The organism is Stutzerimonas stutzeri, assembly GCF_024448895.1.
GTDB lineage: Bacteria > Pseudomonadota > Gammaproteobacteria > Pseudomonadales > Pseudomonadaceae > Stutzerimonas > Stutzerimonas stutzeri_Q.
Window position 1 is genome coordinate 229,429 of the sequence record NZ_JAMOIC010000005.1, and the last position, 55,616, is coordinate 285,044.

Below are 55,616 nucleotides of genomic sequence, written 5' to 3' on the forward strand. Positions count from 1 at the left end.
GAACTCATTGCCCTGCGCGGCCAGCAGCACCAACAGCGCAGTTGCGAGGCAAGCCAACGCGACGACCATCCGAGCAAGCTGCCCACGCCGCGAGGGAGAACTGGCAAGCGGATCGACTGCCTTGCGATGCGGCGCCTGGCAGAGAGCCAGAAGCGCGAACGCTAGGTAGCAAAGGATAAACGCCAGCATCGCGGCGAGCAGTTCAGTCACGAGGCAATGCCTCGCGTGCCGGCCGACGGGTCGGGGAGGGTGTGACCTGCGCCAGGCGGATTCGCCGCGACGCCAGCAGGCAGAAGCCTGCAAGCACCAGCAGCATCAAGTCCATGCCGGCTACCGCCGCAGATCCGGAAAACAGGCTGAGCGGCAGGGCGTCACCGGTTGTGATTGCGTTTAGCGCCACTGCAGATACAGCCAGTACCGCTGCAGACTGCAGCTGCCTGCGCCAGGCGTTCCCCGGGCACGCTGCGGCATGAACTAGCGTCACCAGCCAGCCCAGGTAGAACGCCCAACCCTCCAGCGCTTCCCGCGGCTGCCCGAGCCACTGGCTGCCAGCGGGCAGTAGTCGATTTGCGATGAAGAAAACCAGCGTCGCGATCACCAGACCCGTGGCTGTCGATACGCAAATCGCGTAAACCAACCGCGCGCCTATCCGGCCCTGTCGCTCGTGCCTGGGCCGTCTTGAGCCGGACCAGAACAACAGCCCGGTACCGATCAGCACACAGCCGCTCAACCCGCCAGTGAAGTAAAGCCAGCGCAGCGTCCAATGGTCGAACTGGATGAAATGCAGTCCCGTGAAAAATCGCTGCACGTCGGCAATGGGCGCTGCTGAATGCTGATGCAGAAGCTCGCCGGTGGTGCCGTCGAATGTCAGCCGGTCAGCATTCATCGTCACCTCGCGGGCATGGGAGCGGCGGACCTCGACATATTGGTTACGGTCCCCCGGATGCCAGACGCGCACGAAGTAGGCCTGGCCGGGTTTGCCGCTGCTTTGCCAAGCTTCCTGCGCGCTGGACAGCATTGCGTCCAGCGACGCGGTGTCAGCTTTCAGCCCCGATGCTGGTTGAGAGTAGTTGCCGAGGGCCTCCATCTGGAGTTGGGCCCGGCCTTGGGGGTAGAGCCCCTGGGTGATGCCCGGAAAGTAAATCGCGTAGAAGATGATCAAACCCGACAGGGTGATGACGAAATGAAACGGCAAGACCAGCACACCGGTCAGGTTGTGTAGATCGAGAAGGCTGCGTTGCAGTCGCTTGTGTGGCCTGAAGGTGAAGAACTCTGCAATCAGCTTGCGGTGCGCCACCACGCCGGACACGAGCAGCACCAGCATGCCCATTCCCGCAGCGCCGACCGGCCAGTACCCAACGCTGCGCCAGCCCAGGTGCAGGCTGAAGTGAAATGGAAAGATGAAGCGGGTGCCGCCCCAGCTGCCCTGGTCGGCTAACAGCTCACCGGTATGCGGATCGATATGGCGACGCACGGCATTCTGATGTGGGAGCTGATAATCGAGGTGAAGGGTCGGCGCGCGTGGTGTCGGCAGGCTGATGCTCCAGACCGGAGCGTCCTGCGCCAGTCGCTGCGCATGAGGCAGGACAAGCTGGTCCAACGAGATCTGGGCGGCAGGCGCCGGAAGGCGTGTGTCCGGCTGCATCCAGCGGTCGATTTCGCGATCGAAAACCGAAAGCGAGCCGGTCCAGAAGATCGCCAGAAGCAAGCCGCCGAGCAGCACGCCGGCCCAGGTATGCAGCCAGGCCATCGACTGCCGGAAACCACTGCCAGGCGCCACTCAGCTGGCCCCCTGTGTCGGCGCCAGCCAATGGCTCAGCGCGCTGCCGATCAGGATGCCCATCAGCAGAAGCGCCCAGACCCGCCAGACCTTGGGCTCGCTAAAGCTCCAGATAAGCAACGCGAGGTAGAGGATGAAGCCCAGCATCGCGGTCAGGATTACCGCTTCGCTGCGCGCCATGCCGCCATACAGGACCAGCAGCTGAGCGCCTGCCGAGGCCAGCGCTACCGTGCAGGCATAGCCGCCTGCGATGGCGGCGATAACCCGTAACGCCAGGCTACCGCGGCTTGACCGCCCTCCTTGGTGCCCCCGTACATCGCGCTTCGACGCTGCTGCAGCCATGAATCAGAAGCTGACCTGGTAACCCAGCATCAGGGTACGCCCGCGGCCGTTGAACACCCGGCCGTCCCGGGTGAGCTTGGAACCGGTGTTGGCCGCCTGCGAGTAGTAGGTTAGGTAGTCCTTGTTCATCAGGTTCTCGATACCTACGCTCACCTCGCCGACAGGCAGGCGATAGCCGACGAAAGCATCCACCAGCGTGTAACCATCGAATTCCAGGCCAGGTGTATCGAAATCGCGACTGGCGTAGTGATTGGCCTGCAGCAGACTGTGCAGGTCATCGGTCCAGTTCGCCTGCCAGCTGACGCCGTAGCGGTCCGGGGAGATGTTTGCACCGTCCAGGTCGGTATCCACCTTGCCGTCGCCATTGGTGTCCGAGCGACCATTGACCTGGGCATACATCAGCTTCAGCCGATGCATGTCGTTGACTTTCCAGCCGCCAGTGAACTCCACCCCGTCGATCTCGGTGCGTTCACGGCGGATCTGGTAGACACCGCCAACGCTGTCCAGTCTCGGACCCAGATCTGCATCGGACTCGTAATAACTGATCTCCGCATCGAACGGGCCATGGTTCAAGCGGAAGCCAATTTCCCGGTTCTCGGTGACCACGGGTTGCAGGTCGAGGAAGTTGTCGACGCTGGTGCCGGGCGTGCCTATGCCTCGTAGCACGCGGCCTACGTCGGGCATGCCAAACCCTTCGGAATAGTTGGCGAATAGCTGTGCCCAGCTGGTCATCTGCCAGACCAGCCCGGCGTTGTAGAGCGTTTCCTCGAAGGTCGGGTTGCCACCCTCGACATCCACACCACCGAGCGCTGGGTTGGTCGAGGCGATAGTGCTGAAGCCGTCCACGTCCAGATCGGCGAACTCGTGGCGAGCGCCCACGAAAAGCGTCAGGTCGTCGAGCGCCCGGATCTCAGCCTGGAGAAACGGCGCGTAATTGCGAAACACGGTTTCCGGCACCCATTCGCGGTCGGTGAGGATCAGTTGCTGGCTGGTGGTGTCCTGCAACACGTCGAGACCGCCGGTCAGCATCAGATGGTTGTCGAACATGCCATCTCGGCTGAGGGTCAGCTTGCCACCGATCTTGTCCGACTCGTTCTGCGACTGATCGAACAGCGTGCCGACAGGTGCGATACCGGCATCCTGAAAGGTCCCGTTGGTGCCGCCACCGAAGCGCCCGCGGAAGCGTTGGGTATAGAGCTGCAGGCCGAGTTCATTGCCGTAGAGATCGGCGTGCTTGTAGGACAGGCTGGTTGCGAGCACTTCGTTTTGAGGCGCCTTGCCTTGCGGGTCGCCCTTACGTGACGTTGCCGGGATCCCAGCGTCGGCATCGCCGGGAACATTGACGTATTCGTGCTCGCCCTCGACCTCGTAACGATTGACCATCAGACCGATGTTTTGATTGTCATCGAGCCAGTAACCCAGCTTGACCAGCAGATCAGTGCTGGTGGAGTCCATGACATCGCCCTGGGTGTCGTCGACACCGATCAGATCGCCGTTGGCGTCATAGAACATGCCCTGGGTCTGCCAGCTGGTGCCGACCAGGTAATCGAAATTGCCCTGGGTACCCTCGACCCGATAGTCCAGCTTGTAGCCAAGCCCTTCGGACTCGTAATCAGTCGGTGCGGTGAAGCTGACCCCCGCATGCTGACGCAGTGTCCCGCTTTCCGGGCGGCGGGTGACGTAGTTGATAATCCCGCCGGTGGCGCCGAGGCCATGTTCGGCACTGGCGCCATGGATGACCTCGATTCGCTCGACCATCGACAAATCAATGGTGTAGCCGTCTCGCTGGCTGTCCCGCAACGGCGTGGATTGCGGCACACCATCGATCAGGATCAGCGCGGAACGCCCACGAAAGGTTTCGCCCGCGCTGCTCATCTTCTGCCGGCTTGGCGAATAGGAAGGGATAAGGTTGCTCAGCACTGCACCGTGGTCGGAGGTGATCGACAGTTGCTGCTCGATCTGCTCGCGACTGATCACAGTGATCTTCTGTGGGGTTTTACCCGCCTCACTTCTGGCGCGCGTCGCGCTTATCGTGACCGCCTCAAGCTCGGTAGCCTCATCGGCCAGCGCAGGCATCGACGTGAGTGAAAGGGTTGCGAGGGATATGGACAGACACAGACAGGTTTTGCGAAACACGTGAAGGCTCCCGATGTTGGTGTTTTTCGTGGGGAGCGAGACGGTAAACTAAATGTAAATGACTTGCATTAAGATTTTAGTGGCAGGCTAGCAGCAGCCTTAACGTTTGTTGTTTCCAGCTGATGCGATTCCGTCCCTTCAGCGACTGGGGCGTTGCTGCTTGCGCCACTCCCATGGAGGCTGCTGATCAGCTTTGGGCAATGACCACAAGCCCCGCCCAAGCTCGCGCGCTACTGCCTCCAGATTGAGGAGCGTTCGGTCGTCCAGATAGCCGCGGTTGGCCCAGGCGTTCCCGGTCCTGACCAGTTCCGAATTGATCTCGCTGTCACCGACTTTGACCCGCGCCAGCGTTCGTCCCGCGTCGTCGCGGCCTTTGACCGTCAGCGTCACGGTCTTATCAAAGATGTAGTTGGCAAGCGCCTGGCGGGCCTGGGTGCCGTAAGGTTGTCTGAGCTCCGGGGTGTCGATCTCGGCAAGCTTCACCCTGACGTGCGCCCCTGTAGTGTCAAGGCAGCTGAAGGTGTCGCCGTCGGCAATGCCGGTCACGCGACAGTCGAACGATGCCGCCGATGCAGGCAGGGCTGTGATGAGCAAGGAGGTGGCTAAAGCGCGCAGCATGACGGCATCCGTGCGGGTCGGGGGGCGGCGAGAGTAACAGGCCGCCTGGAGGCCGAATCGGAGCCATGTCTCATGAGCAGACCGGGTCTAGGTACACGAATAGTGAACCGTGAACTGAGTCGGGGGCTCTTTGCCGCTGGGATTGCCGGCTCGCTGACGAGAAGAAATTTTGGACAACAAAAAACCCGCACTAGGCGGGCTTCTTGTGGGCTTTCGGGTGGTTTTGACACCACCTGAAATGAATAGATGGTGCCCAGGGACGGAATCGAACCGCCGACACGGGGATTTTCAATCCCCTGCTCTACCGACTGAGCTACCTGGGCAACGGGGCGCTATTAGACGGATTTGGCTTTTGCCTGTCAAGCGCGGCCGGGAAAATATTTAGCCAGAACGGGCGTTTAGCGTTTTCGCGACCCATTCTGGCGTTCCGCAGACTGCTTCGCTCGCGCTGCTGCAGGCGAAGCAGGTGTCGGTCCCCTTATTCGCTGGGCGGCACGTAACCTTCAGCCTGGGCGTATTCCTCGCCGGATAGAAACTTGTCCATCTCGGTTTGCAGGAACTTGCGGTCTTCGGCGTTCATCATGTTCAAGCGTCGTTCGTTAATCAGCATGGTCTGATGCTTCTGCCAGTCGTCCCAGGCTTGCTTCGATACGTTGTTGTAGATGTCCTCGCCCTTGGCACCCGGATAGGGTGGGCGTTCCAGGCCTGGTAACTCTTCTTTGTATTTGCGGCAGTTCACGGTGCGGGTCATGAGATCTCTCCTGCGTTCAATTCGGCGGCGGCGCGCTTGAGCAGCGTCTTCACCGGGGCGGCGAGCCCCAGTCGCGGCGGGGTGGCGAGGTTATACCAGAGCCAGTCAGCCTCGGCCACGGCGCCGGGTGGGGATTGCACTCGCACCAGCCAGGGTTCGATTGCGAGCTGGAAATGGCTGAACGTGTGGGTCAGGCCGGGCAGCGCGCGGCGATCCTGCATCTGCAGGGAATGGCGCTGGGCGAGCGTGTCGAGTGCCGTCAGATCCTCCAGCTCGGGCAGGCTCCAGAGGCCGCCCCATAGTCCGCTAGAAGGGCGACGATAAAGCAGGATGGCGCCGTCCGGATTGGCCAGCAGCGGCATCAGGGTGCGCTTCTGTGGCAGCGCCTTGCGGGGCTTCGGCACCGGAAACTCCGTTTCGCGGCCCAGCAGGTGGGCGCGGCAACCTGATCGTAGCGGGCAGAGTAGACAGCTTGGCTTGCTGCGAGTGCAGAGTGTGGCGCCCAGATCCATCATCGCCTGAGTGTAGTGATTGACACGCTGCTGCGGGGTGAAGTGTTCTGCCACTTCCCATAGCTGGCGGGCCACTTTTGGCTCGCCGGGATAGCCCTGCTGCGCGACATAGCGTGCCAGTACACGTTTGACGTTGCCGTCGAGGATCGGCGCGCGCAGGCCCATGCTCAGGCTGGCAATGGCACCAGCGGTAGAACGACCGATACCGGGAAGCTCGGCGAGCTGCTCGACGCAACGTGGAAATTCGCCGCCGTGCTCGGAGACGACTTGTTTGGCGGTTTTGTGCAGGTTACGGGCGCGGCTGTAGTAACCGAGGCCGGTCCACAGGTGCAGCACCTCGTCTTCATCGGCGTCGGCCAGGGCCTGGACCGTGGGAAGCGCGTCCATGAACCGGTCGAAGTAGCCCAGCACGGTGCTGACCTGCGTCTGTTGCAGCATGATCTCCGATACCCAGACTCGGTATGGCGTAATGCGCTGCTGCCACGGCAGATCCTTGCGGCCGTGGCGGTGATACCAGTCCAGCACGGCGGTGCCGAACTGCTCGGGGCTCAAGGGCTCTGCGATCATCGATTGAACAAGCCTTTGAGGGCATCCTTGAGTTCCGGACTGACTTTGTCGCCGAGCTTCTCTTCGATGGTCTTGTTGAGCTTGTCGCCGGCCAATCTGGCGGCGATTTTGCCAAGGCGATCATTGTCGAAGCGGCACGCCTTGGCGCCTAGTTCCAGCGGCCCTCGGCAGCGCAGCGGCCATTCGATGCCGACGTAGCGCTCATTGACCTCGCAGGCCGGGTCGGGCATTTCACCCTTGTCGCCCTCGACCAGGATGCCGATGCCATAGTCCATGCCCAGCACGCGCAGGTCCACGTCGCCATCGCCTTTTACCGTAAGCCCGGGAATGCTGGCCCGCAGGTCCGGATTGCTGGCCACGCCGTTACGCAGCGTGAGATTGCCTTTCAGCTCGCGGAACGGCGTGTCCTTGCTGCGTGGGTCGCTGGCCAGCGGTTTGCGGTTGAGGGTCGAAATCGCGCGACAAAGCTGCTGTTCGAGGTTTGCATCGACCAGGATGCCATTGTCGATGATGAAGCCGATCTTGCCGTTGAGGTTGTCGATCCAGGCCTTCTCGCTATTGCCCTGGGTCTGGATGTCGCTGTCCAGATTGATCAGGCCCTTGATCACTTCTTTCTCGCCCTGGCTTCGCAGAAGACGCTCGATCGGGACGCGTACCAGGCGGGTCTGTGCGGTCACGAGGGGTACCTGTGGACGGATATCGAGGCTGGCCGAGGCTTCGAGACGACCGTTATAGAGACCACTGCGCAGCTCCTCCAGCGTCAGCAGGCCACCCGCCGAACGCGCTCGAAGGGCGAAGTTCTCGAGCGGTAGCTTCATGGCGGTGAAGTTGCCGATATCCAGTTTGATCCGGGTATCCAGGCCACGCAGCGTATTGATCGGCAGGACGGACGCATCGCTCCAGGCGTGCTGGGTCGGTTTGTCCGGCAGAGGTGTGGTGCCGCTACCGATCACGGCCGCTTCGGTGGCGCTCACTTCACTCTGGCGGGCGGCGCCGGCAGCCGTTTCCTTTTCTGGCGGCGGCAGATAACGGTCGAGATCCAGCCGGTCGCCCTTGAGGTCGACACGCAATGCCTGCTTGGCGAAATCGCTGACCGCGACGTTGCCGGTGAAGGTGCTGCCATCTAACTTCAGGTTGAGTTCTTCGAAAGTCAGGCTGGTCGAGGTACCGGCGAGTCGGGTAACCAGCTCGGCCTTGTTGAGAGCGGTGCCGTCAGCCATGGGCGGCAGTTGCTGGCCAATGCTCTCGAGGAACTCACGCAGGTTGAGTTCGGCAATGGACAGGGTGCCGGCGATTTTCGGCTGGTCCTGCAGGTTGCGCACCTTCAGCTCGCCCAGGCCACGCAGGTGATTGGCGGTGAATTTCAGGCTGGTCCACTCGGCGACGTCGGCTGCCAGGTCTGCGAGAAGCTGGCCCTGGGCGCTGAAGGAGAGCGTCTTGCCCTGCAGCCGCTCCCCGGACGCTTCGCCGCTCAACCGCAGGTCTTCTAGCTGGTAGCGTTTGAGTTTGGTATCGAAGCGCAGTGCGCCCTGAAGCTCGGTGCGCGCTCGCATTACCGGCTTGTTGCTGCCAAAGAAAGCGTTGAGCTTGAGCGGGATGGACGTGGCTTCGCGAATGGCGCCTGTGGTCAGCTCGATGCCCTCGGCACTGAATTGTTGACCGCTCTTAGCATCGTGATAGGCAATGCGTGCATCGCTGATGGTCAGGCTGTCGATATCGAGTTGCACAGGGCGCCTGGACTTGTCGGGCTTCTGCTCGTCAGCTGGAGCCTGATCCGCTGGCGGCTTGTCGCCGGGCTGCGCTTCACTGGTCGCCGGTTGGCCGACACCTTCCCAGTTGCCTTGGCCATTCTCGTCACGCGCCAACATCAGATTCAGGCCGTTGAGGGTGATGTCGCTCATTTGCACTTCACGGCTCAGCAGCGGCATGACCCGTACTGACAGGCCGAGCATGCGCAGGTCGGCGAAAGGCTGCTGCGGGGTGCGCACGCTGGCCAGGGTGGTGTCGTGCAGCTCCAGGCCGAGCCATGGGAACAGGCTCCAGCCGATATCGCCGGCAATATTCAGCTCGAGACCGGCCTTGTCGCGGGCAAGCGCGCGGATTTCGTCCTTGTAGTCATTGGGATCGAACAGATGGGTCAGGGCAAAGCCCAATGCGACGATGAGCAGCAGCAACCCGAGGATTACCAGGCCCAGGATTTTGCCGAGCGCTTTCATGAACAGGTCCTTTGTGTTTGGCGTGTCAAAAGCAGCGAGTATAGCGCCCCGAACAGGTGGCTTTCGCCGCAGCGGATGTTGGAGTAGCTACCTGGGCTCGGGTTCCGAGCCCGGCGCCAATGCAGCCCGGGCCGGCACCATGAGCTACAGAGGGTCTAGTGGCAGGTGTGCCCGCGCGGCCAGCGCCTGTGCCTCGAGATGGTCGCGTGGTGCGGCGAGATGCAGCTCCACTCCCGCTTCGCCAGCCAGACGCAGGCTTTCTTCGAGGATGCGTTTGCCGACGCCGCGGCGGCGGGTGATCTTGCGTACGCACAGGTGCGATAGCCGCCAGTGGGGCGTGGTGCGTTGCAGCAGGCCGGCGCCCAGCAGCCGATCATTGAAGCGACCGGCGATCAGGCTTTGATCGGCCAGTCCCGCCTCGATCAGCGCTGCTGCGTCGGTGTGAGGCGCCAGCAGCCATGCCGGAGCGTCGGCAAATATCTTCGCCAGATCGATTCGATCCTGCTGACTAGGCTCGGTTACGGTTTCGACGAATACGGGCATGCTGACCTGGCGTGCTGGCGTGTTGATCGGGCAAGCATAACCGCGCTGGCTTGTCCGCGCACGGTGAAGCCCACGCGGGCCGGTATGACCGATAGCCTCTGCTTTGCAGGCGCGGAGGCACCGCTATTCGGGCTACGGATGCCACACTGCTTTAGCAGCAACGTAGTAAACGTCGGTTTCAGTTACTCCCATAAGGTCAGGCAGCGCGCTGCGTATCACGGTCAGTGGGTTTGGGCCTATAATGCGGCTCTTTTTCGCCCCACGATCAGCGGAGCTGTTGATGTCCGAACGTACGGCTTGCGTAGAGCGCAACACCCTGGAAACCCAGGTAAAGGCCACCATCAACCTGGACGGCACCGGCAAGAGCCGCTTCGCCATCGGCGTGCCTTTTCTCGAGCACATGCTCGACCAGATCGCCCGTCACGGGCTGATTGATCTTGACATCGAATGCCAGGGCGATCTGCACATCGACGATCACCACACCGTGGAAGATGTAGGCATCACCCTTGGCCAGGCATTTGCCAAGGCTGTTGGCGACAAGAAGGGCATGACCCGTTACGGGCATTCCTACGTGCCGCTTGATGAGGCGCTGTCGCGGGTCGTCATCGACTTTTCCGGGCGTCCGGGGCTGCAGATGCATGTTCCCTACACCCGCGCCACGGTTGGCGGCTTCGATGTCGATCTGTTTCAGGAATTCTTCCAGGGCTTCGTCAACCACGCTCTGGTCACCCTGCACATCGATAACCTTCGCGGGCACAACACCCATCACCAGATCGAAACCGTGTTCAAGGCCTTCGGCCGCGCCCTGCGCATGGCGGTGACGCTGGACGAGCGTATGGCCGGACAGATGCCTTCGACCAAGGGTTGCCTGTAATGCAGACCGTTGCAGTCATTGATTACGGCATGGGCAACCTGCACTCGGTTGCCAAGGCGCTTGAGCATGTTGGCGCCGGTCGGGTGCTGATCACCAGCGATGCGCAGGTGATACGCGAGGCGGATCGCGTGGTGTTTCCCGGTGTGGGTGCAATTCGTGATTGCATGGCCGAGATCCGCCGGCTGGGCTTTGATGAGCTGGTCCGTGAGGTCAGCGTCGATCGGCCGTTTCTCGGCATCTGCGTAGGGATGCAGGCGCTGATGGAGCGCAGCGAGGAGAACGGTGGCGTCGATTGCATCGGTATGTTTCCCGGTCAGGTACGTTTCTTCGGTAAGGATCTGAAAGAAGCCGACGAACGCCTGAAGGTGCCACATATGGGCTGGAACGAAATGGAGCAGGCGATTGCTCATCCGCTCTGGCACAACATTCCTGCCGACGGGCGCTTCTATTTCGTCCACAGTTATTACATCGAGGCCGGCAACCCGCGGCAGGTAGTGGGTCGCGGCCATTACGGCAAGGATTTCGCTGCAGCACTGGCCGACGGCTCTCGCTTCGCCGTGCAGTTCCACCCGGAAAAAAGCCATACCCATGGCTTGCAGCTGCTGCAGAATTTTGCCGCCTGGGACGGGCGCTGGTAATGAGCCGGGCGAAACTCAAGCCGCCGGTCCTGGTGCTGGACACCGCCCAGGAGCAGGCTGCGCAGCAGATCATCAAACGCTTTCTGGAAGATCGCTTCGAACTGGAGCTCGGCTCATTCGAGGCTCAGGAAGTGCTCGATCTGTTCGCCCGTGACATTGCTCCGCTGTATTACAACAAGGCGATTTTCGACGTGCAGACGCACCTGAAAGAAAGGTTCGAGAGCATCGAAAGCGACTTGTGGGCACTCGAGAAGAGCTGACCTTAACCAATCCCCTGATTTAGACAGGTTCAAGCCATGCTGATTATTCCCGCCATTGATCTCAAGGACGGCGCCTGTGTGCGTCTGCGTCAGGGTCTTATGGATGACGCCACGGTGTTCTCGGACGACCCGGTCGCCATGGCCGCCAAGTGGGTCGAGGCCGGCTGCCGTCGTCTGCATCTGGTCGACCTCAACGGGGCCTTCGAAGGCCAGCCGGTCAACGGCGAGGTGGTCACGGCTATCGCCAAGCGTTATCCGAACCTGCCGATCCAGATCGGCGGCGGCATCCGCTCGCTGGAGACCATCGAGCACTACGTTCGCGCTGGCGTCAGCTACGTGATCATCGGCACCAAGGCGGTCAAGCAGCCGGAGTTCGTCGGTGAAGCCTGCCGCGCGTTTCCGGGCAAGGTGATCGTCGGGCTGGATGCCAAAGACGGGTTCGTCGCCACCGACGGCTGGGCCGAGGTCAGCAGCGTGCAGGCGGTCGATCTGGCGCGGCGTTTCGAGGCCGATGGCGTGTCCGCTATCGTCTACACCGACATTGCGAAGGACGGCATGATGCAGGGTTGCAACGTCGAAGCGACCGTGGCCCTGGCCAACGCCAGCCGCATCCCCGTAATCGCCTCCGGCGGTATCCATAACATCGGCGATATCCAGAAGCTGCTCGACACCAACACCCGCGGAATCGTCGGCGCCATAACCGGCCGCGCGATCTACGAAGGCAGCCTGGATGTCGCCGAGGCGCAGGCGCTCTGCGACCTGAAATATAAGGACGAGTGATTCGCTGATCTGCGGTGGATCGGTGAAGCGTGATCCACCCTACACGCTACCTGCAGCTTGAAGCCTGCGGCTTGGAAAAGCTGCTTTCGGAGAAAGCCATGGCCCTGGCCAAACGCATCATCCCCTGCCTCGACGTCGACAACGGCCGCGTGGTCAAGGGCGTTCAGTTCGAGAATATCCGCGACGCCGGCGATCCGGTGGAAATCGCCCGTCGCTACGATGAGCAGGGCGCTGACGAGATCACTTTTCTCGACATCACCGCAAGCGTGGATAACCGCGATACGACGTTGCACACCGTCGAGCGCATGGCCAGCCAGGTGTTCATTCCGCTGACCGTGGGTGGTGGTGTGCGCAGCGTGCAGGACATCCGCAACCTGCTCAACGCCGGCGCCGACAAGGTGTCGATCAATACCGCTGCCGTCTTCACACCTGAATTCGTCGGTGAGGCTGCCGACCGGTTCGGCTCCCAGTGCATCGTTGTTGCCATCGACGCCAAGCGGGTGTCCAATCCGGGCGAAACCCCGCGCTGGGAGATATTCACCCATGGCGGCCGTAAGCCCACCGGGCTGGACGCGGTGCTCTGGGCGCAAAAAATGGAGGCCCTGGGGGCGGGCGAGATCTTGCTGACGAGCATGGACCAGGACGGTGTGAAAAGTGGCTACGACCTCGGCGTGACGCGCGCCATCAGCGAAGCGGTAAACATCCCGGTGATCGCTTCGGGTGGGGTAGGCAATCTGCAGCACCTGGCCGACGGCATTCTGGAAGGCAAGGCTGACGCGGTGCTGGCAGCGAGCATTTTCCATTTCGGCGAGTACACCGTGCCGGAAGCCAAGGCCTATATGGCCAGCTGCGGCATCGTGATGCGCTGAGCGCGGTGCGATCAGATGCGTGCCGACGGCACTATCGACACGATCAACGGGCGCTACCTCTAATGCGAGTGGGCGCTTCAAAAGCGTCCACTGCTTGGCGTTCAAGTCCTTAGGCGCACCGGTTGAGTGCGCTTGGCATTCCCTCCAAGTATCCTTTCGATCACCCTATCGCTGCAGCCATTGCTGCAGTCCTGAAAAGATGGCTATCTGATATCTATTGTGTGCGCTTCGTCTCATTTTCCTTTCGTAATTCGTATTCATGGTTCACAAGTTGCTAAACCTAGCTGGCGGCGCACGCTCGGTGCTCTCTACTAGTCGCTGGCGGCTGTCGCTTGGGTTTTCGCAGGCAGGGGGTGTCATGAAACGATTAATCGCAGTTGGGCTGCTGATGGTGCTGGCTGCATCTGCCAGGGCGGCACTGCCCGACGACTACAAAATGGTATTGCTGACGGAAAACTTCCCGCCATTCAACATGGCGGCGGACGGCAAGAACTACGCAGCAGATCGCAACATAAGTGGAATCAACGCCGAAATCGTTCGCGAGATGTTCAAGCGCGCTGAAATCAGCTACAGCCTGACATTGCGGTTTCCGTGGGAGCGCATCTACAACCAGGTGCTGGAACAGCCTAGTCAGGGGCTTTTCTCTACCACCTTCACACCCGAGCGCGAGCCATTGTTCAAGTGGGTCGGTCCGCTTGCCAGCACCGGCTGGGTGTTATTGGCCAAGCCTGACAGTGACATGCGTCTGACGTCGCTGGAGCAAGCGAAGCAGTATCGAGTCGGCGCTTACAAGAATGACGCGGTGAGTCAGCACCTTGAGAGCAAGGGCTTTGAGCCAGTCAACTCGCTGCGCGATCAAGAGAACGTCAGCAAGCTGCTCAGGGGACAGATCGATCTCTGGGCTACGACTTGACCCTGTCGGCCCTTACTTGGCCAAGCAGGAAGGTGTGAGTGGTCTGAAGACAGTGTTGCGTTTCAACGACGCTCAACTGTTCCTGGCGCTGAATAAGCAGACACCGGATGAGGTGGTCAGCAAGCTGCAGAAGGCATTGAATGAGATGAAGAGCGACGGTGCCATCGACGCGATTCTGCGGCGCTACCTCTGACCACTGGACTCAGCGGTAGATACCCTTAGCGCCGTGCGCAAGCATGGCGCGATTGCTGCGGGTCGCAATCATCTGACCTATGTCCACCCAGTCGACGCCCTGTTCGCGCAGCTTCGGTAGCTCTCTTTCCAGCAAAGCCAGCGTGCTTGAGTGCGGGTGGCCGATGATCACGACCGAGCCCTGCTTGCGTGCCAGTTGCAGTGCCCTTCGGAACTGAGCGGCAACCGCTTCGGGCGCTGGGTCGTCATCAAGGAAGATGTCCCGAGACAGGCTGGCCAAGCCAATGCGTTGGGCGGTCGCGGCGGCAACCGTTCTGGCATTGGTGCGGCTGTCGAGAAAGAACAGGTGGCGCTGCTGCAATTCGGTCATCAGGGAGACCATCGGCGGTTGCTGATCGGTCATCTGGCTGCCCATGTGGTTATTGACGCCACTGGCGTGCGGCACCTTCTCAAGTGCGCGCTCCAGCCTGGAGGCCAGTTCTGCCGGTGGTAGTTGCGGTTGCCAGGCATATGGGCCGCCGGCGGGCGCCATGGGCAGATGCAACATCACTGTCTTGCCCGCCGCCTGCGCCTGGGCAGACAGAGTGGTGGCGTGTCGAGTGTCCGGCAGAATCGCCATGGCTACAGGGCCGGGTAGTGCGAGTACCCGTCCATCCCGTGTTGAATTCTGGCCCAGATCATCGATCACCAGGGCCAGCTTCGGCATCTGCGAAACCGCAGCCGGATTCTGCGTTTCGTTCGGGTTTTCAGCGCTGTTGGCTGGTGCGGCGACCACCAACAGTGGCGCAAGTACGCCCAGCAGCAGCCAGCTTCGTAACATCGCTACTTGCCGCGGGTGAGGTTCAGCCCCTTGAGAAGATTGAGCGCCTGGCCGAGCTGATAGTCATCATCCTGTGGGCGCGGCGAGTCGTTGGCGATAGGCGCCATGGTTGGGCGTTCCGGGCCGCCATTGCCATTGCCGAGATGCCCAGCAAGATCGGCTTCGCGAACGCCTTCAGCTGCTTGCTCACGGGTGAGTTTGGCGCGGGTTACGGTGATATCCGGCTCGATGCCCTGAGCCTGAATCGAGCGGCCGTTAGGCGTGTAGTACAGCGCAGTAGTCAGCTTGAGCGCGCGGTCATTGTTGAGCGGCAACACTGTCTGCACCGAGCCTTTGCCGAAGCTGTCGGTGCCCATGACCACGCCGCGTTTCTGATCCTGCAAGGCGCCTGCAACGATTTCCGAGGCCGATGCGCTGCCACCGTTAATCAGCACTACCAGCTGCACACCCTCGCTGGCATCGGCCGCGTCGGCATTGAAGCGCAGCTCGGAGTTGGGGATGCGGCCTTTTGTATAGACGATCAGGCCATCGGTCAGGAAGTGGTCGGAAACTTCCACGGCGGCTTGCAGTACTCCGCCCGGGTTGTTGCGTAGATCCAGCACCAGACCGCTGAGCTTGTTGCCGTTTTCCTTGCGCATCTTGGCCAGGGCTTTACCGACCTCCTCACCGGTGTTGATCTGGAATTGCGTAACTCGCAAATAGCCGTAACCGGGCTCGAGCATCTGACTCTTGACGCTGGTGACCTTGATCACAGCCCGGGTGAGCTTGACCGAAAAAGGCTTTCCGCCTTCCCGTACAAGAGACAGCGAGATATCGCTACCTGGCTTGCCGCGCATCATGGCTACGGCGTCCATCATGGACATGCCCTTCGTCGGCTTGCCATCGATCTTGACGATAAGGTCGCCCGCCTCAATGCCCGCCTTGGACGCCGGCGTGTCATCGATGGGCGAAACCACCTTGATGAAACCGTCTTCGATGCCAACCTCGATACCGAGGCCGCCGAACTCGCCGCTGGTACTTTCCTGCAGTTCGGCAAAGGCTTCCGGCTCGAGATAGGCGGAGTGCGGATCGAGATTGCTGAGCATGCCCTTGATGGCATTTTCCAGCAGTGTCTTGTCGTCGACGGGCTCGACGTACGCCGCCTTGATCCGGTCCAGCACCTCAGCAAAGGTGCGCAGCTCGTCCAGCGGCAGGGGTGCCTTGCGGGCGGCCGGGTCCAGAGGGATCGACTCAGTGGCGATCTCCGGGGGCGGTTGCTGCGCCCAGGCGCTACCGTACATCCCCAGCATGATGGTCAGGGCCAGGGTGGTGGGTTGGGCGAAACGGCGCAGGTGCAGCATGTCTGACTCCAGTTGTGAGGGGCGCTTTAGCCGAGCTGGCCTATCCTTGCGCACGACACCATTGTGCAGGATCGCTTGGGCGACCCTGTTGGCGAATGGCGAAATACAGTGCGGCAGCTTCCTGCCCGCCACTGGTTCCTACGGTGGCGATCGGATCGCCCGCCTTGACGATTTCTCCGGCGTCACGCAACAAGCTCTGGTTGTGCCCGTAAAGGCTCAGAAAGCCGTTGCCGTGATCGAGTATTACCAGCAGGCCGGCGCCCCGAAGCCAGTCGGCGAAGACCACTCGGCCGCCATGCACTGCGCGTACCTGAGTGCCTACATCCGCCCCGATCAGCACGCCGTCCCACTTGGTTCGAGCATCACCGCCGCGCGGAGTGCCATAGCGTGCGACCAAACGTCCGTCGACGGGCCACGGCAGCTTGCCCTTTGCGTTGGCGAAGGGGCCGCCAAAATTGCCCCCGGTACTTGATACCGCGGGCCCCGAGGGCGCCGTGGTTGGACGCCCAGCCTGCTGCTGGCGTGCCCGCTCTTCGCGGGCCAGCGCCAACGCGCGTTGGCGCTCCTGCTCGGCTTCTCGAGCCTGACGCGCCAGAGTCTCCTCGATCGTCTTCAGCACGCGCTCAAGCTGAGCCTGCTCCTGCTTGCGGGCCTTGAGCTTCTGGTCGCGGCTGGAAAAGTCCTTGTCGAGCTTGGCCAGCGCCAGCTGGCGCTCCTTGCGTACTTCGGCCAGTTGAGCGCGACGCTCCTGTAGACCGTCCTGCTGTTCGGCAAGCGTCGCCTGTTGCGCCTGGATGCCAGCTTCTACATTCGCGAGTTGGTTGAGGGTTTCATTGAAGTCCGCCACCTGTTCGAAACGAGCCTTGCTGAGGTAGTCGTAGTACGTCAGGGTCCGGCTGAATTTTTCCGGATTTTGCTGATTGAGTAGCAGCTTCAAGTATTCCTGACGCCCGCTCTGGTAGGCCGCGCGCGCCTGTATGCCGATCAGCCGCTGCTGTTCGAGGCGAGCGCCCTCTAGCGTTGTCTTCTCGTCGTTGAGGCGTTCGAGTTCAGACTCGCTGCGATCGATTTCCTGCTGCAGGGTGTCGACCTGCTTTTCCAGCTGGCCCATCTCGCTTTCGGTGGACTGCAGCTGTTTCTGGACCGCGGATTTCTCCTGCTCGATCTGCTTAAGCAGTTTCTGCAATTCCGCGACGTCCTTGCGCGCCGCTTCGATCTGCTTGCGCGCGTCGGTGCGGTCGTCGGCCACGGCGGGTCCGAGCAGACAGAACAGCACCAAGAGGAGAAATATACGGGGCATGGGAGGGCGTAACCGAGAGTTCAACGACGGCCGTAGTATGCCTAAAAAAGCATCGGCAAGCTGCACGCCCTGCGACGCAAATGCGTGTGACGATAACCGGTGCGTCTTTAGGGACGCACCGGGATGTCGGTGTAAGGAGTTAGCGTTATGTCCCTTCAGACAAACTCGACGATCGAACGCCCGGTCATTTCAGCAGGGACGGGCATGCCCAGCAGGGTAAGCATGGTGGGCGCCACATCGGCGAGCACGCCGCCTTCGCGAATGGTCAGGTTGCGCTTGCCGACATAGATGAATGGCACCGGTTCGCAGGTGTGCGCGGTGTGAGCCTGGCCCGTCATCACATCTTCCATCTGCTCGACGTTTCCGTGATCTGCGGTGACCAGTGCTTCACCCCCGACCTTTTCCAGCGCTTCTACGATGCGGCCGACGCATTTATCCAGGCATTCCACCGCCTTCACGGCTGCGTCGAATACACCGGTATGACCAACCATGTCGCCGTTGGCGTAGTTCACGATGATCACGTCGAAGCGCTGGTTCTCGATGGCATCGACGATGCGGTCGGTCACCTCGGGTGCGCTCATCTCCGGCTGCATATCATAGGTCGCAACCTGCGGTGACGGGATCAGGATGCGTTCCTCGCCAGCGAAGGGTTCTTCGCGACCGCCTGAAAAGAAGAAGGTGACGTGGGCGTACTTTTCCGTTTCGGCGATGCGCAGCTGCGTCTTTCCATTATTGGCCAGGTACTCGCCCAGCACGTTGGTCAGGGCCTCTGGTGCGTATGCGCTTGGGGCGGGAATGCTAGCGGCATACTGCGTCAGCATCACGAATCCGGCGAGCTGGGGTACGCGTGCGCGATTGAATTCGTTGAAACCAGGTTCGACGAAGCAACGGGTCAGCTCGCGAGCGCGGTCGGCGCGGAAGTTCATGAAAACGACTGCGTCGCCATCTTCCACACGCACCGGCTCGCCGATGGTGGTGGCCTTGACGAACTCATCGCTCTCGCCGCGCTCGTAGGCTGCGATCAGACCATCGACTGCGTAGTCGGCATGATGCTCGGCCTTGCCGTCGACGATCAGGCTATATGCCTGCTCGACGCGGTCCCAGCGGTTGTCGCGGTCCATGGCGAAATAACGGCCTATCAGGCTGGCGACGCGGCCTTTGCCTAGACGGGTGAAAGTGGCTTGCATCAGTTCGATGGAATGCTGGGCGCTTTTCGGTGGCGTGTCGCGACCATCGAGGAAGGCGTGCAGGTAGATCTTCTCGGCGCCGCGCTTTGCGGCCAGTTCGGCCATGGCAACCAGATGGTCTTGATGACTGTGGACGCCACCGTCTGAGAGCAAACCGAGGATATGCACGGCCTTGCCAGCACCCGCTGCCTTGTCCACCGCGGTGCATATGGTGGGGTTCTCGAAGAAGTCGCCGTCACGGATGGACTTGGTGACTCGGGTGAAGTCCTGATACACCACGCGACCGGCGCCGAGATTCATGTGTCCGACTTCGGAGTTGCCCATCTGTCCGTCCGGCAGGCCTACATCCATACCGCTACCGGAGATCAGTCCATGCGGTTGGCTGGCCAGCAAGCGGTCGTATACCGGCTTGTTGGCGGCGTGGATGGCATTGAATTCGGGATTGTCACTATGTCCGAAGCCGTCGAGGATTATCAGTACCAGGGGTTTGGGCGCGGCGGGCATGTGTCTGGCTCCTTGCACGGGGTCGCGAAAAAATGGCGGCCAGTCTAATTGTTGGCCGGTTGGGCGTCACGATTCGCAGGGTTCAGCCTGGTGGGGGGGCTGTGTATACTGGCCCGCATTTTATCCCCCGGGTACCCTTTTGATGGTCGCTAACCTGATTGAATTTGTCTCCAACCACTATCTGCTGGTCAGCATCTTTCTGGTGTTGCTGGTTCTTCTCGCTGTCACTGAGGCGCGAAAAGGCGGAAAGAGCCTGAGCAACCGCGAGCTGACCAATCTGGTCAACCGCGACGAAGGCGTGGTGTTGGACGTGCGTGCGAAGAAGGAGTTCGACGCCGGTCACATCGTCGATGCGTTGAACATTCCACACGAAAAGCTGGTCAGCCGACTAGGCGAGCTGGAAAAGCACAAGGCCAAGATGATCGTAGTCGTCGACGCCATGGGCCAGCACGCCGGAACGGCCTGCCGTGAGTTGCAGAAGGTGGGCTTCACAGCCGCGAAGCTGTCCGGAGGGATTTCCAGCTGGCGCGGCGAAAATCTGCCAGTGGTCAAATAACTATGTCCAAAGTCGTCATGTACACCACGGCCTGGTGCCCATTCTGTATTCGCGCCAAGAGTCTGCTGGATCGCAAGGGTGTCAATTACGAGGAAATCCCCGTAGATGGCAAACCCGCGCTGCGCTCGGAAATGGCTGCCAAGGCTGGGCGTACCTCAGTCCCGCAGATATGGATTGGTGACGACCACGTAGGTGGTTGCGACGAGCTGCACGCACTGGAGCGTGCCGGCCGACTGGATGCCATGCTCAAGGCGTGACCCGATCAAGCGGCCTGGCAGCATCGGCTAATTGCCTGATCTGACAGGGCAAATCAAACACGACACGCACAACAAGAAGGCTTCACATGACTGAACAAGCAAACAACGGCGCCGCCGCAGCTCAGGAAGAGCAAGGTGCACAGTTCTCCCTGCAGCGCATCTACGTTCGTGACCTCTCGTTCGAGGCGCCGAAAAGCCCGGAAATCTTCCGTCAGGAGTGGAATCCGAGCGTTGCGCTGGACCTGAATACCAAGCAGAAGTCGCTCGAAGGTGACTTCCATGAAGTCGTCCTGACACTGTCAGTAACGGTGAAGACTGGTGAGGAAGTCGCCTTTATCGCCGAAGTGCAACAAGCAGGCATCTTCCTGATCAAGGGTCTCGAAGCACAGGCTATGAGCCACACGCTTGGCGCGTTCTGCCCGAACATTCTGTTCCCCTACGCGCGAGAGGCTCTCGACAGTCTGGTCACGCGTGGCTCGTTCCCGGCCTTGATGCTGGCGCCGGTGAATTTCGATGCGCTTTATGCCCAAGAAATGTCGCGTATGCAACAAGGCGGCGAAGCGCCTGCCACGGCTCACTGATACCCCGCTCCAATCCTGTCGCAGGGCGGTGTGCGCCTTGCGACAGCGAGTCGTTTTTCAGCGAACTTTCACCACCAGCTTGCCCACAGCTCTACGCTGAGCGAGGGTATTGATCGCGTCAGCGGTCTGTTCAAGCGCGAAGGTCTGAGATACCAAGGGTTTGAGCTTGCCCTCGGCGTGCCAGGCGAAAAGCTGTTTGAAGTTCGCTGCGTTGTCATGGGGCTGACGCCGGGCGAAGCTGCCCCAGAACACACCAATCAGCGCGGCGCCTTTGAGCAGCGGCAGATTGGCTGGCAGTGATGGGATATCTCCTGCGGCAAAGCCAACTACCAGCATCCGCCCGTTCCAGGCGATGCTACGAAATGCTTCCTCGAACAGCTTTCCGCCGACCGGGTCGTAGATCACGTCCACGCCCTCGCCGCCTGTTAGCTCTTTCAAGCGTTCCTTGAGGCCGGTTTCGGTGTAGTTGATCAGTTCGTCGGCGCCCGCCTTTTTGGCCACCTCCAGCTTTTCTGCAGTTGAAGCGGCTGCAATGACCTTCGCACCCATCGCCTTGCCAATCTCCACAGCTGCCAGGCCTACTCCGCCCGAGGCGCCCAGCACCAGCAAGGTTTCTCCCGGCTGCAGATTGGCGCGCTGTTTCAGGGCATGCATTGACGTTCCGTACGTCATGCTGAATGCGGCCGCCGTTGCGAAATCCATTGCTGGCGGTATTGGCAGCACGCTATCACCTGGAACGGCCACCTGTTCGGCAAAGCTGCCCCAGCCGGTCAGCCCCATCACGCGATCACCGACTTTCAGGTGGGTGACTTTTTCGCCTACCGCAGCAACGACGCCAGCCGCTTCACCGCCTGGAGAAAAGGGGAAGGGCGGCTTGAACTGGTACTTGCCTTCGATCATGAGCGTGTCCGGGAAATTCACACCGGCGGCATGCACATCAAGCAACACCTCGCCCTTCTTTATTTTCGGTCCGTCGACTTCTTCAATGACCAGCGTTTCAGCGGGGCCGAACTCTTTGCACAGGACAGCTTTCATCGGGATTCCTTTTATCGTTAGAGATGAGGCTAAGGCCGGTTAAGGATCGGGTCAGTCTAGAAGCCTGTTTCAAGGGCGCAACGAGCATGGTCTGGCCTGATGGCAATACATAAGGACGGGCTTGGGTCTGCGGCTAGCACTGGTTATGCTGATCGGCATATCCCTCGGAGTAGCACCGTGAACCGAATTCTCGTTTTTATGCTTGCGATCTGTATGGCCCAGACGGCGCTGGCCGAAACCTCGGAAGCCGATGCGGCTGCGCCCAAGACCATCTATTACGCGCTAGTGCCTGCGCTGGTTGGTAACTATGGTTCAGATGGCAAGCTTAAGTACTACAAGGCGGACATCGCGTTGCGTGTAAGCGGCACGGAAGCGGAGGCCAAGGTAAAACACCATGAGCCGCTGATCCGCAATCAGCTGGTGACCCTTTTCTCCCAGCAGACTGACGCCAGCATCGGTACTGTCCAGGCCAAGGAGGCCCTCAGGCAGGAGGCGCTCAAGCAAGTGCAAGCAGTGCTGAGTCAGGAGGAGGGCGTGCCCCTGGTCGACGATCTATTGTTCAACAATTTGATCGTGCAATAGCGCCAGATATGCCGATTCATACGGCTTAGCGTAGCGCCATAATCGCGAGCCACTCACTCTCGCTGACAGGCATCACCGACAGGCGACTGCCTTTTTGTACGAGTGGGAGCTGCGAAAGTGCCGGCAGGCTCTTCAAGCGCGGCAGTGTCAAGGTCCCGGCGAAGCGCTCCACGAAGCCGACATCGACAGCGCTCCATGGATTCTTGCCCTCGCTGGCCTTCGGGTCGCAGTAAGTCGAATCTGGATCGATCGCTGTCGGGTCAGGGTATGCGGCGCGAATGATGCGGCCGATACCAGCAATGCCAGGCGTTGCACAGCTCGAGTGATAGAAGAAGAACTGATCGCCTTCGACCATCTCTCGCAAGAAGTTGCGCGCCTGATAATTGCGCACTCCGTCCCAGCGACTCGACCCTGATTCCTCTAGATTCAGGATGGAAAACTCGTCCGGTTCAGACTTCATAAGCCAGTACGGCATGGTCTTTGCTCACTAGTTATTGCTTAAAGAGTTCTCGCACGCGAAATCCCCGACAGTCGGTCGCCACGCTGGTTTGCGCTGCACCGAGGCATGGCGGAGAATGCCGCGCTTGAGGTTGATGGTGTCGAGTCTTCAAAACCAAAACGATATTGACTCGATGTAAGACTATTCGCCTGGCAGGGGGAGGCGATAACTATGAAACGTAAGCCGGATATTCTTTGGGTCCTGGTGCTGATTTTCGGTCTCGGCGTAGTTACCACGGGCTATACCCAAGGGCTATGGGAAGCTTCGGACGATTCTTCGTCCATGATTCCGATTAGTCACTCGCAACAACTTCAGCGCTAGTTTCACGGGCCGCAAGGACGCGGCTGAGACACCCGCTTCTACTCTTTCGCATACCACCCACGATCAGTCACCGTCGCCTGCAGACTCACGTCCCAGCTGGCCACGGGAATCACGTCGACTTTCTGACATTCATGAGCCAACCCTAAAAGTGTCGGTTTGTGACCTTTTTTGCGCCTGCTGCGATAGGCCAGGCTTCGATCATAGAAGCCGCCGCCCATGCCCAGTCGTCCGCCGTGCTCGTCGAATCCCACCAGCGGCATCATGACCAGGTCGAGTGTCCAGATGCGCCGCTGTTGGGCGCGGCTGAATACAGGCTCGGCGATACCGAATCGGTTCGGTTTCAGTCTTTCATTCGGTTTGATGCGTTGAAACACCATTCGCGTACGCGGCCAGGCATCAAGGACCGGCAGGTAGGTTGCCTTCCCTCGCCGTTGGGCTTCACGTAGCAATGGTCGCGGGTCGATTTCGCCGTCGTTGGGTAAATACAGGGCTATGTGGCGACTTCTGCGAAATAGCGGATGTTGGGCCAGCTGCTGGTACAGCCGCTTGGCGGCCTGACGTTGTTGCGTGAGAGAGAGCTGGCGACGCGCTTGACGCAGTTGACGGCGCAGCGCCGGGCGCGGAAGGCCTTCGGCTGCGATCATGATATGAGGCTCCCCAGCATGCCGCTGCCCGCGTAGGCCCTTGAACCCGAGAGTTCAAGGTGGCGACTACAGAGTACCTTAAGGCTTTCCGTCAGGCGGACATGCACACCGGCACTACGTGTAGCCTCCAAGGTGTTGCTTATCGGGAGAGGGTCATCGCCGACTGGCGAACATGCCAGGGAGTGGGCGGGATTATAACGCAATCTGTTCGCCGTTCATCAGTTGCCGGTTGGGTTTGGATCGGCGGCCAGAGCGCTGTCGACTCGCTCCAGCAAAGTGCGCACGTGCTCACGAGCACTGTTGGCTTCGGCATCCAGACGGTCGTGCTTGTGCAGCAGCTCATGGGTAATGTTGAGTGCGGCCATCACGGCGACACGATCAGCGCCTATGACTTTGCCGCTGCTGCGGATCTCGCGCATCTTGCGGTCGAGGTAATGAGCGGCGCCTTCGAGGTTGCTGCGTTCTTCGGGTGGGCAGGAAATACAATATTCCTTGTCCATGATGTGCACGGTGACAGTGTTCGGCTGGGTCATGAGTCCTGCTCCAGGGCTTTCAGGCGCGAAATCATTGATTCGACCTTCACCCGTGCCATTTCGTTCTTTTCGATCAGATGAGCGCGTTCCTCGCGCCAAGTCTGCTCACTATGAAGCAACAGACGATTCTGCGCCTTGAGTTGCTCGATGCGTTGTATCAGCTGTTCCAGCTTGGTGGTCAGCAGCTGCAAGTCGGCGTCTTCCATGGGATTCCCGGGTAATGGCGCGAGCGTTGGCTAGTCCGGCTTCGATGGTCTTGGCTCGTATGCCGATGCTAGGATACAAGGCCTTCATTCTAGACATTAGCGCCTTCGTGCGCCTAGCTGCCAATGCCCATTCAAAACTCGCCGTATGCCGCTTTTGCCACTTTGCTAGCCAGCAGTGCCCAACCTGTCACACCTGCCGAATTGCACGGCCTGTTGCTCGGGCGCAGTTGCGCAGGTGCTGGTTTCGATGCCGAATCATGGCTGATCGATGCCGTCGAACTGCTGGGCGCCGAGCCCGAGGAGTCGGTGCGTCAGGCTCTCATCGGCCTTCAGGAGATGGTCAAGGGCGAACTGGCTGGCGAGGATATCGCCATCGTGTTGCTGTTGCCCTCAGATGATGCATCCCTAACCGAACGCGCGCTGGCGCTGGGCCAATGGTGCCAGAGCTTTCTAACGGGTTTCGGTCTGATCGCCGGTGATCGGGCGCTCAGTGGTGAAGCGATGGAAGTGCTCCAGGATCTCGCGGCCATCGCTCAGATTCAGGATTCCCTCGAGGAATCCGAAGATGGTGAGAACGACTACATGGAAGTCATGGAGTATCTGCGAGTCGCGCCGTTGCTGCTATTCACCGAATGCGCCAAGCCGGTCGCGGCTACGGCCAAGCCCTCCCTGCATTGAGGCCCCCGTCCATGACCCGCATCCCCAAGTCGGAATATGCCCGTCGTCGCAAGGCGTTGATGGCGGAGATGGAGCCCAACAGCATCGCCATCCTTCCGGCGGCGCCTATGTACATTCGTAACCGCGACGTCGAGCATATCTATCGTCAGGACAGCGATTTCCAATACCTATCAGGTTTTCCCGAGCCGGAAGCGGTAATTGCGCTTATCCCGGGTCGCGAGCATGGCGAGTACGTGTTGTTCTGCCGGGAGCGTGACCCGGCGCGTGAACTCTGGGACGGATTGCGCGCCGGTCAGGATGGCGCCATCGCCGAATACGGTGCAGACGATGCGTTTCCGATTGGCGACATCGATGACATCCTTCCCGGTCTGATTGAAGGGCGCTCGCGCGTCTATTACGCCATCGGCAGCAATCAGGAGTTCGATCACCGCCTGATGGAGTGGATCAACACCATCCGCTCCAAGGCCCGTCAGGGTGCGCAGCCACCGAACGAATTCGTTGCCCTTGATCATCTTCTGCACGACCTGCGCCTGTACAAGTCGGCAAACGAAGTAAAGGTGATGAGGCACGCAGCAGAGATTTCCGCGCGTGCCCACGTTCGGGCCATGCAGGCCAGCCGCGCGGGGCTGTACGAGTACCATCTTGAAGCGGAGCTGGACTACGAATTCCGCAAGGGCGGCTCGAAGATGCCGGCCTATGGTTCTATCGTTGCGGCTGGCAAGAATGCCTGCATCCTGCACTACCGTGAGAACGATGCGGTGCTCAGGGACGGCGATCTGGTGCTTATCGATGCGGGCTGTGAGATCGATTGCTATGCCAGCGACATCACCCGGACCTTTCCCGTCAGCGGCCGCTTCTCGCCCGAGCAGAAGGCCATTTACGAGCTGGTGCTGAAAGCCAATGAAGAGGCGTTCAACCATATTGCACCAGGCAAGCACTGGAACGAGGCTCATGAAGCCACCGTTCAGATCATCACTGCCGGGTTGGTCGAGCTGGGCCTGCTGCAGGGTGATGTCGACGAGCTGATCGCCGCGGAAGCCTACAAACCTTTTTATATGCATCGCGCCGGGCATTGGCTGGGCATGGATGTTCACGACGTCGGCGACTACAAGGTTGGCGGCGAGTGGCGCGTGCTCGAGCCCGGGATGTCGATGACTGTCGAGCCAGGTATCTACATTGCCGCTGACAACCAGGACGTGGCCAAGAAGTGGCGCGGTATCGGTGTACGCATCGAGGACGACGTCGTGGTGACCAAGACCGGCTGCGAGATCCTTACTGGCGACGTACCCAAATCAGTAGAGGAAATCGAAGCCTTGATGGCCGCTGCCGCCGAGGTCGCTTAGACATGAGCAGCCTGGCCATTGTGGGTGGCGGATTGGTTGGCGCGAGCCTGGCGCTCGCGCTGCAGAAGGGTGCGAAGGCGCGCGGCTGGACGATCCAGCTGATCGAGCCGTTCGAACCGGGCAACGAGTATCAGCCAAGCTACGACGCGCGCTCTACCGCGCTTTCCTATGGGACTCGGTTGATTTACCGGCGGCTGGGTGTGTGGGAGCAGATTGCGGAGCGGGCCGAACCGATCACTCATATTCACGTGTCGGATCGCGGTCGTGCTGGCGCCACTCGCCTCGACGCCAAAACTCAGCAAGTGCCCGCGCTGGGCTATGTGGTAGAGAACGCCTGGATCGGCCATTGTTTGTGGCAGGCTCTGGATGATCAGGTGGTTGTGAGGCATTGCCCTGCTGAAGTCAAGCACATGGAGCCTGAGGCTGGCGGCTATCGGCTGACTCTGACAGATGGCATTTCTCTCGCCTGCAAACTCGCGGTTCTCGCTGACGGTGGGCGCTCCGCATTGCGCGAGCAGCTCGGGATCGGAATCCGGCGTACGCCTTATGATCAGACGGCACTAATCGCCAATGTCACACCTGGCAAGCCCCATGGTGGCCAGGCATTCGAGCGCTTCACAGATGAGGGGCCGATGGCATTGCTGCCACTGCCCGAGCGGCGTTGCGCACTGGTCTGGACGCGGCCCGACAAGGACGCTGCGCGCCTGGCCGCGCTGCCCGAGGCCGAGTTTCTCAGCGAATTGCAGCAGGCGTTCGGCTATCGCCTGGGTGGTTTCCAGCAGGTGGGCGCGCGACATCTCTATCCGCTCGTGCTCATCGAAGCCGAAGAGCAGGTCCGCTCTGGTCTCGTGGTGCTTGGTAATGCCGCGCACAGCCTGCATCCCATTGCTGGGCAGGGCTACAACCTCTCATTGAGGGACACCGAGGCGCTTGCAGCCGCATTATTGGGCAGCACGGCCGAGCTGGGCGACCTCGGGGTACTGCAAAATTATCACCGGCGTCAGCGTGCGGATCAGCGGCTTACCGTAGGCTTCTCCGATCAGCTGACTCAGCTGTTCGGTGACGCTTCACGGTTCTCAATCGCTGGTCGCAACCTGGGCTTGCTCGGACTGGACCTGTTGCCGCCGGCCAAGAACTGGTTCGCCAGGCAGGCCATGGGGCTCGGTGTACGCGAGCGCTAGCCAGACAATATTCTTACAGGCATCGCGGCATCGGCGATGCGGCTCGATTCCGCATTTGGCGGGTAGATACCGCTAGATATAAGTCACGATGCGCGCTCGCTGGCGCTGCAGTAGACCCTATTGATACGCCGAAGCTCGGCGTGCAGGAGAGCAGACATGCAAACGGACCTCATCATCGTCGGCGCCGGAATGGTTGGCAGCACCTTGGCGCTCGCGCTGAAAGACGCCGGTCTCAGCATCAAATTGATCGATGCAGGTCCGCTGGATATTCATCCGAGTACGGCTGCTGACCCTTTCGAACCTCGTGTCAGTGCCTTGTCGGCAGCCAGCCAGCGAATTCTCGAACGCGTCGGCGCATGGCCTGGCATCAGCCGCCGCCGCGCCAGTCCTTACACCGACATGCATGTATGGGATGGCTCGGGAACTGGCCAGATTCACTTTTCAGCAGCGTCGGTCCATGCCGATGTACTTGGCCACATCGTCGAAAACCGCGTCGTGCAGGACGCGCTTCTGGAAGTGCTAGAACGCGACGGTTCGGTGGAGCTGTTGCCCAGCGCACGCCTGGAACATCTGGAGCAAAGAGAAAGCGGCTGGACCTTGACCTTGAGCGGTGGTGAGCAGCTGAGCACCACCCTGCTCGTCGCTGCCGATGGAGCCAATTCTGCCGTGCGCCGCCTGGCCGGGTGCGAAACGCGCGAATGGGATTATCTGCATCACGCCATCGTGACCAGCGTTCGTTGTGCCGAGCCCAACCAGCAGACCGCCTGGCAACGTTTTACCGATGACGGCCCGCTGGCGTTTCTGCCGTTGCAGAAGAATGGCGATGCGCATTGGTGTTCCATTGTCTGGTCGGTTACGGAGCCTGAAGCTCAACGTCTGATGGCACTGGATGACGCGGCTTTTCGTCAGGCGCTAGGACGGGCGTTCGAATACCGTCTTGGCGAGGTGACCGAGGCCGATCCGCGGCTGTGCATCCCGTTGCGCCAGCGTCACGCCAAGCGCTACGTGCAACCGGGCCTGGCGCTGATTGGCGATGCGGCCCATACCATCCATCCGCTGGCAGGGCAGGGCGTCAACCTCGGACTGCTCGATGCAGCAGTCCTGGCCGAGGTTCTGCTGACAGCCGCCAACCGGGGGGCGCAATTGGGTGATCCGCGGATACTGAGCCGTTTCGAGCGTCGCCGGATGCCACATAACCTGTCCATGATGGCGGCGATGGAGGGCTTCGAACGACTATTTCAGGCTAATCCGCTGCCATTGCGCTGGTTGCGGAATGTCGGGTTGAAAGGTGTGCAGGCGCTGCCTGAGGCCAAGGCGCTTTTCGTGCGTCAGGCATTGGGTCTGAGCGGCGACCTGCCAGCGCTGGCTCGCGTATAGCATTGCCCCGCGTTGGGGCGACTGCGCGAAATGTCGCGTTGAGAAAGTAAATGACATTCACTACTATTCAGCATCTTTCACGAACTGATAAGAGGCTGATCCATGCAGGCAAGCAAAGGTTTACTCGCCGCTTTCGCGCTCACTGCGCTGTCGAGCGCTGTGCAGGCTGCCGATGAAGTAGTGGTTTACTCCTCGCGTATCGACGAGCTGATCAAGCCAGTATTCGATGCCTACACGGCCAAGACAGGCGTCAACATCAAGTTCATCACCGATAAAGAAGCACCGCTCATGGCCCGTATCAAGGCCGAGGGCGAGAACACGCCCGCGGACTTGCTGCTGACAGTAGACGGCGGCAACCTATGGCAGGCCGAGGAAATGGGCATTCTCCAGCCTCTGGAATCCCAAGTGGTCAAAGACAACATCCCCGCTCAGTATCGTTCGTCTACTGACGCCTGGACCGGCCTGTCCTTGCGCGCGCGGACAATCGTGTACTCGCCTGATCGTGTCGAGCAGAACGAATTGACGACCTATGAGGCGCTGGCGGACAAAAATTGGGAAGGCCGTCTGTGCCTGCGCACCAGCAAGAAGGTTTACAACCAGTCGCTGACCGCCACCATGATCGAGACCCACGGCGCCAAGAAGACCGAAGAGATCATCAAGGGCTGGGTGAACAATCTGGCTACCGACGTATTTGCCGATGATACGGCGCTGGTCCAGGCGGTCGACGCGGGGCAGTGCGACGTCGGGATCGTCAATACCTATTACTTCGGTCGTCTGCACGCGCAGAACCCTGAGCTGAAAGCCAAGCTGTTCTGGCCGAACCAGAGCGATCGCGGCGTCCACGTCAATCTTTCGGGCATTGGCCTGACCAAGCACGCGCCTAACCGGGAGGCTGCGCAGAAGTTGGTTGAGTGGATGACCACACCGGAAGCGCAAAAGATCTTCGCGGATATCAACATGGAGTTTCCTGCCAACCCGGATGTGGAGCCTTCCTCGGAAGTTGCTGCATGGGGTGATTTCAAGGCGGACACCATCCCGGTCGAAGTTGCCGGAAAGCGGCAGGCCGAAGCCATCATGCTGATGGACCGCGCTGGCTGGAACTAAAGGGTAGCGGCGAGGCACAGGTTGCAAGCAAAAGCGACTGGCAAGGAAAAACCTCTGCTCCGCGCTGACCGCCAGCCAGCTTGCAGCTTGCTCTGCCGTTATACTCGACGCCCCCGGCCTGCCGGGGGCGTTTGTTTTTCTGCATCCGAGGCTTGCGTGTCCCACCCCGTTGAGCGCCGTTGGTACCCCATCACCTTTGCAGTCGCCGCGCTGGTATTGCTGCCGCTGAGCGTCCTGCTATTCAGCTGGGGCGATGTCGATACCGCTATCTGGTCGCACCTCTGGCAGACGCAAATGCCCCGTCTGTTAAGCAACACCCTGACGTTGGTCCTCGGTGTTGCGGTAGGCGTGACAGTGCTCGGCGTCAGCCTTGCCTGGCTGACCTCGCTGTGTGAGTTCCCAGGCCGCCGCTGGCTTGATTGGGCGCTCATGCTGCCCTTTGCGATCCCCGCCTATGTGCTGGCATTCGTGTTCATCGGCCTGCTGGATTTCTCAGGTCCCGTGCAGACGCTTGCGCGGGACTGGTTCGGCAGCGGCGTACGCTTTCCTCGGGTTCGCTCCACTGGCGGTGTGATTACCGTACTGGTGCTGGTTTTCTATCCCTACGTTTACCTGCTCGCCCGCTCGGCATTCCTGGCTCAGGGCAAGGGGCTCATGGAGGCGGCGCGGGTGCTCGGCCATTCGCCGTGGAAGGCGTTCTGGAGCGTTGCGCTGCCGATGGCGAGACCGGCGATTGGGGCTGGACTGGCCCTAGCGCTGATGGAGACGCTGGCTGATTTCGGCGCCGTGGCGGTGTTCAATTTCGATACCTTCACTACCGCGATCTACAAGACCTGGTACGGTTTTTTCAGCCTGACCAGCGCGACGCAGCTGGCCAGCCTGTTGTTACTGGCTGTAATGCTGGTGCTCTACGGCGAGCGTCGCGCCCGTGGCGCGGCCAGGCCTGCCAATGACCGGGCGCGCTCGGGAGCGCTGTATCGCCTGACTGGTTTCAAGGCCGCGGCAGCCGCCGGATGGTGTGGGCTAGTGTTCCTCTGCGCCTTCGTCATCCCGATGCTGCAGTTGCTGGTCTGGCTCTGGCAGCGCGGACGTTTCGACCTCGACGAGCGCTACGCCGGGCTTATCCTTCATACGCTTTACCTGGGCGGATTGGCAGCATTCATCACGGTCGCTGTAGCTTTACTGTTGGCCTTTGCTCGACGCCAGGCGCCCGTACGTTCGGTCAAGGCAGCGGTTGGCTTGTCAAATCTGGGCTACGCGCTGCCGGGCTCGGTGCTGGCGGTGTCGATCATGCTTGCATTCAGCTATCTGGACCGCGAACTGGTCATTCCCCTGTCGGCATGGTTTGGCGGCAGTGCCAAGCCAATCCTGCTCGGCAGCCTCGGCGCGCTGCTGCTGGCCTATCTGATTCGCTTCATGGCGGTGGCGTTCGGTCCGCTTGAAAATGCGCTGGCGCGGATCCGCCCGTCACTGCCTCAGGCATCGCGCAGCCTGGGAGTGGGCGGGGCGGCGCTGTTCTTTCGGGTTTACCTGCCCCTGCTGCTGCCCGGCACGTTGAGCGCCGCATTGCTGGTATTCGTCGACGTATTGAAAGAAATGCCAGCCACGTTGCTGATGCGGCCGTTCGGCTGGGACACGCTGTCGGTCAGGATTTTCGAGATGACCAGCGAGGGCGAATGGGCGCGTGCTGCCCTGCCTGCGCTGACGCTGGTGCTGGTCGGCCTGTTGCCGGTCATTCTGCTTATTCGCCGTTCGGCGAGGCGGATCGGCTAGGCGCGCTCCATCGCCTCACCGTGACCTGTCACAACCTTGGGGCTACAATGCGCGCCATCCAAAAATCGTCGGACCCGCTGTCCGGCTCTAATAAGCTTCACCCCGCCGCTTCGGCGACCTGCCCGGAAGGAGAAACCCATGGGTCAGCGTACTCCCCTCTATGATCAGCACCTCGCACTTGGCGCGAAAATGGTCGATTTCGGCGGCTGGGACATGCCGCTGCATTACGGCTCTCAGGTAGAAGAACATCACCAGGTGCGACGTGATTGTGGGGTATTCGACGTTTCCCACATGACGGTCGTAGATGTTGCCGGTCCGGACGCCAGAACCTATCTTCAGCGCTTGCTCGCCAACGACGTGAGCCGGCTCGGACAAGTGGGCAAAGCGCTCTATACCGCAATGCTCAACGAGCGTGGCGGGGTGGTAGATGATCTGATCGTCTACTTCACCGACTGGGGCTATCGGCTGGTCGTCAACGCCAGTACCCGAGACAAGGATATGGCCTGGATGCAGGCGCAGACTCAAGGCTTCGCCGTTGAAGTCAGCGAGCGTCCCGAACTGGCGATGCTTGCCATCCAGGGGCCGCATGCGCGAGCCAAGACTGCCGAGCTGGTCGATCAGCCACGGGCTGCGCTCATCCATGAACTGAAGCCGTTCAATGGCCGGGCAGCAGGTGACTGGTTCATAGGGCGCACCGGCTATACCGGTGAGGACGGCCTGGAAATCATCCTGCCAGCCGAACAGGCGCCGGACTTTCTCAGTGAGTTGGTCGGGGCCGGCATTTCCCCAATCGGATTGGGCGCGCGGGACACGCTGCGGCTCGAGGCCGGTCTGAATCTTTACGGACAGGACATGACCGAAGATGTCTCGCCACTGCAGGCGAACATGGGTTGGACTGTGTCCTGGGAGCCGGCCGCGCGCGATTTCGTCGGCCGAGCCGCTCTGGAAGCAGAAAAAGCGCAGAGCGACGTACCGAAGCTGGTGGGGCTGGTGCTCGAAGAGCGCGGCGTATTGCGAGCCCATCAGCCTGTTCGCGTCAACGGTATTGGCGATGGCGAGATCACCAGCGGCAGCTTTTCGCCTACGCTTGGCAAGGCGCTCGCGCTCGCACGCGTCCCGGCGGGCACCGGTGATCGTGCTGAGGTGGAAATTCGTGGCAAGTGGTATCCCGTGCGCGTGGTGCAGCCGACTTTCGTGCGCCACGGCAAAGTACTGGTGTAAATTCGGCCGACTGCTTCATGTCAGCGGGTGGCTTAGCCCGCTTGCGCGCAAACCGACAGCTTTTTTGAGGACATACAGATGAGCGACATCCCCAGCGATCTGCGTTACGCCGCCAGCCACGAGTGGGCCCGCCTCGAAACGGACGGCAGTGTGACTGTCGGTATCTCCGATCACGCCCAGGAAGCACTGGGCGACGTGGTTTTTGTGGAGCTTCCTGAGGTTGGCCAGCAGCTGACGGCCGGCCAACAGGCCGGTGTAGTGGAATCGGTCAAGGCTGCTTCGGACATCTACGCGCCAATTTCCGGAGAAGTGGTTGCCATCAATGAGCAGCTCACCGATTCGCCAGAAATGGTCAACGGCGAGCCCTACGGCAGCTGGTTCTTCCGTCTTCAGCCGAGTGATGCTGCAGAGCTGGACAAGCTGCTCGATGCAGAAGGCTACAAAGCCTCCTGCGACGCCGACGCCTAAGCGTTCCCCATTTTGAAAGCCCCGTAATGCAGGTCGCGGAAAACGAGTCGCTCGTTTTTTCCGCGATCTGGATGCCGGGGCTTTTTCATTTCTTGAGAGAGCAGTGATGTCACAGGTACCGCGCCTTTCCCAGCTTCAGCAGCCTGACGCTTTTTTGCGTCGTCACCTCGGACCCGATGCGGCCGAGCAGCAAGCCATGCTCGACGCGCTGGGGTTGGCCAGTCGCGAACAGCTGGTCGAGCAAACCGTGCCGCCGGCGATCCGTCTGCAGGGCGAACTCGCGCTGCCGCCAGCGCTGGATGAGCAGCAAGCCCTTGCGCGGCTGCGCGGTTACGCTGAACAAAACCAGCTCTGGACCAGCCTGATCGGTATGGGATACCACGGCACCATCACGCCGCCAGTCATACTGCGCAACGTGCTGGAAAACCCGGGCTGGTACACCGCTTATACGCCCTATCAGCCGGAAATCGCCCAAGGTCGTCTGGAGGCGCTGCTTAACTTCCAGCAGCTGACCATCGACCTCACTGGCCTCGACCTGGCCAACGCGTCCCTGCTAGATGAAGCCACCGCGGCTGCCGAAGCCATGACGCTGGCGCGACGCATGGCGAAGAGCAAGAGCAACACGTTCTTCGTCGATGAAAATTGCCATCCGCAAACACTGTCGGTCGTGCAGACGCGTGCCGAAGCGTTCGGCTTCGAGCTGGTCGTGGGTGCGCTGGAGGACGCCGCGTCGCAGGACGTCTTTGGAGCGTTGCTACAGTATCCCGACACTCACGGCGAGATCCGCGATCTGCGCCCGGTCATCGATGCGCTGCATGGCACGCAGGCGCTTGCCTGCGTCGCAGCGGACTTGCTCAGCCTGCTGTTGCTGACCCCGCCCGGCGAGCTGGGCGCGGATGTAGTACTCGGCTCGACCCAGCGCTTCGGTGTGCCGATGGGCTACGGCGGCCCCCATGCCGCGTACTTCGCGACACGCGATGCCTTCAAGCGGGCAATGCCGGGTCGCATCATTGGGGTCTCCAAGGACGCCCGCGGAAATACCGCGCTGCGCATGGCACTGCAGACCCGCGAGCAACACATCCGCCGCGAAAAGGCCAACTCCAATATCTGTACGGCCCAGGTGCTGCTGGCCAACATAGCCAGTTGCTACGCGGTCTATCACGGTCCTGAGGGGCTCAAGCGCATCGCCCAGCGCACCCATAGGCTGACGTCGATTCTGGCCAGCGCACTCGAGCAACATGGCATCAAGCGTATCAACCGGAATTTCTTCGACACCCTTACGCTCGACGTTGGCGGTGCGCAGGCTGCGATTCTGGAAAGCGCCCGTGCGGCGCGAATCAATCTGCGTATCCTCGGGCGCGGCAGATTGGGCGTCAGCCTCGATGAAACCTGTAACGAGGCGACGGTCGAGCAGCTATTGGCCGTGTTCCTCGGAGCGGATCATGGGCTGGACATCGCCACGCTTGATGCCGGCGAGATTGCCAGCGGCATCCCGGTCGAACTGCAGCGCGGCAGCAGCTATCTTACCCATCCGGTGTTCAATACCCACCACAGCGAAACCGAGATGCTGCGCTACCTCAAGCAGCTCGAGAACAAGGATCTGGCCCTCAATCAGGCGATGATTCCGCTCGGTTCCTGCACCATGAAACTGAACGCGACCAGCGAGATGATCCCCATCACCTGGCCGGAATTTGCCAACCTGCATCCTTTCGCACCGCAGGAGCAGGCGCAGGGCTATAAATTGATGATCGAAGAGCTGGAAGCCTGGCTCTGCACCATTACCGGATTCGACGCGATATCGATGCAGCCCAACTCTGGCGCTCAGGGCGAATACGCCGGCCTCGTGGCGATTCGCAAGTACCACGAGAGCCGCGGTGACGGGCAGCGTGATATCTGCCTGATTCCGTCGTCGGCGCACGGCACCAATCCGGCTTCAGCACAGATGGTCAGCATGCGTGTCGTCATCGTCGAGTGCGATAAGGCCGGCAACGTCGATCTTGAAGACCTCAAGCGCAAGGCTGCTGAAGCGGGCGACAAGTTGTCTTGCCTGATGATCACCTATCCGTCGACCCACGGCGTCTACGAAGAGGGAATTCGCGAGATCTGCGAGGCCATTCATGCCCAGGGCGGCCAGGTCTACATGGACGGCGCCAACCTCAATGCCCAGGTGGGGCTGGCGCGCCCGGCTGACATCGGCGCCGATGTCTCGCACATGAACCTGCACAAGACCTTCTGCATTCCTCATGGCGGTGGTGGCCCGGGCATGGGGCCGATTGGCATCAAGGCCCACCTGGCGCCTTTCGTCGCCAATCACCCGGTGATCGAGCTTCAAGGCCCGAACCCTGAAAACGGCGCGGTGAGCGCTGCTCCCTGGGGTAGCGCCAGCATCCTGCAAATCAGCTGGATGTACATCGCGATGATGGGGCCGCAGCTGCGCGATGCCACCGAGGTGGCGATCCTCAGTGCGAACTACCTGGCGATGCGTCTGGATGGTGCCTTCCCGGTTCTCTACAGCGGCCGCAACGGACGAGTCGCCCACGAGTGCATTATCGACCTGCGTCCATTGAAAGCGCAGACCGGCATTACGGAGGAGGATGTTGCCAAACGTCTGATCGACTACGGTTTCCACGCGCCGACCATGTCCTTCCCGGTGCCGGGCACGCTGATGATCGAGCCGACCGAAAGCGAATCGAAGGCGGAGTTGGACCGGTTCGTCGAGGCAATGTTGAGCATTCGTGCCGAGATCGCCAAGGTACAGGACGGCGGCTGGCCAGCTGATAACAATCCTCTGGTGCGCGCGCCGCACACCCTGGCTGATGTGACGCATGCCTGGGACCGACCCTACAGCATTGCCGAAGGCGTGACGCCGAGCGCTCATGCCCAAGCACATAAGTACTGGCCGGCGGTCAATCGGGTCGACAACGTGTTCGGTGACCGCAACCTGTTCTGCGCTTGCGTTCCGGTCGACGATTACCGGGAATGAAAAACGCCGCCCGCTCCGCGCCGTGGCGCAGAGCGGGCGGCTTTTGGTAACTCGGGCTCAGCCTTCTGGCTGCTCGCTCGTGTCCTCACCGTTGCCGTCGCCGATCATCCCCAGCAATTGCGCCAGGACCAGCTGTGCTTCTTCGACGCCCTGGCGTTTCGGGGCAGAGAACAACTGAACACTGACGCTATCACCCCAGCCTTTACGGATATCGCGCTGGATCGCCAAAAGCGCATTCTTCGCCGCGCCAAAGGCCAGCTTGTCCGACTTTGTCAGCAGGATGTGCAGCGGCATTTCGCTAGCGTTGGACCAGTCGAGCATCATCCGGTCGAACTCGGTCAGCGGATGACGAATGTCCATCATCAGAAATACGCCTGCGAGGCTTTCCCGGCTGCTTAGGTAGGCTTCCAGGTGGCGTTGCCAATGTTGCTTCAGCGGGATCGGAACCTTCGCGTAGCCATATCCGGGCAGGTCGACCAGCCGATGGTTGTCATCCAGGCGAAAGAAGTTGAGCAGTTGGGTACGGCCCGGGGTTTTCGAGGTGCGGGCGAGGCTGGCGTGCGTCAGGGTGTTCATCGCGCTGGATTTGCCCGCATTCGACCGGCCGGCAAACGCGACTTCGAGTCCCTCGTCTGCCGGGCATTGATCGACCTTGGCGGCGCTGGTCATGAAGGTGGCTTGCTGGCAGAGGCCGAGAATCGGGTTTTTGGGGAGCATGGGCTTTCCGGTGAGTGCGCGGGGTGCGGCAATGGTTCATTTCCGTTTCAGTAGCGCCAGTATATAATGCCGCAGATTTTGTGTGCGCTTTGGTCTTCAACGAGCCCCCTGCAACGGATTCAATGGCTGCCCTGGCGGTCGATTGCACCGTTCGTACGGCAGGCCCAAAGCCGCCATCTAACGAGCAATCTCATGGCCTGAACGGGCATGGATGCCGAATAAGAGATTCCTTTTAAACCCTTAGCCGTAGTTGGATGAGCTGATGAACAAAGTACTCGTGAGTCTGCTGTTGACCCTTGGCATCACCGGTATCGCCCACGCGGCTGGAAACGCCGAAGCCGGTCAGGAAAAGGTTGCAGTCTGTGGCGCTTGCCACGGTGCCGACGGCAACAGTGCCGCACCAAACTTCCCCAAGCTGGCAGGTCAAGGCGAGAGCTATCTGTTCAAGCAGCTTCAGGACATCAAGGCCGGCAGCAAGCCGGGCGCACCGGAAGGTGAAGGCCGCAAGGTGCTGGAAATGACCGGCATGCTCGATCCCTACAGCGATCAGGACCTGGCCGACATCGCAGCCTACTTCGCCAGTCAAAAGCTAACCATCGGCATGGCTGACCCGGCGCTGGTCGCGCAGGGTGAAAAGTTGTTCCGCGGCGGCAAGGTTGAAGATGGAATGCCAGCGTGCACTGGCTGCCATGCACCGAACGGCGTCGGCAACGAGCTGGCAGGCTTCCCGCATCTTGGAGGCCAGCATGCCGCTTACACGGCGAAGCAGCTGACCGACTTCCGTGAAGGCAACCGCACCAATGACGGTGACACGATGATCATGCGCACCATTGCGTCCAAGCTGAGCAACAAGGACATCGAAGCCCTGTCGAGCTACATCCAGGGCCTGCACTGATCGCCTGAGCGATCAGCCTGCAAAGGGCGTTCATGGCGTGAGCCTGAACGCCCTTTTTTTATTTCTGGCCTCGCTATAATGATTGTCAAGATATTGAAAAGCGTCGGAAAGCGCTGGCGAGCAGACATTATTTGTTGCAGCCTGTGGCGATAACGCTCAGCCGTACCTTACAAGGGAGTCACCATGCGTAAACTCGTTCTTAGCGCCGTCCTCGCTACCGCCAGTCTGTTCGGCATGGCAGCTCACGCGGCTGAATTTCAGGCGGGCAAAGAGTATGTCGAGCTCAAGAATCCGGTCCCGGTAGCCGAGCCGGAGAAGATCGAGGTGGTGGAGCTGTTCTGGTATGGCTGCCCGCACTGCTACCAGTTCGAACCGATCATCAATCCCTGGGTAAAGGAATTGCCGGATGACGTCGATTTCAAGCGCGTACCGGCCATGTTCGGCGGTGCCTGGAATGTTCATGGGCAGATGTTCCTTGCCCTTGAGTCCATGAACGTCGAGCAGGATGTCCATGACGCTGTGTTCAATGCCTATCACCGCGACGGCAACAAGCTGGAGACGCCGGAAAAGATGGCCGAGCTGGTGGAAGGCCATGGCGTTGATAAGGCGGCATTTCTTAAAGCCTATAACTCGTTTGGGGTGAAAAGCCGCGCCGAGCAGGCAAAGAAGCTGGGAATGGCCTATCAGATCACCGGCGTGCCGGTGATGGTAGTCAACGGCAAATATCGCTTTGATATCGGTTCGGCGGGCGGTCCGGAGCGAGCGATTGAAGTTGCGGATTTCCTGATCGAAAAAGAACGCGCCGCCCGGTAAGCGCGGATGCTTCGCCGCTGGAGTTCTCCGCGCCTGGCTGGCCCCAGGCAAACGCGGGTCAATCCTCAATGCCTGGACGCCAGCGGCCTGCCGTGCAATGGCCGGCTGCGCCTGCTCAGCTTCAATATCCAGGTCGGCATCAGTACGGAGCGCTACCACCACTATCTGACCCGTAGCTGGCAGCACTTGCTACCGCATACCGGGCGAGCCGGAAATCTGCAGCGAATCGGCGAGCTGCTTGGCAACTATGATCTGGTGGCATTGCAGGAAGCCGATGGCGGCAGCATGCGCTCCGGCTACGTCAATCAAGTCGAACACCTTGCCCAGCTGGGAGCATTTCCTTACTGGTATCAGCAGCTGAATCGTAACCTCGGCCGCTTCGCTCAGCACAGCAACGGCGTGCTGAGCAGGCTGGAGCCGCACGGGCTGGAGGATCACCCGCTGCCTGGCCCATCCGGACGCGGAGCAATTCTGTTGCGTTTCGGCGAGGGCGAGGATGCGCTCGTGGTTGTGGTGATGCACCTGGCACTGGGTGGCGGTGCGCGTACGCGTCAGCTGGCGTATATCCGCGAGCTGATCGGTGGCTACCGGCACCAGATCCTGATGGGTGATATGAACACCCATGCCAGTGATCTGTTGGAACATTCGCCACTACGCGATCTCGGTTTGCAGGCACCTCAGATCGAAGCAACTTTCCCCAGCTGGCGTCCGCAGCGCTGTCTGGACCATATTCTGCTGAGCCCAAGTCTTACCCTCGAACGCGTCGATGTGTTGGGCCAAGCCAGCTCGGATCACCTGCCGGTTGCCGTGGAGATCCGCTTGCCCGATGCGCTGCATGGCAGTGCATTGCCTGTACCTATGGATGGGACGTGATGAGCGACGACGCACAACGCTGGAAAGAGAAGTATCTCCTCTCACTGGAGCAGCAGGAGCAGCTTGAAGGCCGCTGGAATACCCGCCTGGACCTGCTTCGCCGCAGCTTGGTGCGCAGCAGCTTTGCGGTCGACGGGGCAGATCCGGCCGTCGAGCAGTGCATGCGTGAATTGCGTGATGTGCTGCGTGATGAAGTACAGGATGACCGCCTGGGTGCGCTGGTACCGCGGCTCGAGCGAGCGGTTTTGGATACCGAACGTAGCAAGCAGGAACGGCTTCAGCGACTGACAGAGGCGCTTGATCGTCTGGCGTCGCAGCTGCTCGACCTACCATTGCCCAACGAGATTCGCAAACCACTCAAGAAATTTACCCGCGGGCTCGGTGAGAGAGCCGCCCAGTCGCGTGAGCTGCCAGGACTGTTGAGTGAGCTTGGGGACTTTCAGAGTCAGGCACTTTCTGCCCAGCAGGCGGGCGGCTCGAACTCGGTTGGCTTGCTGGGCCGGCTGTTCGGCCATCGCGAGCGTACCGCCGAGGCTGTGCCGGGTTCGGAGGTGGAGGTACAGCCTTCCCGGGCCATTGCGGACGAAGCGCCTGAAGCCTCGGAATCGATAGCCGCGCTTGAAATGCTTGAGGAGGCCGCTCCCGCTTCAATCCAGCCGGCGCCGCCGCTTGTTTCCTCCGATGCCGTCTCATTGGAGCCTGTAACAGAAAAGTCGCAGTCGCTGGCCCCGTCTGAAACCTCTGCGACGGATCCGTATCAGTTGCCGCCGTCGCCCGAGCAGGCATACAGCGCCATTGCCGAGCGAGTCGAATCAACGCTGTTCGGGCTGCTCGATGATTTGCAACTGCCCGAGCATCAGCAGCCTCAGGTACAGGCGCTGCGTGACCGAATCGAGCGCGGGCTGAACTGGTACGAACTTGTGCCCGTGCTGGATGACCTGGCTCAGCTGATGGTTGCCGTCGCGGATCAGGGGCAGCGCGAGTTCGAGAGCTACCTGAAGCTGCTCAATGAACGCCTGGCGACCATGCAGGACAGCCTCAGCGCGGCCCGTGAAGGGCACGTCCAGAGCCAGGAGTCAGCCCAGGCGCTGGATGAAGAGCTTCGCCAGCAGGTGGGTGGTTTGCAGGACAGCATGCTCGGGGCCAAGGATCTGCCAAGCCTTAAACAGGCAGTTCAAGTACGCCTCGACGGGCTGCTGGAGACCGTTGACGCCTACCAGCGTCAGCGCGGTGAGCAAGAGCAACAGTTGAGCGAGCGCCTCAGTACGCTGGTCGAGCGCGTCGCCAGCCTGGAGCATGCCGCGACCGGGATGCGCGAGCACCTTGAAGAACAGCGGCAGAAGGCATTGCAGGACCCGCTTACCGGCCTGCCAAACCGCGCGGCCTGGGACGAGCGGCTGGAGTTGGAAGTGGCGCGTCAACAGCGTTACGGCGGTCAGCTGCTGCTGGCTGTACTCGATGTCGACCACTTCAAGCGTATCAATGACAGTTTCGGACACCTGGCCGGTGACCGGGTGCTGAAGATCATCGCCAACGAGTTGCGCAGACGGCTGCGCAAGACTGATTTCATAGCTCGTTTCGGCGGCGAAGAGTTCGCGCTGCTGCTGCCTGAAACCCCTGTTGATGCGGGCCTGAAGGTGCTTGACGGTCTACGCTCGGGTATTCAGGAGTGCCCGTTTCACTTCAAGGGTGCGCGAATCGAGGTCACGCTATCGGGTGGACTTGCCAACTTCGCTGTGAAGGACGTCGCCGAAAACGTGTTCGAGCGTGCCGACCAGGCGCTCTACCGAGCCAAGGGCGCGGGTCGCAATCGGATAGAGATGGGCTGACCAGACGCTCTGGGAGCTCGCTGGTCGCCTCGCTATAATCCGCACCCTACATCTGCGCCGCGATCTAGACGTGGCCGTCCGGGCGTCTCGCCCGAATCACCTGCGCAAAGTCTGCGTCATCTTGCTGTCGACCAGAGGTGCCTAATGAAAGCCCTGATTTCCGCCGCAATCCTGTTGTTGCTTGCTGGTTGTTCCAGCGGTCCGCGTATCGATACCAGCTATACGTCGCTTGGTCAGGACAGCCGCGCCCAGTTCATCGTCATCCACTACACGTCCAGTGACTTGCAGCGGTCGCTCGACATTCTCAAGGGCAGCGATGTCAGCAGCCACTACCTGATCGGAGAGTCGCCGGCGACCATTTACCGGCTGGTCGATGAGAATCGTCGGGCCTGGCACGCTGGCGAAAGCCAATGGAACGGCCGCACCTGGCTCAATTCCAGCTCCATCGGTATCGAGCTGGTCAACCGCGGCTATGTCGAAGGTGCGCAAGGGCGTCTCTGGTATCCCTACTCCGATGAGCAGATCGATGCACTTATCGTGCTGCTTAAAGACATCATGCAGCGTAACGGCTTGAAGCCGGGCGCCATCATCGGCCATAGCGACATCGCTCCGCAGCGCAAAGTCGATCCGGGCCCTCTGTTTCCCTGGAAGCGGCTGGCCGACGCTGGCCTGATGCCCTGGCCTGACGCCGCGACAGTGGCTCGCCAGCAAAGCGTGTTCGCGGCGGCCATGCCGGATGTCGCCTGGTTCCAGTCGCAACTGGCCCGTCAGGGCTACAAGGTTCCAGAGCACGGTTACCTGGATCTGGAAACCCGCAATGTTATCGCTGCATTCCAGATGAAATACCGGCCTGGACGATTCGATGGTGAGCCGGATGCCGAAACGGCGGCGATGCTAGCGGTGCTCAATGCTGCGAGCTGAGGTTTCGCCTCAGCGACGGGGTGTGCACGCGATCAGCCGGGAGTCGGCCAGGGCTGCGGTGCGGTGGACCGTTGCGGCCTGATATTCCGCGTCGGCCAGCATTGCCAGAAAGGCCTCTGGAGAGGGGTAGCGCACCAAAAGCACTTCGTCCCAGCTTTCCTGTTCAGGCGCAATCAGCGCCGCGCGCGCCTGAGCCATGCTCTCAACAGCGCCACCGGCTGCCTGAACCTTCTGCAACGCAGTCCGGCTGTACCGTGCATAGGCTTCTTTGCCCGAGCACGCCGTGTGGCCGCATTCGGCTGGGTAGGCCGCATCAGCGTTGAAGCGCAACAGGTTGAGCATGATGATCGGCTCGCCGGCGGGCATCTGCTCGGCGAACCTTTTCAATTGATCGGCGCTGGGGTTGAGGCTGGGCATGGAGGCTCCTTGTTGTTCTTCCAGCCCTGCCTGGCTCAGATCGGCAGGGCGATATAGAAGATGGTGCCGTGGCCGATCCGTGAATGCACGCCGATCCGACCACCATGCAGCTGAGCGATTTCCTTGCATAAGGCCAGGCCCAGTCCGGCGCCCCCGCGACGGCGGCCGATCTGCACGAAGGGCTCGAATATCCTGGCCTGCTGGCTGTAAGGAATGCCTTCCCCATTGTCTTCGACGCTAAGAATGACCCGCTCGCCGTGATGTCGCGCGAGCAAGCGGATTTCGCCGCCATCCGGGGTATGCCGGAGCGCATTGCTGAGCAAATTATCCAGCACTCGTTCCATTTGTTGCCGGTCCAGCAGCAGGTTCGGCAGCGGCGTCTGCAGTTCCAGCTTGATGTCGATATCGTTCTGCAGCGCAGCCGCCTGAAAGCGCTGCCTGGCTTGTTCGAGCAGCTGCGACGGGTCGCAAGGCTCGCGCTCCAGCTTCTGTTGGCCACTCTGGTATCGAGAGAAATTCAGCAGGTCGTTGATCAGGGTGACCAGTCGCTGCATCTCTTCATGGACGGTGCTGAACAGGTCCGCCTCGCGGCTGTTGTCGGGGTATTTCGTGCGCTCACGTAGCAGGCTGAATGCCATCTGCATTCCGGTGACCGGAGTGCGCAATTCGTGGGAGGCGCGCAGGACGAATTCATTACGTACGCGCTCGAAGGTGCGCTGATCGGTGACGTCGTGAAGCACCATTACCGCGCCGCTGATACGGCCGTCGTGATGATTGACCGGGCTCATCCGCCATGAGAGCAATCGACGTTCGCCGTCGGCTTCGATGACCAGATCTTCCGGCGGCGCCGACAGCGACTTGTCGTCCAGAACCTGCTGGGCCGCTTCGTCCAGCTCCGGATAGCCGAGGGCCTGGCCCAGTGTGGAGCCAAGGTGCTCGGTTTCCCACGCCAGTTGGCGCTGCGCGACGGGGTTCGCATGCTCCAGGCGGCCCTGTCGGTCAACGATCAGCAGGCCATCATCAATGCTGTCGAGCAACGCCTGCAGACGTTGCTGACCATCTACCAGTGCCTCGACATTGGTTTGCTTGAAGTCATGCAGCGCCTGCGCCATCAGGCCGAAGCGTCGTATCAGCGAGGACAGCTCGGCAATGGGTGATGTCGGCAGATCGATGTTGAAATCGCCGCGTCCGATCTGATCAGCGACGCTGGAGAGCTGCTCGATCGGGTCGCCGAAGCGCCGGGCAAAGCTATGTGCGGTGACAAAGCCGATCAGCAACACTGCAATCCCGGTGAGGCCGAGCAGTCCCGCCAGTAGCTGCGCCCGTTCACGACTACGGATCTCGGTATCGCGGATCTGGTCGTAGGCGCTCTGCTGCATCTCGACCATTAGCTCGCGCACGCGGCTGAAGGATTGACCGAGCGGGTTGTCTTCGAGCAGCGTGTTATTGGCGGTTGAGGGTGTTCCCAGCTCGCTTAGAAAGTTCGCGTAGGCCTCGGCAATTACCTGGTACGCGTCCCGGTCAGCCGGACGCGGCGCCTGCGCCAGCCCACGAGAAAGCGCTGCCTGGAAAGCGTCGCGATTCTGGTTGAAAGCGGCAACGTCACCCTGGTCTTGAACGAGTAACAACAGGTGATTATTGAGTGCGTGCCGCAGCTGTTGGTTGACTTCGATGACGCCGAAGTTGTCGCGGATGAGTTTTTCCTGGCTCTTGGCCATCTGTACCACGCTGACCAGCGCCAGTAACAGACCGAGAAGCGCGACGGTCATCAGCGCCGAGAAGCCTAGAAAAAGGCGGGTTCTCAGCTTCATTTGCAGTTTCATAGGCCGTATTGCTTACGTTTCCGATAGAGCGTCGAGGCGTCAATGCCGAGGATTCGGGCGGCCTGCTCAAGGGTGTCGCTGGTGCTCAAGACGCCGGAAATATGCACTTTTTCCAACTCTTCCAGACTTAGCGCCTCACCGATACGCGGGGCGTTGCTGATGCTGTGATCGGCCAGTCCCAGGTGAGTAACCTCGATCATCGGTTGCGGACAGATGATGCTGGCGCGTTCCACAACGTTGCGCAGCTCACGCACGTTGCCAGGCCAGCGGTAGGCTTTGAGCGCTGCGATGGCGTTATCACTGAACCCGCGCGCAGGGCGACCATAGCTTTTAACGAAGAAAGCCAGGAATCGCTCGGCCAGGGTCAGTACATCTTCCGGCCGCTCGCGCATGGGGGGCAGGTTGAGGGTGATGACGTTCAGGCGATAGAGCAGGTCTTCGCGGAATTTTCCTTCGCGGACCATTTCCTCAAGGTTCAGGTTGGTCGCCGCAAGGATGCGCACATCCGCCCGGCGCGTGACCGGGTCACCGACGCGCTCGTATTCCTTGTCCTGAATGAAGCGCAGCAGCTTTGGCTGCAATGCCATGGGAAAGTCGCCGATCTCGTCGAGAAACAGCGTACCGCCATCAGCCTGGTTAACGCGCCCCAGGGTGCTTTCGGTGGCCCCGGTGAAGGCACCACGGTTGTGCCCGAAGAGCTCGCTTTCCATCAGGTCTGCCGACAGCGAAGGACAGTTGATGGTGATGAACGCCTTCTTCGCGCGACGGCTCCAGTTGTGGATGGCGCGTGATAGTTCGCCCTTACCCGTTCCCGATTCGCCGAGGATCAGGATATTGGCATCGGTATCGGCTACCTGCCGTGCAGTCTCGAGCACGTTCATCATGGCCGGACTATGGGAGCCGAGGGCATCGCTGCGCTTCTGCACTTCGCCTTCCAATGCTTCCAGTCGGGCGGCCATCTGGCGCACTTCCAGTTGCTTGGCGGCCGACAGGCGCAATTGCTCGGGGCTGCATGGCTTGACCAGATAATCCGCCGCACCGGCCTGCATTGCATCCACCGCTGTATCCACGGCCGAGTGAGCCGTGACGATCACGACGCGCATCCAGGGCGCCAGGACGCGCATCTGTTGCAACACGTCGAGCCCATTGTCCTCACCGAGGCGCAAGTCGAGGAAACACAGATCGAATACCTGGCGTTGCAGGATCGCTTCGGCCTGCGAGGCGCTGGCCGCAGTGACCACCGTATAGCCACGGTCCTCCAGGCAGTAGCGGAAGGTACGCAGGATCGCGGCCTCGTCATCTACCAGGAGAATGCGGCCACCGGCGTCGGTCGTTTGATCCATGAAGGCTCCATCAGGCAAAGGCGTTTTAGATGTTTGGCGAGTGAGTCGAGATCGGTCTCGGCACATCGGCGCTGAGATGAGTATGCGCCAGCGCCTGCATTAGTCTACGCAAAGCCTTGCAAGTTGCACGGTCTGTAAGCGGCTTTCCCGCACCATGCAATCACATGGCAAGCGGAGCGGCCACTCAAGTGTTTGAAAGATAACGCATGAGGCGGATCCGGGCGCTGGCATGGGGCTTGCGAATGTAGCAGAGCCAAACGCGCGAACCGCCGCTTCCCGGCGTATCGCATCTGCATTCCCGGAGGACCCATGAACCAGAAAACGACTCATCTCAACGAGCTCATCGAGATCACCCGCGACGGACAGCATTTCTATCAACACGCTCTTGAGGTCGTGAAGGACGTCGAGCTGCAGCACCTATTCAGGGATATGGCGCAATCCAAGACCCACATCATCCAGGCGCTATCGGTGAAGGTTGCGGCTAATCAGGAGCAGCCGGCGCAAGGCGGCACCGCAACCGGCAAGCTGCGTGAAGTCTACGCCGACACCAAGGCACGGTTAGGTAACGCCGACGCCGTCTACATCGACCAGCTCGATCAGACCGAGGAGCGAATCCTCGCGGCGTTCGAAGATGCACTGAGCACGGCTGAGCCTGATGTAAGGGCATTGCTGGCGATCGAATTACCCAAAATCCGAGCCTGTCATGAGCGTATCCACAAGCTGAACCATGGTGGTGCCAAGCGTGGGGATTAGTCCGTCGTGCAAATCGCCCGGCGCAATTGCAGGCATCGTGCAATATAAATTGACGAAGCCACTGAAGGTAAATCGAACTTATTGATTTAAAAGGAAAAAATAGATACTCAGCAGCTGGCACGAGGCCTGCAACAGTACTGACAAGACAGACATGCACTGCATGCTTAGAAGGAGTTGAGGATGAATCGTCAGACACGTTTCTCACTGGTTGGCAAAGGGTTTCTTACCGCAGCTGTAGTCACGCTGATCGTGGGCGCCGAGCAACCGATGTCGGAACCGCTCAGCCAGACACAGCACGAGTCAGCGGAACGAATCCGCATGTATGACGCTCAACCAGTAGGGATCGTGCAAACCGGGCCTACCCCGAAGACGATTGATTATGTGCAGGCGCGGTCTGAGCAACGTTGGGTTTTCTAGTGGTATATCCGCGAGCTGATGCAGCTATCGGTCCCGCTAAAGATGTCTTGAACCGAAGAGGAGTTACACCATGCTGAGTTGGGCTATTACATTCCTGATCATTGCCATCATCGCTGCAGTTCTGGGCTTCGGTGGTATTGCTGGCACTGCGACCGGTATCGCGAAGATCCTGTTCGTCGTGTTCTTGGTGCTGTTCGTAGCATCGCTGATCTTTGGACGAGGCCGCGGTCCGCGCGTTTGACGCTAGTGATGCCGCCCGTGAGGGCGGCTGCGACTTCATGGAAGCGACACGGACGGGACGCCATTATTCTAGGCTTTCGCCACACGGCGGAGGCTTGCAGGACTGAGATGATTCGTTATCTACGAGTACTCATCAGCCCCCAGTAGCGGGGGAGCCAAGGGGTCGGGACGCTCTGTTGAATGGAGCGACCTAGGGGTACATGGAGTACCTCCTTAGCGGACCGGGTTCGGCGAAAGCAACCGAAGGTGGGCTGTCCACCTTCGGTCTGCAGTCTTGATATGCATCTCAGCTTTTCCCCTCCTTCTATATCTCCTGGGCTCGGTTATTCATCTCGCGCATCGAGATGTTTTCGCGTGTCGCCTGTCTGATTAGCCCCCTTATCCACCGACCGTTCCGGTCTGTTCGTGGCTGTTCTCCAGTTGCGCCGCTATCATCGCGCGCAGACTTTCATTGGAGAAAAACATGCTCAACGGCCTCTGGCTGGGCTTTTTCCTGGTCGCAGCGGTAGCTGCTCTGTCGCGCTGGCTGGTGGGCGGTGACCCCGCAGTGTTCGCCGCACTGGTCGAGAGCCTGTTCGCCATGGCCAAGCTGGCTGTGGAAATCATGATCGTGCTGTTCGGCACGCTTACTCTGTGGCTCGGTTTTCTGCGCATCGCTGAAAAGGCCGGCATGATCGAAAAGCTAGCGCGCCTGCTGGGTCCGCTGTTCAGCCGGTTAATGCCTGAAGTGCCCGCCGGGCATCCAGCGCTGGGACTGATCACGCTCAATTTCGCAGCCAACGGACTGGGCCTCGACAATGCCGCTACGCCGATCGGCTTGAAGGCGATGCGGGCGCTGCAGGAGCTTAATCCCACGCCGCACATTGCCAGTAACGCTCAGATCCTTTTCCTGGTGCTCAACACTTCAGGCCTGACTCTGCTGCCAGTGACCATTTTCATGTATCGCGTGCAGCAAGGCGCAGAGGACCCCACGCTGGTTTTTTTGCCGATATTGCTGGCGACCAGCGCTTCGTCGCTGGCGGGGCTTCTTGCAGTCGCCCTGGTACAGCGCCTGCGATTCTGGGATCCGGTGGTACTCGCCTATCTCCTGCCCGGTGCGCTGCTATTGGGTGGTTTCATGGCGCTGCTGGCGGGGCTTTCGGCCACTGCGCTTTCGTCGATGTCATCATTGCTCGGCAATCTCACGCTGTTCGGCCTGATCATCGCCTTTCTGATCGTCGGGGCGCTGCGCAAGGTGCCGGTCTATGAAAGCTTCGTCGAAGGGGCCCAGGAAGGTTTCGACGTCGCCAAAAGTCTGCTTCCTTATCTGATCGCCATGCTGTGCGCCATTGGTGTGTTCCGCGCCTCCGGCGCGCTGGATTTCGGCCTGGACGGCATTCGCTGGCTGGTTGAGGTGCTTGGATGGGACACCCGTTTCGTCGATGCGCTGCCGACCGCGCTGGTCAAGCCTTTCTCGGGCAGTGCTGCGCGCGCGATGCTGATCGAGACCATGCAGGGCCAGGGTGTCGACAGCTTTCCAGCGTTGGTCGCGGCGACAGTGCAGGGCAGCACCGAGACGACCTTCTATGTGCTGGCCGTTTATTTTGGCGCGGTGGGGATCCAGCGTGCACGGCACGCGGTTGGATGCGCCCTGGCGGCAGACTTTGCCGGAATCATCGCCGCGATACTGGTGTGCTACTGGTTCTTTGGTTGAAGCGATGCAGCCGAGCCACGGCCTTTCGGCAAAAAGAACCCGCCAGGCGGCGGGTTAAAGAGTGGCTCGTTGCCAGAGCCGAAACAACGGCTCGGCTAGGAACATCACCATAAACAGCCGCAGCACCTGCAGCGCCGTTACCAGCGCCACGGACAGCTGTAACGCTTCGGCCGTCAGGCATAGCTCGGTGATACCGCCGGGCATCATGCCAAGCATCAACGAGGTCTGATCGAGCGTAGCGGCCCAGCCCAGCATCTCGGCCAGGCCCGCTGCGGCGAGCATGGCCAATAGCGTGAACAGCAAAATTCTCAGCATGAAGCGCGGCGCGCTGCGAAAGAATGCTCGGTCGAAGTGGCAGCCCAGCGAACAGCCGATCAGCCACTGGCCAAGCTGGCCGATGCCTTCCGGCATTCCCAGATGAAGATCGAACAGTGCGCTGGCAGCAGCGCACACGGTCAACGGGCCGAGCATCCAGGGGTTTGGCTGACCGAGTCGTTTCCACAGCATTGCCAGCAACGCGCCAGCTGGCAGCAGCACGGCCAGCCATGGCCAGCTGACCGGTGCCGGTGCTGGTGCGTCAACCGGTGGCAGGCTCCAGGTGAACAGCGCAGGGATGATCAGCACCACCAGCAACAAACGCATGCTGTGTGCCGCCGCGACCATTGCCGGCTGAGCATCATGACGGTTGGCCAGGTTGACCATCTCGCTGGCGCCGCCCGGCATGCTGGAAAAGAACGCCGTGGCGCGATCCATGCCACTGCGTAGGAGAATGAAGATACCGATCAGGCTCAGCAGCAAGGTACCCAGCGCGCCGGCCAGGATCACACCGAAATGCTCGAGCACCTGCTGCAGAACTTCACTGGTGAAATGCAGGCCGATGGCACTGGCGATCAACCACTGGCCGGTCTGCCGTCCGCGGGGGACTTCCTTGACCAGCCAGCCACTGCAGCGCACTGCAATGACCGCCAGCAGCGAACCAACCATCCAGGGCAGCGGCCAGTTCGCCAGGCTTGCCAACCAGCCGCCGAGAGCGCCGACCAGAGGCGTCGCCCACCATCCCGGAAGCTGGCGCGGCATATCAGGCCTGTGCTTCGTTCAACTTGGCGCGGCGACGCTGACGCCACCAGCGCAGACCCGGCATCGCCAGCATCAGCGCAGCCATGGCCCAGAGTATCAGCGTGATCGGGCTGCCCCAGAGAATGCCCAGCTCGCCCGCCGAGATCGACAGAGCGCGGCGCAGGTTGTCTTCCATCATCTCGCCAAGAACGAAGCCGAGAATCAGTGACGACAACGGGAATTCCAGCTTGCGCAGCAGGTAACCGAACACCCCGAGGCCAACCATCAGCACCAGATCGAAGGTGGTGCTGTGCACCGAGTAGACGCCCACCACGCTGATCGCGGTGATTGCCGGCACCAGCACCCAGTTGGGCACGCTGAGCATCTTGGAGAACAGCCCGACCAGCGGGATGTTCATTACCAGCAGGATGACGTTGCCGATGAACAGCGAGGCGATCAGGCCCCACACAACGTCGGGCTGCTGTTCGAACAACAGCGGGCCGGGCGTGATGTTGTACAGCGTCAGCGCGCCGATCATTACCGCAGTGGTGCCCGAGCCCGGTACACCGAGGGTCAGCATGGGGATCAGCGAGCCGCAGGCAGAGGCGTTGTTGGCGGCTTCCGGAGCGGCCAGGCCACGCAGGTCGCCTTCGCCGAACTTACCGCTGTCGCCGGCCATGCGCTTTTCGCTCATGTAGGTCATGGCGCTTGCGATGGTCGCGCCGGCACCCGGCAGAGTACCGATGACGAAACCGGCCAGGGCGCTGCGCACCATGGTCCAGAAGGTGAAGCAGAACTCCTTGAAGTTGAACAGCAGACGTCCGCTGGCCTTGACCGCTTTCTGCCCACTGTGGGTCTTTTCCAGCATCAGCAGGACTTCACTGACGCTGAAGAAGCCGATCACCACGATGACGAACTGAATGCCGTCCGACAGGCTGACGCTGCCAAAGGTGAAGCGGTAGACGCCAGTGGTCGAGTCCACGCCCACGGTGGCGAGCCCGAGGCCGATCAATGCAGCCATCAGGGTTTTCACCGGTTTATCGCCGACCATGCCGCCGAGGCAGGCAATGGCGAAAATCATCAGCACGAAGTACTCCGCGGGGCCGAATGCGACGGCCCACTTCGCCAGCAGCGGGGCGAACAGCACGACGCCGCAGGTGGCGATGATGCTGCCCATGAACGAACTGACCGCCGAGAGCGACAGCGCGATGCCCGCCTTGCCCTGACGCGCCAGCGGGTAGCCGTCCAGGGTGGTCATGACCGCTGCAGCGTCGCCGGGGACGTTGAGAAGAATCGCCGAGATGCGTCCGCCGTATTCGCAACCCAGATAGACCGCCGCCAGCAGAATCAGCGCCGTTTCCGGCGGCAGACCAAGCGCAAACGCCAGCGGCAACAGCAGGGCCACACCGTTGATCGGGCCGAGACCCGGCAGCAGGCCTACGATGGTGCCGACAAAGGCACCGAACAGCGCCACCAGCAGGTTAGTCGGTCGCGTCGCGACATCGAAGCCCTGCCACAAGAAATTCAAGGTTTCCATTTTCAGCTCTCCAGCAAGCGCAGCACGCCGAGCGGCAGTGGTACGTCAAGCGACAGGTCAAACAGGCCGTAGAGCAACACGCCCATCAGCACGCCACTGATCAGACAGGGCACCAGGCGTCCGTTGAACAGCAGGCCCAGGGCGAACGTGGCCAGTGCAGTGGTGATCACGAAGCCGAGCACTTCGAACAGCAGCGAATAAGCCAACAGCACCAGCACGCAGAGCGCGGCGCGTCGGGCCATCGTCCAGTCGAACGCCGGTGTCGGATCGCCGTGTGGTTTGCAGAGCAGCCAGAGTGCGCCGCAGGCCATGAGGAACAGCAGCAGTAGCGGGTAAGCGCGCGGGCCGACCGGGTCGTAGGCAAAGGGAGCCTCGAAACCCCAGGCGAGCAGTGCGAGGCCGGCGCAGGCGAGCAGCCACACCGCGGCAAAGACACGAACGTACATGGTGGTTACCTCGGGAGGGGCCCGCTACGGCGTACTTCTGGAAGCCGCAGCGGGCAGGGCGTTACTTGACCAGGCCGAACTCGGCAGCGAGTGCCTTGTAATCGACGACCTGCTTGTTGACGAACTCCTTGAGCTCATCGCCCGTCATCGATAGAGGGAAGAGATCGCGCTGTTCGCGCAGCTTGGCGAAATCCTCATCGGCCAGCAGCGTGTCGAACTGGGTCTTCCACCAGTTGAAGTCCTCATCGCTGACTTCCGGGCCCATGTAGAAGCCGCGGATCACCGGCCAGCTGATGTCGTAGCCCTGTTCCTTTGCGGTCGGGATTTCGGACATCTTGCCCGGCAGACGATCATCGGACAGCACCGCGAGGATGCGGATCTTGCCGGCTTCGAGCTGGGGGGCGACTTCGCCCAGGCCGCTGCTGGTGACCTGAACGTGGCCGCCGAGCATGGCAGTGAGGGTTTCACCGCCGCCTTCGAAGGCGACATAACGAAGCTTTTTCGGATCCACGCCAGCGGCGCGGGCGATCAGCGCGGTCTGCATCCAGTCCTGGCCGCCGATGGTGGCGCCAGCGCCGAAGACCACGCTGCTGGGGTCTTTCTTGACTGCATCAATCAGGTCGTCGAGGTCCTGATAGGGCGCATCTTCGCGGACCGAGATGGCGCCGTAATCGGTGCCGATGCCTGCCAGCCAACGCACGTTGGTTTCGTCATAGCGACCAAACTTGCCTTGCGCCAGGTTCAGCAGCGAGCCGCTGGAGAACGCCGTGATGGTCGCCGGATCCGAGGCGCGCTGGGCGATCACCGCGTTGTAGGCCACTGCGCCCACGCCGCCGGGCATGTAGGTCACACGCATGGGCGACTTGAGCAGACCACCGTCTTTCAGGCCGCTCTGGGCCAGCTTGCAGGTCAGGTCGAAACCGCCGCCGGGCTTGGCGGGGGCGATGCACTCGGGGCGCTTGGGTTCGGCCATCAACTGACTGGAAAGCATCAGGCAGGTCGAGAGCAGGGCGAAACGACGCATTGCAGTTTTCATGTGTGTCTCCTTCTGTTTCTTATTGTGAGCGGCTTTACCAGATCGGCAGGCTGTAACTGACGATCAGGCGGTTTTCATCGGCATCGCGAGCAAAGTCGGAGCGAAACATGGCGTTGCGCATGCGCACGGCCACGTTCTTCAGCGGGCCGGTCTGCACCACGTACTTGAGTTCGATGTCGCGCTCCCACTCGCTGCCATTGCTGCCGCCGGCGTATTCGGCGTTGTCGCCGGAAACATAGCGGGTGAGAAAGGTCAGGCCGGGGATCCCAAGGGATGCGAAGTTGTAGTCGTAGCGCGCCTGCCAGGAACGTTCGTCGGCGTTGGCGAAATCGTTGATCTGCACGAAATTGACCAGATAGGGATTGCTGCCATCGACGTAAGCGTAGCCGGTGTCGCCGCGCATCTGCTGGTAGGCGAGGCTGAGCTTGTGGCCGCCGAGGCTGTAGCCGACCATGCCGTTCCAGGCCTGGTTGTCGATCTTGCCGGCGTTTGCTGCGCCGGTGTCGTCGCTGATCATCAGTCGCAGGTCGGCGGTCAACGCCGACTCTTCGCCGAGCGGGTGCGCCATCTGCAGATTGAAGAAATGCTGGCGATAGATGTCATCGAGCTCGGCAGCGTAGTAAGTGCCAGTGAGCTTTTCGCTGAAATCGTACCGGGCGCCGGCGAAGGTCAGATGGTCTGCTTCGGCGGCGCTGGAAAAGCGGCTGTTCTTGTTGTTCAGCTGCAGTTCCTGGGAATTGGTGGAGGCGCGGTCGATCACTTTGTCGAAGCGGCCACCGATCAGTGTGAGGCTTTCGATGTCCCGCGAAGTCAGCGTGCTTCCCTCGAATAACTGCGGCAATGTACGGCTATCACTCGCAGTGACAATCGGCATTTCCGGGAGATGCGTGCCGAAGCGCAGCTCGGTTTCGGAGATTCTGGTTTTAGCGGTCAGCCCGAGACGGCTGAATTCATCCGGCGTGCCGCCATCATCCTGGACCGGAAGCAGGTCAGTGCCTGCGCGGCCGCCACCCGAGTCCAGCTTGACGCCGAGCATGCCAATGGCATCGAGACCAAAGCCCACGGTGCCTTCAGTGAAACCGGATTCGATATTGAGCAGAAAACCCTGGGACCATTCTTCGCGTTTGGATTGGCCGTCGCCTTCGCGGAAATCGCGATTGAGGTAGATGTTCTGGGTTTGCAGGGTCGCGCTGCTGTCTTCGATGAAATCAGCCTGGGCCAAGGGCGCCAGCGAGGCAGCTGCGATTGCTAAGGCAAGACGAGCATGTGCAGGGTTGGTTCTGACGGCAGTCAGCATCCTAGAATCTCCACTATTGTTTTTGTTGTGACGGCCATGGGCCGTATAGGTGGATCTAGCCACCTGAGACCGATCCTAGGCGGCGAAACTTTCAGCAGGCTTTCAGCCTTGAAAGCAGCGCCTGGCGCGCCTTGCCGCTACACTGGCGGCCCGTTCCGTATGTGGCAGAGGACAGGCAATGCGGATTCTTCTGGTCGAGGACCATCCCCAACTGGCTGAAAGCGTGGCGCAGGCGCTACGCGCCAGCGGATGGACCGTGGACCTGCTCAATGACGGCGTTGCGGCGGACCTGGCGCTCTCCACCGAGGACTACGCGCTGGCGATTCTCGATGTGGGCCTGCCCAGGCTCGACGGCTTTCAGGTGCTGGCGCGCCTGCGCGAACGGGGGAAGACGCTGCCCGTACTGATGCTCACGGCGCGCAGCGATGTCACCGATCGGGTGCATGGCCTGAATCTGGGCGCGGACGATTATCTGGCAAAACCCTTCGAGCTCTCGGAGCTGGAGGCGCGGGTCAAGGCATTGCTGCGGCGCAGCGTGGCGGCGGGCGAGCGTCAGCAGAGCTGCGGTCCACTGGTCTATGACCTGGACGCGCGGCGCTTCAGTCTCGACCGGCAAGCGCTGAGCCTGACCTCTCGCGAGCAGGGCGTGCTGGAGGCGCTGATCACCCGGCCCGGACGGGTGATGAGCAAGGATCAGCTGGCAGCTCAGGTATTTGGCCTGGACGAGGATGCCAGTGCCGATGCCATCGAGATCTACGTACATCGTCTGCGCAAGAAACTCGAAGGCAGCGCCGTGCGCATCGTGACCTTCCGAGGACTCGGCTATCTACTGGAGAGCATGGATGCCTGACGAGGCTCCGCGCGCCGGCAGTCTGCGTGCCGGGCTGCTGCTTCGGTTGGCGGTGCTGCTGGCGCTGTTGCTGCTTTTCAGCGGCTGGAGCGCCTATTGGAACGGCCGCGCCGCCGCTGACACCGCTTACGACCGTACCTTGCTGGCCTCGGCCCGCGCCATTGCCGATGGCCTGG

The 55,616-nt window shown here is 60.9% G+C and carries 56 protein-coding genes, 1 tRNA gene, 1 other RNA gene and 1 pseudogene (2 of these 59 only partly in view); 30 read left to right on the top strand and 29 right to left on the bottom strand.

Annotated features, from left to right (window positions below; genetic code table 11):
• The 10 genes from NA619_RS08410 to panM form a co-directional block, all read right to left on the bottom strand.
• A protein-coding gene (locus tag NA619_RS08410) for a DUF3325 family protein (protein WP_255961366.1) crosses the window boundary here: on the bottom strand, positions 1–210 show its 5' portion. It extends 126 nt beyond the left edge of the window; 210 of the gene's 336 nt are visible here — the first part of the coding sequence; its start codon is at positions 208–210; the stop codon falls past the left edge of the window.
• The gene (locus NA619_RS08415) at positions 203–1,750 is read right to left on the bottom strand and encodes a PepSY-associated TM helix domain-containing protein (protein WP_255961367.1); all 1,548 of its coding nucleotides are present in this window, start codon (positions 1,748–1,750) and stop codon (positions 203–205) included. The genes NA619_RS08410 and NA619_RS08415 overlap by 8 nt, the downstream gene beginning before the upstream one ends.
• Before the next feature lie 30 nt (positions 1,751–1,780).
• Complete coding sequence (locus tag NA619_RS08420; RefSeq protein WP_255961368.1) at positions 1,781–2,122, bottom strand: hypothetical protein; 342 nt, start codon at positions 2,120–2,122, stop codon at positions 1,781–1,783.
• Between the two features lie 3 nt (positions 2,123–2,125).
• Complete coding sequence (locus NA619_RS08425; protein WP_255961369.1) at positions 2,126–4,258, bottom strand: TonB-dependent receptor; 2,133 nt, start codon at positions 4,256–4,258, stop codon at positions 2,126–2,128.
• A gap of 138 nt (positions 4,259–4,396) precedes the next feature.
• The gene (locus NA619_RS08430; protein WP_255961370.1) at positions 4,397–4,876 is read right to left on the bottom strand and encodes a thermonuclease family protein; all 480 of its coding nucleotides are present in this window, start codon (positions 4,874–4,876) and stop codon (positions 4,397–4,399) included.
• Positions 4,877–5,123: 247 nt separating this feature from the next.
• Positions 5,124–5,199 (bottom strand) — tRNA-Phe (locus tag NA619_RS08435).
• A gap of 155 nt (positions 5,200–5,354) precedes the next feature.
• Positions 5,355–5,627 (bottom strand): oxidative damage protection protein, encoded by a 273-nt coding sequence (locus tag NA619_RS08440; RefSeq protein WP_255961371.1) that lies wholly within the window; start codon positions 5,625–5,627, stop codon positions 5,355–5,357.
• Complete coding sequence (gene mutY / locus NA619_RS08445) at positions 5,624–6,691, bottom strand: A/G-specific adenine glycosylase (RefSeq protein WP_255961490.1); 1,068 nt, start codon at positions 6,689–6,691, stop codon at positions 5,624–5,626. The genes NA619_RS08440 and mutY overlap by 4 nt, the downstream gene beginning before the upstream one ends.
• Before the next feature lie 11 nt (positions 6,692–6,702).
• Entirely contained in the window at positions 6,703–8,922 is a 2,220-nt protein-coding gene (locus NA619_RS08450; protein WP_255961372.1) for an AsmA family protein, read from the bottom strand.
• A 144-nt stretch (positions 8,923–9,066) separates the two neighbouring features.
• Complete coding sequence (gene panM / locus NA619_RS08455; protein WP_255961373.1) at positions 9,067–9,465, bottom strand: aspartate 1-decarboxylase autocleavage activator PanM; 399 nt, start codon at positions 9,463–9,465, stop codon at positions 9,067–9,069.
• A 280-nt stretch (positions 9,466–9,745) separates the two neighbouring features.
• On the opposite strand from panM, the gene hisB reads away from it, so the two are divergent.
• From hisB to NA619_RS08485, 6 genes and pseudogenes are all read left to right on the top strand, one after another.
• A complete protein-coding gene (gene hisB, locus NA619_RS08460; protein ID WP_019341947.1) occupies positions 9,746–10,339 on the top strand; it encodes an imidazoleglycerol-phosphate dehydratase HisB in 594 nt (197 codons plus the stop codon).
• Entirely contained in the window at positions 10,339–10,977 is a 639-nt protein-coding gene (gene hisH, locus NA619_RS08465; RefSeq protein ID WP_255961374.1) for an imidazole glycerol phosphate synthase subunit HisH, read from the top strand. Before hisB ends, hisH begins: the two co-directional genes overlap by 1 nt.
• Positions 10,977–11,237 (top strand): DUF2164 domain-containing protein, encoded by a 261-nt coding sequence (locus NA619_RS08470; protein ID WP_128120487.1) that lies wholly within the window; start codon positions 10,977–10,979, stop codon positions 11,235–11,237. Before hisH ends, NA619_RS08470 begins: the two co-directional genes overlap by 1 nt.
• 36 nt (positions 11,238–11,273) lie before the next feature.
• A complete protein-coding gene (gene hisA / locus NA619_RS08475) occupies positions 11,274–12,017 on the top strand; it encodes a 1-(5-phosphoribosyl)-5-[(5-phosphoribosylamino)methylideneamino]imidazole-4-carboxamide isomerase (protein WP_255961375.1) in 744 nt (247 codons plus the stop codon).
• Between the two features lie 98 nt (positions 12,018–12,115).
• On the top strand, positions 12,116–12,886 hold the full coding sequence (gene hisF / locus NA619_RS08480) for an imidazole glycerol phosphate synthase subunit HisF (protein WP_255961491.1): 771 nt from the start codon (positions 12,116–12,118) through the stop codon (positions 12,884–12,886).
• Between the two features lie 358 nt (positions 12,887–13,244).
• Positions 13,245–13,992: pseudogene (locus NA619_RS08485) on the top strand (substrate-binding periplasmic protein).
• A 9-nt stretch (positions 13,993–14,001) separates the two neighbouring features.
• On the opposite strand, the gene NA619_RS08490 reads toward NA619_RS08485, so the two are convergent.
• The 4 genes from NA619_RS08490 to gpmI all read right to left on the bottom strand — a co-directional run bounded on the left by NA619_RS08490 (position 14,002) and on the right by gpmI (position 19,142).
• Positions 14,002–14,697, bottom strand: coding sequence for a divergent polysaccharide deacetylase family protein (locus NA619_RS08490; protein ID WP_423836816.1), 696 nt, complete (start codon positions 14,695–14,697; stop codon positions 14,002–14,004).
• Positions 14,698–14,813: 116 nt separating this feature from the next.
• Positions 14,814–16,151: a S41 family peptidase gene (locus NA619_RS08495; RefSeq protein WP_255961377.1), complete on the bottom strand. Its 1,338-nt coding sequence runs from the start codon at positions 16,149–16,151 to the stop codon at positions 14,814–14,816.
• A gap of 40 nt (positions 16,152–16,191) precedes the next feature.
• Complete coding sequence (locus NA619_RS08500; RefSeq protein WP_255961378.1) at positions 16,192–17,451, bottom strand: murein hydrolase activator EnvC family protein; 1,260 nt, start codon at positions 17,449–17,451, stop codon at positions 16,192–16,194.
• A 155-nt stretch (positions 17,452–17,606) separates the two neighbouring features.
• Complete coding sequence (gpmI, locus tag NA619_RS08505) at positions 17,607–19,142, bottom strand: 2,3-bisphosphoglycerate-independent phosphoglycerate mutase (RefSeq protein WP_255961379.1); 1,536 nt, start codon at positions 19,140–19,142, stop codon at positions 17,607–17,609.
• Between the two features lie 142 nt (positions 19,143–19,284).
• On the opposite strand from gpmI, the gene NA619_RS08510 reads away from it, so the two are divergent.
• The 3 genes from NA619_RS08510 (at position 19,285) to secB (ending at position 20,536) form a co-directional block, all read left to right on the top strand.
• Complete coding sequence (locus tag NA619_RS08510; RefSeq protein WP_255961380.1) at positions 19,285–19,698, top strand: rhodanese-like domain-containing protein; 414 nt, start codon at positions 19,285–19,287, stop codon at positions 19,696–19,698.
• 2 nt (positions 19,699–19,700) lie between these two features.
• A complete protein-coding gene (gene grxC / locus NA619_RS08515) occupies positions 19,701–19,955 on the top strand; it encodes a glutaredoxin 3 (protein WP_255961381.1) in 255 nt (84 codons plus the stop codon).
• Positions 19,956–20,041: 86 nt separating this feature from the next.
• On the top strand, positions 20,042–20,536 hold the full coding sequence (secB, locus tag NA619_RS08520; protein ID WP_255961382.1) for a protein-export chaperone SecB: 495 nt from the start codon (positions 20,042–20,044) through the stop codon (positions 20,534–20,536).
• Positions 20,537–20,593: 57 nt separating this feature from the next.
• Here secB and NA619_RS08525 read toward each other — a convergent pair whose 3' ends face one another.
• On the bottom strand, positions 20,594–21,571 hold the full coding sequence (locus NA619_RS08525; protein WP_255961383.1) for an NADPH:quinone oxidoreductase family protein: 978 nt from the start codon (positions 21,569–21,571) through the stop codon (positions 20,594–20,596).
• 198 nt (positions 21,572–21,769) lie between these two features.
• Between NA619_RS08525 and NA619_RS08530 the strand changes: the two genes are divergently transcribed.
• Entirely contained in the window at positions 21,770–22,153 is a 384-nt protein-coding gene (locus NA619_RS08530; RefSeq protein WP_255961492.1) for a flagellar basal body-associated protein FliL, read from the top strand.
• Positions 22,154–22,178: 25 nt separating this feature from the next.
• Here the strand turns inward: NA619_RS08530 and NA619_RS08535 are convergent, their stop codons facing one another.
• The 5 genes from NA619_RS08535 to NA619_RS08555 form a co-directional block, all read right to left on the bottom strand.
• A complete protein-coding gene (locus NA619_RS08535; RefSeq protein ID WP_255961384.1) occupies positions 22,179–22,628 on the bottom strand; it encodes an EVE domain-containing protein in 450 nt (149 codons plus the stop codon).
• 383 nt (positions 22,629–23,011) lie between these two features.
• Positions 23,012–23,617, bottom strand: a complete 606-nt coding sequence (locus tag NA619_RS08540) for a 5-formyltetrahydrofolate cyclo-ligase (protein ID WP_255961385.1) — start codon at positions 23,615–23,617, stop codon at positions 23,012–23,014.
• A 6-nt stretch (positions 23,618–23,623) separates the two neighbouring features.
• Positions 23,624–23,802, bottom strand: a non-coding RNA gene (gene ssrS / locus NA619_RS08545) — 6S RNA.
• 33 nt (positions 23,803–23,835) lie between these two features.
• Complete coding sequence (locus NA619_RS08550; RefSeq protein ID WP_122163372.1) at positions 23,836–24,150, bottom strand: cell division protein ZapA; 315 nt, start codon at positions 24,148–24,150, stop codon at positions 23,836–23,838.
• Entirely contained in the window at positions 24,147–24,356 is a 210-nt protein-coding gene (locus tag NA619_RS08555; protein ID WP_255961386.1) for a TIGR02449 family protein, read from the bottom strand. The genes NA619_RS08550 and NA619_RS08555 overlap by 4 nt, the downstream gene beginning before the upstream one ends.
• A gap of 123 nt (positions 24,357–24,479) precedes the next feature.
• Here NA619_RS08555 and NA619_RS08560 point away from each other — a divergent pair, with 123 nt between their 5' ends.
• The 9 genes from NA619_RS08560 (at position 24,480) to gcvP (ending at position 36,484) form a co-directional block, all read left to right on the top strand.
• On the top strand, positions 24,480–25,034 hold the full coding sequence (locus NA619_RS08560; RefSeq protein ID WP_255961387.1) for a YecA family protein: 555 nt from the start codon (positions 24,480–24,482) through the stop codon (positions 25,032–25,034).
• Positions 25,035–25,045: 11 nt separating this feature from the next.
• Positions 25,046–26,377 (top strand): Xaa-Pro aminopeptidase, encoded by a 1,332-nt coding sequence (pepP, locus tag NA619_RS08565; RefSeq protein ID WP_255961388.1) that lies wholly within the window; start codon positions 25,046–25,048, stop codon positions 26,375–26,377.
• Between the two features lie 2 nt (positions 26,378–26,379).
• The gene (gene ubiH, locus NA619_RS08570; protein ID WP_255961389.1) at positions 26,380–27,558 is read left to right on the top strand and encodes a 2-octaprenyl-6-methoxyphenyl hydroxylase; all 1,179 of its coding nucleotides are present in this window, start codon (positions 26,380–26,382) and stop codon (positions 27,556–27,558) included.
• Between the two features lie 156 nt (positions 27,559–27,714).
• Positions 27,715–28,935 (top strand): 2-octaprenyl-3-methyl-6-methoxy-1,4-benzoquinol hydroxylase, encoded by a 1,221-nt coding sequence (locus tag NA619_RS08575; RefSeq protein ID WP_255961390.1) that lies wholly within the window; start codon positions 27,715–27,717, stop codon positions 28,933–28,935.
• A 102-nt stretch (positions 28,936–29,037) separates the two neighbouring features.
• Positions 29,038–30,039 (top strand): extracellular solute-binding protein, encoded by a 1,002-nt coding sequence (locus tag NA619_RS08580; protein WP_255961391.1) that lies wholly within the window; start codon positions 29,038–29,040, stop codon positions 30,037–30,039.
• A gap of 156 nt (positions 30,040–30,195) precedes the next feature.
• Positions 30,196–31,812 (top strand): ABC transporter permease, encoded by a 1,617-nt coding sequence (locus NA619_RS08585; RefSeq protein WP_255961392.1) that lies wholly within the window; start codon positions 30,196–30,198, stop codon positions 31,810–31,812.
• 138 nt (positions 31,813–31,950) lie between these two features.
• Positions 31,951–33,033, top strand: a complete 1,083-nt coding sequence (gcvT, locus tag NA619_RS08590) for a glycine cleavage system aminomethyltransferase GcvT (RefSeq protein ID WP_255961393.1) — start codon at positions 31,951–31,953, stop codon at positions 33,031–33,033.
• A gap of 78 nt (positions 33,034–33,111) precedes the next feature.
• Positions 33,112–33,501 carry a glycine cleavage system protein GcvH gene (gcvH, locus tag NA619_RS08595; protein WP_255961394.1) on the top strand — a complete coding sequence of 130 codons (390 nt, stop codon included), beginning with the start codon at positions 33,112–33,114 and terminating at the stop codon, positions 33,499–33,501.
• 106 nt (positions 33,502–33,607) lie between these two features.
• Positions 33,608–36,484, top strand: a complete 2,877-nt coding sequence (gene gcvP, locus NA619_RS08600) for an aminomethyl-transferring glycine dehydrogenase (protein WP_255961396.1) — start codon at positions 33,608–33,610, stop codon at positions 36,482–36,484.
• Between the two features lie 57 nt (positions 36,485–36,541).
• Here the strand turns inward: gcvP and yihA are convergent, their stop codons facing one another.
• Positions 36,542–37,201: a ribosome biogenesis GTP-binding protein YihA/YsxC gene (gene yihA, locus NA619_RS08605; RefSeq protein WP_255961398.1), complete on the bottom strand. Its 660-nt coding sequence runs from the start codon at positions 37,199–37,201 to the stop codon at positions 36,542–36,544.
• Between the two features lie 262 nt (positions 37,202–37,463).
• On the opposite strand from yihA, the gene NA619_RS08610 reads away from it, so the two are divergent.
• The 5 genes from NA619_RS08610 (at position 37,464) to NA619_RS08630 (ending at position 42,532) form a co-directional block, all read left to right on the top strand.
• Positions 37,464–38,096 carry a c-type cytochrome gene (locus NA619_RS08610; RefSeq protein ID WP_255961400.1) on the top strand — a complete coding sequence of 211 codons (633 nt, stop codon included), beginning with the start codon at positions 37,464–37,466 and terminating at the stop codon, positions 38,094–38,096.
• A gap of 183 nt (positions 38,097–38,279) precedes the next feature.
• A complete protein-coding gene (locus tag NA619_RS08615; RefSeq protein ID WP_255961402.1) occupies positions 38,280–38,909 on the top strand; it encodes a thiol:disulfide interchange protein DsbA/DsbL in 630 nt (209 codons plus the stop codon).
• Positions 38,910–38,915: 6 nt separating this feature from the next.
• A complete protein-coding gene (locus NA619_RS08620; RefSeq protein WP_255961404.1) occupies positions 38,916–39,782 on the top strand; it encodes an endonuclease/exonuclease/phosphatase family protein in 867 nt (288 codons plus the stop codon).
• Entirely contained in the window at positions 39,782–41,611 is a 1,830-nt protein-coding gene (locus NA619_RS08625) for a diguanylate cyclase (RefSeq protein ID WP_255961406.1), read from the top strand. The genes NA619_RS08620 and NA619_RS08625 overlap by 1 nt, the downstream gene beginning before the upstream one ends.
• A gap of 144 nt (positions 41,612–41,755) precedes the next feature.
• Positions 41,756–42,532, top strand: a complete 777-nt coding sequence (locus NA619_RS08630) for an N-acetylmuramoyl-L-alanine amidase (RefSeq protein WP_255961408.1) — start codon at positions 41,756–41,758, stop codon at positions 42,530–42,532.
• Between the two features lie 9 nt (positions 42,533–42,541).
• Here NA619_RS08630 and NA619_RS08635 read toward each other — a convergent pair whose 3' ends face one another.
• The 3 genes from NA619_RS08635 to algB are packed head-to-tail and all read right to left on the bottom strand — an operon-like array spanning position 42,542 to position 46,115.
• A complete protein-coding gene (locus NA619_RS08635) occupies positions 42,542–42,949 on the bottom strand; it encodes a DUF1330 domain-containing protein (protein ID WP_255961410.1) in 408 nt (135 codons plus the stop codon).
• Positions 42,950–42,984: 35 nt separating this feature from the next.
• On the bottom strand, positions 42,985–44,772 hold the full coding sequence (locus NA619_RS08640; protein WP_255961422.1) for a KinB sensor domain-containing domain: 1,788 nt from the start codon (positions 44,770–44,772) through the stop codon (positions 42,985–42,987).
• Positions 44,769–46,115 carry a sigma-54-dependent response regulator transcription factor AlgB gene (algB, locus tag NA619_RS08645; RefSeq protein ID WP_255829519.1) on the bottom strand — a complete coding sequence of 449 codons (1,347 nt, stop codon included), beginning with the start codon at positions 46,113–46,115 and terminating at the stop codon, positions 44,769–44,771. Before algB ends, NA619_RS08640 begins: the two co-directional genes overlap by 4 nt.
• Positions 46,116–46,424: 309 nt before the next feature.
• Here algB and NA619_RS08650 point away from each other — a divergent pair, with 309 nt between their 5' ends.
• The 4 genes from NA619_RS08650 (at position 46,425) to NA619_RS08665 (ending at position 49,218) form a co-directional block, all read left to right on the top strand.
• Positions 46,425–46,868 carry a ferritin-like domain-containing protein gene (locus tag NA619_RS08650; protein ID WP_255961425.1) on the top strand — a complete coding sequence of 148 codons (444 nt, stop codon included), beginning with the start codon at positions 46,425–46,427 and terminating at the stop codon, positions 46,866–46,868.
• A 180-nt stretch (positions 46,869–47,048) separates the two neighbouring features.
• Complete coding sequence (locus NA619_RS08655; protein ID WP_255961427.1) at positions 47,049–47,285, top strand: hypothetical protein; 237 nt, start codon at positions 47,049–47,051, stop codon at positions 47,283–47,285.
• A 70-nt stretch (positions 47,286–47,355) separates the two neighbouring features.
• Complete coding sequence (locus tag NA619_RS08660) at positions 47,356–47,526, top strand: DUF1328 domain-containing protein (protein ID WP_003282841.1); 171 nt, start codon at positions 47,356–47,358, stop codon at positions 47,524–47,526.
• Positions 47,527–47,988: 462 nt separating this feature from the next.
• Positions 47,989–49,218, top strand: a complete 1,230-nt coding sequence (locus NA619_RS08665; RefSeq protein ID WP_255961430.1) for a nucleoside recognition domain-containing protein — start codon at positions 47,989–47,991, stop codon at positions 49,216–49,218.
• 54 nt (positions 49,219–49,272) lie between these two features.
• On the opposite strand, the gene NA619_RS08670 is transcribed toward NA619_RS08665, so the two are convergent.
• From NA619_RS08670 to NA619_RS08690, 5 genes are all read right to left on the bottom strand, one after another.
• Positions 49,273–50,295, bottom strand: coding sequence for an AbrB family transcriptional regulator (locus tag NA619_RS08670; RefSeq protein WP_255961432.1), 1,023 nt, complete (start codon positions 50,293–50,295; stop codon positions 49,273–49,275).
• A 1-nt stretch (position 50,296) separates the two neighbouring features.
• Positions 50,297–51,811, bottom strand: a complete 1,515-nt coding sequence (locus NA619_RS08675) for a tripartite tricarboxylate transporter permease (RefSeq protein ID WP_255961436.1) — start codon at positions 51,809–51,811, stop codon at positions 50,297–50,299.
• A 2-nt stretch (positions 51,812–51,813) separates the two neighbouring features.
• Entirely contained in the window at positions 51,814–52,257 is a 444-nt protein-coding gene (locus NA619_RS08680) for a tripartite tricarboxylate transporter TctB family protein (protein WP_255961438.1), read from the bottom strand.
• Positions 52,258–52,318: 61 nt separating this feature from the next.
• Positions 52,319–53,293, bottom strand: coding sequence for a Bug family tripartite tricarboxylate transporter substrate binding protein (locus tag NA619_RS08685; RefSeq protein WP_255961440.1), 975 nt, complete (start codon positions 53,291–53,293; stop codon positions 52,319–52,321).
• A 34-nt stretch (positions 53,294–53,327) separates the two neighbouring features.
• Positions 53,328–54,590, bottom strand: coding sequence for an OprD family porin (locus NA619_RS08690; RefSeq protein ID WP_255961442.1), 1,263 nt, complete (start codon positions 54,588–54,590; stop codon positions 53,328–53,330).
• A 178-nt stretch (positions 54,591–54,768) separates the two neighbouring features.
• Between NA619_RS08690 and NA619_RS08695 the strand changes: the two genes are divergently transcribed.
• Together NA619_RS08695 and NA619_RS08700 are read left to right on the top strand one after the other, a co-directional pair.
• Positions 54,769–55,440 (top strand): response regulator, encoded by a 672-nt coding sequence (locus tag NA619_RS08695; RefSeq protein ID WP_255961449.1) that lies wholly within the window; start codon positions 54,769–54,771, stop codon positions 55,438–55,440.
• Positions 55,433–55,616, top strand: the beginning of a protein-coding gene (locus tag NA619_RS08700) for a sensor histidine kinase (protein WP_255961451.1). It continues 1,232 nt past the right edge of the window; the window shows 184 of its 1,416 coding nt (coding positions 1–184); the start codon lies at positions 55,433–55,435; its stop codon lies off the right edge, out of view. The genes NA619_RS08695 and NA619_RS08700 overlap by 8 nt, the downstream gene beginning before the upstream one ends.

Coding starts and splice junctions, on each gene's coding strand:
- NA619_RS08415 (WP_255961367.1), bottom strand. CDS start 1,750: ATGGCCTGGCTGCATACCTGGGCCGGCGTGCTGCTCGGCGGCTTGCTT.
- NA619_RS08420 (WP_255961368.1), bottom strand. CDS start 2,122: ATGGCTGCAGCAGCGTCGAAGCGCGATGTACGGGGGCACCAAGGAGGG.
- NA619_RS08430 (WP_255961370.1), bottom strand. CDS start 4,876: ATGCTGCGCGCTTTAGCCACCTCCTTGCTCATCACAGCCCTGCCTGCA.
- NA619_RS08440 (WP_255961371.1), bottom strand. CDS start 5,627: ATGACCCGCACCGTGAACTGCCGCAAATACAAAGAAGAGTTACCAGGC.
- NA619_RS08450 (WP_255961372.1), bottom strand. CDS start 8,922: ATGAAAGCGCTCGGCAAAATCCTGGGCCTGGTAATCCTCGGGTTGCTG.
- panM (WP_255961373.1), bottom strand. CDS start 9,465: ATGCCCGTATTCGTCGAAACCGTAACCGAGCCTAGTCAGCAGGATCGA.
- hisB (WP_019341947.1), top strand. CDS start 9,746: ATGTCCGAACGTACGGCTTGCGTAGAGCGCAACACCCTGGAAACCCAG.
- hisH (WP_255961374.1), top strand. CDS start 10,339: ATGCAGACCGTTGCAGTCATTGATTACGGCATGGGCAACCTGCACTCG.
- NA619_RS08470 (WP_128120487.1), top strand. CDS start 10,977: ATGAGCCGGGCGAAACTCAAGCCGCCGGTCCTGGTGCTGGACACCGCC.
- hisA (WP_255961375.1), top strand. CDS start 11,274: ATGCTGATTATTCCCGCCATTGATCTCAAGGACGGCGCCTGTGTGCGT.
- hisF (WP_255961491.1), top strand. CDS start 12,116: ATGGCCCTGGCCAAACGCATCATCCCCTGCCTCGACGTCGACAACGGC.
- NA619_RS08490 (WP_423836816.1), bottom strand. CDS start 14,697: ATGCCGAAGCTGGCCCTGGTGATCGATGATCTGGGCCAGAATTCAACA.
- NA619_RS08495 (WP_255961377.1), bottom strand. CDS start 16,151: ATGCTGCACCTGCGCCGTTTCGCCCAACCCACCACCCTGGCCCTGACC.
- NA619_RS08500 (WP_255961378.1), bottom strand. CDS start 17,451: ATGCCCCGTATATTTCTCCTCTTGGTGCTGTTCTGTCTGCTCGGACCC.
- gpmI (WP_255961379.1), bottom strand. CDS start 19,142: ATGCCCGCCGCGCCCAAACCCCTGGTACTGATAATCCTCGACGGCTTC.
- NA619_RS08510 (WP_255961380.1), top strand. CDS start 19,285: ATGGTCGCTAACCTGATTGAATTTGTCTCCAACCACTATCTGCTGGTC.
- grxC (WP_255961381.1), top strand. CDS start 19,701: ATGTCCAAAGTCGTCATGTACACCACGGCCTGGTGCCCATTCTGTATT.
- secB (WP_255961382.1), top strand. CDS start 20,042: ATGACTGAACAAGCAAACAACGGCGCCGCCGCAGCTCAGGAAGAGCAA.
- NA619_RS08525 (WP_255961383.1), bottom strand. CDS start 21,571: ATGAAAGCTGTCCTGTGCAAAGAGTTCGGCCCCGCTGAAACGCTGGTC.
- NA619_RS08530 (WP_255961492.1), top strand. CDS start 21,770: ATGCTTGCGATCTGTATGGCCCAGACGGCGCTGGCCGAAACCTCGGAA.
- NA619_RS08535 (WP_255961384.1), bottom strand. CDS start 22,628: ATGCCGTACTGGCTTATGAAGTCTGAACCGGACGAGTTTTCCATCCTG.
- NA619_RS08540 (WP_255961385.1), bottom strand. CDS start 23,617: ATGATCGCAGCCGAAGGCCTTCCGCGCCCGGCGCTGCGCCGTCAACTG.
- NA619_RS08550 (WP_122163372.1), bottom strand. CDS start 24,150: ATGACCCAGCCGAACACTGTCACCGTGCACATCATGGACAAGGAATAT.
- NA619_RS08555 (WP_255961386.1), bottom strand. CDS start 24,356: ATGGAAGACGCCGACTTGCAGCTGCTGACCACCAAGCTGGAACAGCTG.
- NA619_RS08560 (WP_255961387.1), top strand. CDS start 24,480: ATGCCCATTCAAAACTCGCCGTATGCCGCTTTTGCCACTTTGCTAGCC.
- pepP (WP_255961388.1), top strand. CDS start 25,046: ATGACCCGCATCCCCAAGTCGGAATATGCCCGTCGTCGCAAGGCGTTG.
- ubiH (WP_255961389.1), top strand. CDS start 26,380: ATGAGCAGCCTGGCCATTGTGGGTGGCGGATTGGTTGGCGCGAGCCTG.
- NA619_RS08575 (WP_255961390.1), top strand. CDS start 27,715: ATGCAAACGGACCTCATCATCGTCGGCGCCGGAATGGTTGGCAGCACC.
- NA619_RS08580 (WP_255961391.1), top strand. CDS start 29,038: ATGCAGGCAAGCAAAGGTTTACTCGCCGCTTTCGCGCTCACTGCGCTG.
- gcvT (WP_255961393.1), top strand. CDS start 31,951: ATGGGTCAGCGTACTCCCCTCTATGATCAGCACCTCGCACTTGGCGCG.
- gcvH (WP_255961394.1), top strand. CDS start 33,112: ATGAGCGACATCCCCAGCGATCTGCGTTACGCCGCCAGCCACGAGTGG.
- gcvP (WP_255961396.1), top strand. CDS start 33,608: ATGTCACAGGTACCGCGCCTTTCCCAGCTTCAGCAGCCTGACGCTTTT.
- yihA (WP_255961398.1), bottom strand. CDS start 37,201: ATGCTCCCCAAAAACCCGATTCTCGGCCTCTGCCAGCAAGCCACCTTC.
- NA619_RS08610 (WP_255961400.1), top strand. CDS start 37,464: ATGAACAAAGTACTCGTGAGTCTGCTGTTGACCCTTGGCATCACCGGT.
- NA619_RS08615 (WP_255961402.1), top strand. CDS start 38,280: ATGCGTAAACTCGTTCTTAGCGCCGTCCTCGCTACCGCCAGTCTGTTC.
- NA619_RS08620 (WP_255961404.1), top strand. CDS start 38,916: ATGCTTCGCCGCTGGAGTTCTCCGCGCCTGGCTGGCCCCAGGCAAACG.
- NA619_RS08625 (WP_255961406.1), top strand. CDS start 39,782: ATGAGCGACGACGCACAACGCTGGAAAGAGAAGTATCTCCTCTCACTG.
- NA619_RS08630 (WP_255961408.1), top strand. CDS start 41,756: ATGAAAGCCCTGATTTCCGCCGCAATCCTGTTGTTGCTTGCTGGTTGT.
- NA619_RS08635 (WP_255961410.1), bottom strand. CDS start 42,949: ATGCCCAGCCTCAACCCCAGCGCCGATCAATTGAAAAGGTTCGCCGAG.
- NA619_RS08640 (WP_255961422.1), bottom strand. CDS start 44,772: ATGAAACTGCAAATGAAGCTGAGAACCCGCCTTTTTCTAGGCTTCTCG.
- algB (WP_255829519.1), bottom strand. CDS start 46,115: ATGGATCAAACGACCGACGCCGGTGGCCGCATTCTCCTGGTAGATGAC.
- NA619_RS08650 (WP_255961425.1), top strand. CDS start 46,425: ATGAACCAGAAAACGACTCATCTCAACGAGCTCATCGAGATCACCCGC.
- NA619_RS08655 (WP_255961427.1), top strand. CDS start 47,049: ATGAATCGTCAGACACGTTTCTCACTGGTTGGCAAAGGGTTTCTTACC.
- NA619_RS08660 (WP_003282841.1), top strand. CDS start 47,356: ATGCTGAGTTGGGCTATTACATTCCTGATCATTGCCATCATCGCTGCA.
- NA619_RS08665 (WP_255961430.1), top strand. CDS start 47,989: ATGCTCAACGGCCTCTGGCTGGGCTTTTTCCTGGTCGCAGCGGTAGCT.
- NA619_RS08670 (WP_255961432.1), bottom strand. CDS start 50,295: ATGCCGCGCCAGCTTCCGGGATGGTGGGCGACGCCTCTGGTCGGCGCT.
- NA619_RS08675 (WP_255961436.1), bottom strand. CDS start 51,811: ATGGAAACCTTGAATTTCTTGTGGCAGGGCTTCGATGTCGCGACGCGA.
- NA619_RS08680 (WP_255961438.1), bottom strand. CDS start 52,257: ATGTACGTTCGTGTCTTTGCCGCGGTGTGGCTGCTCGCCTGCGCCGGC.
- NA619_RS08685 (WP_255961440.1), bottom strand. CDS start 53,293: ATGAAAACTGCAATGCGTCGTTTCGCCCTGCTCTCGACCTGCCTGATG.
- NA619_RS08690 (WP_255961442.1), bottom strand. CDS start 54,590: ATGCTGACTGCCGTCAGAACCAACCCTGCACATGCTCGTCTTGCCTTA.
- NA619_RS08695 (WP_255961449.1), top strand. CDS start 54,769: ATGCGGATTCTTCTGGTCGAGGACCATCCCCAACTGGCTGAAAGCGTG.